Annotated in this window: 44 protein-coding genes and 1 riboswitch (1 of these 45 running past the window's edge); of the genes, 15 read left to right on the forward strand and 29 right to left on the reverse strand. The window is 74.1% G+C overall.

Annotated elements, in window-relative coordinates; all coding sequences use genetic code 11:
- Positions 1–279: the beginning of a SulP family inorganic anion transporter gene (locus ACZ42X_RS00580; RefSeq protein WP_468282493.1), read on the reverse strand. 1,260 nt of this gene lie to the left of the window's left edge; 279 of the gene's 1,539 nt are visible here — the first part of the coding sequence; the start codon lies at positions 277–279; its stop codon lies beyond the left edge, outside the window.
- Positions 280–940: 661 nt separating this feature from the next.
- Between ACZ42X_RS00580 and ACZ42X_RS00585 the strand changes: the two genes are divergently transcribed.
- A complete protein-coding gene (locus tag ACZ42X_RS00585; protein WP_468282496.1) occupies positions 941–1,375 on the forward strand; it encodes a subtilase-type protease inhibitor in 435 nt (144 codons plus the stop codon).
- Between the two features lie 334 nt (positions 1,376–1,709).
- A complete protein-coding gene (locus ACZ42X_RS00590; RefSeq protein ID WP_468282499.1) occupies positions 1,710–2,702 on the forward strand; it encodes a hypothetical protein in 993 nt (330 codons plus the stop codon).
- Positions 2,703–2,816: 114 nt separating this feature from the next.
- Here ACZ42X_RS00590 and ACZ42X_RS00595 read toward each other — a convergent pair whose 3' ends face one another.
- From ACZ42X_RS00595 to ACZ42X_RS00610, 4 genes are all read right to left on the reverse strand, one after another.
- Positions 2,817–3,215, reverse strand: a complete 399-nt coding sequence (locus ACZ42X_RS00595) for a response regulator (protein WP_468282502.1) — start codon at positions 3,213–3,215, stop codon at positions 2,817–2,819.
- Positions 3,216–3,321: 106 nt separating this feature from the next.
- Complete coding sequence (locus ACZ42X_RS00600) at positions 3,322–4,995, reverse strand: phytoene desaturase family protein (protein ID WP_468282505.1); 1,674 nt, start codon at positions 4,993–4,995, stop codon at positions 3,322–3,324.
- A 23-nt stretch (positions 4,996–5,018) separates the two neighbouring features.
- The gene (locus ACZ42X_RS00605) at positions 5,019–5,498 is read right to left on the reverse strand and encodes an SRPBCC family protein (protein WP_468282508.1); all 480 of its coding nucleotides are present in this window, start codon (positions 5,496–5,498) and stop codon (positions 5,019–5,021) included.
- A gap of 68 nt (positions 5,499–5,566) precedes the next feature.
- Entirely contained in the window at positions 5,567–5,953 is a 387-nt protein-coding gene (locus ACZ42X_RS00610) for a hypothetical protein (protein WP_468282511.1), read from the reverse strand.
- A 168-nt stretch (positions 5,954–6,121) separates the two neighbouring features.
- Between ACZ42X_RS00610 and ACZ42X_RS00615 the strand changes: the two genes are divergently transcribed.
- Positions 6,122–6,523, forward strand: a complete 402-nt coding sequence (locus tag ACZ42X_RS00615; RefSeq protein ID WP_468282514.1) for a plasmid stabilization protein — start codon at positions 6,122–6,124, stop codon at positions 6,521–6,523.
- Between the two features lie 43 nt (positions 6,524–6,566).
- Here the strand turns inward: ACZ42X_RS00615 and ACZ42X_RS00620 are convergent, their stop codons facing one another.
- Positions 6,567–7,238, reverse strand: coding sequence for an HAD family hydrolase (locus tag ACZ42X_RS00620; protein WP_468282517.1), 672 nt, complete (start codon positions 7,236–7,238; stop codon positions 6,567–6,569).
- Positions 7,239–7,502: 264 nt separating this feature from the next.
- Between ACZ42X_RS00620 and ACZ42X_RS00625 the strand changes: the two genes are divergently transcribed.
- Positions 7,503–8,051: a DUF6328 family protein gene (locus ACZ42X_RS00625; protein ID WP_468282521.1), complete on the forward strand. Its 549-nt coding sequence runs from the start codon at positions 7,503–7,505 to the stop codon at positions 8,049–8,051.
- Here ACZ42X_RS00625 and ACZ42X_RS00630 read toward each other — a convergent pair.
- From ACZ42X_RS00630 to ACZ42X_RS00640, 3 genes are all read right to left on the reverse strand, one after another.
- Entirely contained in the window at positions 8,027–9,583 is a 1,557-nt protein-coding gene (locus ACZ42X_RS00630) for an ATP-dependent DNA ligase (RefSeq protein WP_468282524.1), read from the reverse strand. The genes ACZ42X_RS00625 and ACZ42X_RS00630 overlap by 25 nt on opposite strands.
- A 233-nt stretch (positions 9,584–9,816) precedes the next feature.
- Complete coding sequence (locus ACZ42X_RS00635; RefSeq protein ID WP_468282528.1) at positions 9,817–10,863, reverse strand: DUF6397 family protein; 1,047 nt, start codon at positions 10,861–10,863, stop codon at positions 9,817–9,819.
- Between the two features lie 98 nt (positions 10,864–10,961).
- Positions 10,962–11,357 carry a roadblock/LC7 domain-containing protein gene (locus ACZ42X_RS00640; RefSeq protein ID WP_468282531.1) on the reverse strand — a complete coding sequence of 132 codons (396 nt, stop codon included), beginning with the start codon at positions 11,355–11,357 and terminating at the stop codon, positions 10,962–10,964.
- A gap of 305 nt (positions 11,358–11,662) precedes the next feature.
- On the opposite strand from ACZ42X_RS00640, the gene ACZ42X_RS00645 reads away from it, so the two are divergent.
- The 6 genes from ACZ42X_RS00645 to ACZ42X_RS00670 all read left to right on the forward strand — a co-directional run bounded on the left by ACZ42X_RS00645 (position 11,663) and on the right by ACZ42X_RS00670 (position 16,558).
- Complete coding sequence (locus tag ACZ42X_RS00645) at positions 11,663–13,090, forward strand: UDP-glucose dehydrogenase family protein (RefSeq protein WP_468282534.1); 1,428 nt, start codon at positions 11,663–11,665, stop codon at positions 13,088–13,090.
- Positions 13,091–13,203: 113 nt separating this feature from the next.
- Positions 13,204–13,377, forward strand: a complete 174-nt coding sequence (locus ACZ42X_RS00650; RefSeq protein ID WP_361427270.1) for a hypothetical protein — start codon at positions 13,204–13,206, stop codon at positions 13,375–13,377.
- Between the two features lie 86 nt (positions 13,378–13,463).
- Positions 13,464–14,072, forward strand: a complete 609-nt coding sequence (locus ACZ42X_RS00655) for a class I SAM-dependent methyltransferase (RefSeq protein ID WP_468282538.1) — start codon at positions 13,464–13,466, stop codon at positions 14,070–14,072.
- Between the two features lie 72 nt (positions 14,073–14,144).
- A complete protein-coding gene (locus tag ACZ42X_RS00660) occupies positions 14,145–14,450 on the forward strand; it encodes a hypothetical protein (RefSeq protein ID WP_468282541.1) in 306 nt (101 codons plus the stop codon).
- Between the two features lie 227 nt (positions 14,451–14,677).
- Positions 14,678–15,505 (forward strand): hypothetical protein, encoded by an 828-nt coding sequence (locus ACZ42X_RS00665; RefSeq protein ID WP_468284073.1) that lies wholly within the window; start codon positions 14,678–14,680, stop codon positions 15,503–15,505.
- A gap of 84 nt (positions 15,506–15,589) precedes the next feature.
- On the forward strand, positions 15,590–16,558 hold the full coding sequence (locus ACZ42X_RS00670) for a hypothetical protein (RefSeq protein WP_468282544.1): 969 nt from the start codon (positions 15,590–15,592) through the stop codon (positions 16,556–16,558).
- Between the two features lie 144 nt (positions 16,559–16,702).
- On the opposite strand, the gene ACZ42X_RS00675 is transcribed toward ACZ42X_RS00670, so the two are convergent.
- The 4 genes from ACZ42X_RS00675 to ACZ42X_RS00690 all read right to left on the reverse strand — a co-directional run bounded on the left by ACZ42X_RS00675 (position 16,703) and on the right by ACZ42X_RS00690 (position 18,989).
- Positions 16,703–16,948, reverse strand: a complete 246-nt coding sequence (locus tag ACZ42X_RS00675; protein ID WP_468282547.1) for a hypothetical protein — start codon at positions 16,946–16,948, stop codon at positions 16,703–16,705.
- Between the two features lie 51 nt (positions 16,949–16,999).
- Entirely contained in the window at positions 17,000–17,545 is a 546-nt protein-coding gene (locus ACZ42X_RS00680) for an MOSC domain-containing protein (RefSeq protein ID WP_468282550.1), read from the reverse strand.
- Between the two features lie 94 nt (positions 17,546–17,639).
- Positions 17,640–17,822: a hypothetical protein gene (locus ACZ42X_RS00685; protein ID WP_361427255.1), complete on the reverse strand. Its 183-nt coding sequence runs from the start codon at positions 17,820–17,822 to the stop codon at positions 17,640–17,642.
- An 84-nt stretch (positions 17,823–17,906) separates the two neighbouring features.
- Positions 17,907–18,989, reverse strand: coding sequence for a fatty acid desaturase family protein (locus ACZ42X_RS00690; RefSeq protein WP_468282553.1), 1,083 nt, complete (start codon positions 18,987–18,989; stop codon positions 17,907–17,909).
- 254 nt (positions 18,990–19,243) lie between these two features.
- On the opposite strand from ACZ42X_RS00690, the gene ACZ42X_RS00695 reads away from it, so the two are divergent.
- Positions 19,244–22,246, forward strand: a complete 3,003-nt coding sequence (locus ACZ42X_RS00695; protein ID WP_468282556.1) for a DEAD/DEAH box helicase — start codon at positions 19,244–19,246, stop codon at positions 22,244–22,246.
- Complete coding sequence (locus tag ACZ42X_RS00700) at positions 22,243–23,559, forward strand: SWIM zinc finger family protein (RefSeq protein ID WP_468282559.1); 1,317 nt, start codon at positions 22,243–22,245, stop codon at positions 23,557–23,559. Before ACZ42X_RS00695 ends, ACZ42X_RS00700 begins: the two co-directional genes overlap by 4 nt.
- Positions 23,560–23,611: 52 nt before the next feature.
- Here ACZ42X_RS00700 and ACZ42X_RS00705 read toward each other — a convergent pair whose 3' ends face one another.
- Positions 23,612–24,478 carry a bifunctional 5,10-methylenetetrahydrofolate dehydrogenase/5,10-methenyltetrahydrofolate cyclohydrolase gene (locus tag ACZ42X_RS00705; protein WP_468282562.1) on the reverse strand — a complete coding sequence of 289 codons (867 nt, stop codon included), beginning with the start codon at positions 24,476–24,478 and terminating at the stop codon, positions 23,612–23,614.
- A gap of 20 nt (positions 24,479–24,498) precedes the next feature.
- Positions 24,499–24,587: riboswitch (ZMP/ZTP riboswitch) on the reverse strand.
- A gap of 121 nt (positions 24,588–24,708) precedes the next feature.
- On the opposite strand from ACZ42X_RS00705, the gene ACZ42X_RS00710 reads away from it, so the two are divergent.
- Complete coding sequence (locus ACZ42X_RS00710; protein ID WP_468282565.1) at positions 24,709–25,527, forward strand: AAC(3) family N-acetyltransferase; 819 nt, start codon at positions 24,709–24,711, stop codon at positions 25,525–25,527.
- A gap of 137 nt (positions 25,528–25,664) precedes the next feature.
- On the forward strand, positions 25,665–26,885 hold the full coding sequence (locus ACZ42X_RS00715; RefSeq protein ID WP_468282568.1) for a phosphodiester glycosidase family protein: 1,221 nt from the start codon (positions 25,665–25,667) through the stop codon (positions 26,883–26,885).
- Between the two features lie 86 nt (positions 26,886–26,971).
- Here the strand turns inward: ACZ42X_RS00715 and ACZ42X_RS00720 are convergent, their stop codons facing one another.
- The 14 genes from ACZ42X_RS00720 to ACZ42X_RS00785 all read right to left on the reverse strand — a co-directional run bounded on the left by ACZ42X_RS00720 (position 26,972) and on the right by ACZ42X_RS00785 (position 40,666).
- A complete protein-coding gene (locus tag ACZ42X_RS00720; protein ID WP_468282571.1) occupies positions 26,972–27,418 on the reverse strand; it encodes a peptidoglycan-binding domain-containing protein in 447 nt (148 codons plus the stop codon).
- Positions 27,419–27,599: 181 nt separating this feature from the next.
- Entirely contained in the window at positions 27,600–27,794 is a 195-nt protein-coding gene (locus tag ACZ42X_RS00725) for a hypothetical protein (RefSeq protein WP_355361474.1), read from the reverse strand.
- Positions 27,795–27,919: 125 nt separating this feature from the next.
- A complete protein-coding gene (locus tag ACZ42X_RS00730; RefSeq protein ID WP_468282574.1) occupies positions 27,920–28,831 on the reverse strand; it encodes a phosphatidylinositol-specific phospholipase C/glycerophosphodiester phosphodiesterase family protein in 912 nt (303 codons plus the stop codon).
- Between the two features lie 109 nt (positions 28,832–28,940).
- Positions 28,941–29,813, reverse strand: a complete 873-nt coding sequence (locus ACZ42X_RS00735; protein WP_468282578.1) for an ANTAR domain-containing protein — start codon at positions 29,811–29,813, stop codon at positions 28,941–28,943.
- A 97-nt stretch (positions 29,814–29,910) separates the two neighbouring features.
- The gene (locus ACZ42X_RS00740; RefSeq protein ID WP_468282580.1) at positions 29,911–30,573 is read right to left on the reverse strand and encodes an ABC transporter ATP-binding protein; all 663 of its coding nucleotides are present in this window, start codon (positions 30,571–30,573) and stop codon (positions 29,911–29,913) included.
- On the reverse strand, positions 30,566–31,498 hold the full coding sequence (locus tag ACZ42X_RS00745) for an ABC transporter ATP-binding protein (protein WP_468284076.1): 933 nt from the start codon (positions 31,496–31,498) through the stop codon (positions 30,566–30,568). The genes ACZ42X_RS00740 and ACZ42X_RS00745 overlap by 8 nt, the downstream gene beginning before the upstream one ends.
- Positions 31,499–31,521: 23 nt before the next feature.
- Positions 31,522–32,388 carry an ABC transporter permease gene (locus ACZ42X_RS00750; protein WP_468282583.1) on the reverse strand — a complete coding sequence of 289 codons (867 nt, stop codon included), beginning with the start codon at positions 32,386–32,388 and terminating at the stop codon, positions 31,522–31,524.
- Entirely contained in the window at positions 32,381–33,346 is a 966-nt protein-coding gene (locus ACZ42X_RS00755) for an ABC transporter permease (protein WP_468284078.1), read from the reverse strand. The genes ACZ42X_RS00750 and ACZ42X_RS00755 overlap by 8 nt, the downstream gene beginning before the upstream one ends.
- A 38-nt stretch (positions 33,347–33,384) precedes the next feature.
- Positions 33,385–34,989, reverse strand: coding sequence for an ABC transporter substrate-binding protein (locus ACZ42X_RS00760; RefSeq protein ID WP_468282586.1), 1,605 nt, complete (start codon positions 34,987–34,989; stop codon positions 33,385–33,387).
- Between the two features lie 87 nt (positions 34,990–35,076).
- Positions 35,077–36,189: an acyl-CoA dehydrogenase family protein gene (locus ACZ42X_RS00765; RefSeq protein WP_468282589.1), complete on the reverse strand. Its 1,113-nt coding sequence runs from the start codon at positions 36,187–36,189 to the stop codon at positions 35,077–35,079.
- On the reverse strand, positions 36,168–37,355 hold the full coding sequence (locus ACZ42X_RS00770; RefSeq protein ID WP_468282592.1) for an acyl-CoA dehydrogenase family protein: 1,188 nt from the start codon (positions 37,353–37,355) through the stop codon (positions 36,168–36,170). The genes ACZ42X_RS00765 and ACZ42X_RS00770 overlap by 22 nt, the downstream gene beginning before the upstream one ends.
- Positions 37,352–38,341, reverse strand: a complete 990-nt coding sequence (locus tag ACZ42X_RS00775) for an NADPH:quinone oxidoreductase family protein (protein WP_468282595.1) — start codon at positions 38,339–38,341, stop codon at positions 37,352–37,354. The genes ACZ42X_RS00770 and ACZ42X_RS00775 overlap by 4 nt, the downstream gene beginning before the upstream one ends.
- Before the next feature lie 135 nt (positions 38,342–38,476).
- On the reverse strand, positions 38,477–39,232 hold the full coding sequence (locus ACZ42X_RS00780; RefSeq protein WP_468282598.1) for a PIG-L deacetylase family protein: 756 nt from the start codon (positions 39,230–39,232) through the stop codon (positions 38,477–38,479).
- Between the two features lie 123 nt (positions 39,233–39,355).
- Positions 39,356–40,666 (reverse strand): alpha/beta fold hydrolase, encoded by a 1,311-nt coding sequence (locus tag ACZ42X_RS00785; protein WP_468282601.1) that lies wholly within the window; start codon positions 40,664–40,666, stop codon positions 39,356–39,358.
- 293 nt (positions 40,667–40,959) lie between these two features.
- On the opposite strand from ACZ42X_RS00785, the gene ACZ42X_RS00790 reads away from it, so the two are divergent.
- Positions 40,960–43,683 (forward strand): SpoIIE family protein phosphatase, encoded by a 2,724-nt coding sequence (locus ACZ42X_RS00790; protein ID WP_468282604.1) that lies wholly within the window; start codon positions 40,960–40,962, stop codon positions 43,681–43,683.
- Positions 43,684–43,708: 25 nt separating this feature from the next.
- Here the strand turns inward: ACZ42X_RS00790 and ACZ42X_RS00795 are convergent, their stop codons facing one another.
- Positions 43,709–44,047, reverse strand: a complete 339-nt coding sequence (locus tag ACZ42X_RS00795; RefSeq protein WP_361429797.1) for a transglycosylase family protein — start codon at positions 44,045–44,047, stop codon at positions 43,709–43,711.
- Positions 44,048–44,326 lie beyond the last annotated feature (279 nt).

Genomic DNA, 44,326 nt, shown 5'->3' on the forward strand with positions numbered 1-44,326 from the left:
TATGAGGACGATGGCGCCGAGCGCGCCGACGCCGAACTCCTGCACGGCCTCGAAGACGAGGACCGTCAGGCCGGCGGCGGGGCCGCTCACCTGAAGGGAGCTGCCGGGCAGCGCGCCGACGACGAGGCCGCCGACGATGCCGGTGATCAGGCCCAGTTCGGCGGGCACGCCGGAGGCGACCGCGATGCCCACGCACAGGGGCACGGCGACGAGGAAGACGACGAGCGACGCGAGGAAGTCGCGGCGCAATACGGAAGGATCTTTCAAAGCGGTGAGCATGAGGGTGTGTTCCTAGCGTTGCGGTCCGCCGACAATGGCGGCGGGCAGCGGACGTCGGACGGCGAGGAGGCCGAGCGGGCCGGGATGGGGGGCCGAGCGCCTCACGGCGACCGGAACTCCCCTTGTGGATACGGCCGGTGGGCGGTCGCCCGTTCAGGAACAGCGGCTTTCGGGTGGTACATCTGGCCTGCCTCCTGCGCGCCGGGCCGTGGCCGGGGGCGCGGTGTGGTCGGGTCATGGACAAGGTCGGCGGGCCGCGGGGTCTCCGCGGCTGCGTCGGGGGGCGCGACACCGTGGTGCGGCGTCCATGCGAGCGTGCCCCACTGCGACGTCGCCGACTTTGCCTGAACATTACCTTCAGATGAAAGCCGGCTCCAGCGCCGCCCTGAGCCATGTTGCCGTTACGTTTCAGCCGTGTTGACCCGGCACCGGACCGCAGGGTTCTACGCATCGTGAACTTTTGAACCGTATCGGGCATGCCCGTAGGGCCAGGTGACAAGGTGTCAGGCCGACTGGCGGAGGCTTCCCGGGAAGGCGGTTTCGCGTCACTGCTTGAATAACAGACAAAACTGAAAAGCGTCGCTGAATGTGCGTCAACAGCCCGTACCAGGCAGTGTGTCCACCGCACCCATCCGGGAAACCCAACGAGAGGATTCATGCCATGCGGACGCTGGTAAAGCGCGCCCTCATATGCGGCCTGGCCACCTTCGCCGCCGTCGCCCCGCTGACCGCTGCGGAGGCCGCGGAGTCCGCCGAGGCCGGGCAGCGGCTCTACGCCCCGAGCGCGCTCGTCCTCACCATGGGGCAGGGCGAGGACGTCGCGTCCTCGACGCCCCTGCGGGCGACCACGCTGACCTGCGCCCCCACCCCCGGCGGCACGCACCCGGCACCGAAGCGGGCGTGCGAGGAACTGCGCGCGGCGCAGGGCCGGTTCGACCAGCTCGGCGGAGACGAACAGCGCCCCTGCATCAAGATCTACGACCCGGTGGTCGTCACCGCACAAGGGGTCTGGGAAGGCCGACGCGTGGACTTCACCCGCACATTCCCCAATTCCTGCGTGATGGAGACCGAAAGCGACAGCGTCTTCGCTTTCTGATCCCGCCTCCGTACTTCTTCGGTCCCACGCGTGAGGGGCGAACGGGCGGGACGGACAGCCCGAGTGCGCGCTCCCCCGCGGCCCGCACGGCCGGCACCAAGACGGCCGTGCGGGCCGTCGCCATGCGTGCGTACCCTGCGTGACGGCCGGAGTTTCCCCGTCCTTTCCCCGGGCTTCGCCCGGGTTGTCTGCCGCTCCGCGAGCATTACGTTTCGTATACCATCCCTTGACCCGGCGGCGGTCCGGTCCGCTCGGGAGGGGGCCCGACTCCTGCGTGCTACGACTGCCACGCTCCCGGGAGGAGAAACCCGGCGCGGACGGCCACAGTGGTCCTATGCGGGATCTGGACAGCATCGCCGACGAGCTCTACGGGCTGCGGCCCGACCGCTTCACCGCGGCCCGGAACGCGCGGGCCGCCGAAGCCCGCAGGGCCGGCGACCAGGTTCTCGCGGACCGGATCAGGGCCCTGCGCAAACCGACCCTGGCCGCGTGGGCCGGCAATCTGCTCGTACGGGAACGGCCGGAGGAGACACGGTCGCTCGTCGCCCTCGGCGAGGCCCTGCGGCGGGCGCACCACGAACTGGACGGGGAGCGGCTGCGGGAGCTCGGCCACCGCCGCCATCTCGTGGTCAGGGCGCTTGCGCGGGAGGCGGGGCGGCTGGCGGCCGAGGCGGGGCAACCGGTCGGCGAGGACGTACTGCACGAGGTCGAAGGGACGCTGAACGCGGCGTTCGTCGATGCGGGGGCGGCCGAGGAGTGGGCGGCCGGGCGGCTGGCGAGACCGCTGAGCGCACCGGTCGGCTTCACGGCGGCCTTGCCGGACGCGGTGGCGGAGCAGCCGCGGCGCCCTCCTCCTCCCCCGCCGCCCGGGACCGGGGAGCAGGCCCGGGAGGGGGAGCGGAAGCGCCAAGGGGAGGAGCGGGAGGAGCAGCGGCGGCGCGAGGGGCTGGAGCGGCAGGCGCGGCTGGAGCAGGCCCGTCGGCAGGCCGCGGCGGCCGAGCGGGAGGCACGGGAGCGGGAGGAGCGGCACCGGCGGGCGCAGGAGGAACGCGAGCGCGCGGAGGAGGGGCTGCACGAGACGGAGCAGCGGGCAGCCGCCCTGGCCGAGGAACTGCACGAGGCGGAGCAGCGGGCAGCCGCCCTGGCCGAGGAGCTGAGAGCCGCCGAGGAGCGGCGGCGTACGGCCGCCGCCGGGGCCCGGGAGGCGCGGGACCGGGCCCGGCAGGCCGAGCACGAGGCGCGCCGGGCGCGCCGCCGGGCCGAGGACGCGGCCGGGGAGGCGGCCCGCGAGGAGCGGTCCCCGGGCGGGCCGGCCGGGGCGGGGTGAGCGCCCGCGCGGCGGGGCCCGGGGGGTGCGGAACCGGGCCCGAGCGGGAGGAGCGGTCCCCGGGCGGGCCGGCCGGGGCGGGGTGAGCCCCCGCGGCGGCGCCCGGGTGGCGCTCTACGCCGGTGAGAGGCGCCGGCTGGTGCTGTGGAGGTAGCCCACCTTGATGCGGAGCGCCCACGGGTCGATCGGTTTGACGAGGAGGTCCGCGGCGCCCAGGCGCAACGCGTCGCGCTGCAGCTGTGCGCTGGCGCCCCAGCCGGTGATCAGGATGACCGGGATGTGGCGGGTGTGTTCGAGCCGCTGCATGTAGAGCAGGACGTCCAGTCCGCCCAGCACCGGCATGACGACGTCGAGGACGGTGACGGCGATCCCGCCGCGCAGCACCGCCTTGAGGGCCGCGTCGCCGCTGGTCGCCAGTTCCATCGGGTGGCCGAGTGGCGCGAGGGCGCTCTGCAGCGCGAGCAGGTTGTCCTCGTGGTCGTCCACGAGGAGGACCTTCTCCCCGACGGCCATGGCTCCTCACCTCCGCTCGCTGCCGCTCCGTGGGGCCGCCGGGCGGCCGCGCGACCCCACTCACCCAGCATGCGCTCCTTACGCCGTCCGTGGCAGGTCGTTCGGCTCAGAAGCCGCCGCGGTGGCCCCTGCTCGCCAGGGCGCTCTGCGCGCGGGCCAGGGTGCGGCGGACCGGGCGCGTGCTGCGCAGGGCGGCGCGCGCGGCGTTCGCGCCGGGGGCGCCGTGCACGCCGCCCCCGGGGTGTGCTCCCGCCGAGGCGAGGTACAGGCCCTCGACGGGCGTCTCGGGGCGGCCGGTGCCCGGGATGGGCCGGAAGACGAGCTGCTGGTGCAGGGCGGTCGTGCCGCCGTTGACGGCGCCGTCGCGGAGGTTGGCGTCCAGGGCTTCCAGGGTGGGCGGCGCGAGGACGCGGCGCGCGCGGATCCGGGCGCGGAAGCCGGGGGCGAACCGTTCGACCTGCGCCTCGACGCGGTCGGCCATGGCCTCCTGCTCGCGCGGGTCCCACGTGCCGGTGAGGGCGTCGTCGCCCGCGTCGCCGCGTACGCGGTGCGGCACGTGGGTGTACGCCCAGGCCGACTCGGTCCCCGCCGGCGAGCGGGTCGGGTCGGCGGTGGTCATCTGGCCGACGAGGAGGAACGGCCGGTCGGGCACCCGGCCCATGGCGATCTGGGCCGCGAAGCGGGTCAGCTCGTCCATGCCGTCGGCCAGGTGCACGGTGCCCGCCCCGGAGGCCTGCTCCGCGGTCCACGGCACGGGTCCCGACAGGGCCCAGTCGACCTTGAAGGTGGCCCAGTCCCACTGGAAGCGGCGCAGGTCGTCCAGGAGCCGTGCGGGCAGGTGCTCGGGGCCGACGAGCTCCCCGTACAGCGCCGGTACGGCGACGTCGGCCAGGATCGCCCGGCCGGCGGGCACGGTCTCCCCGTCGTCGGTGCGGACCGCCACGGCCCGCCCGGAGCGTACGACGACCTCCGCGACCCGCTTCCCGCAGCGCAGCACCCCTCTGCGCCGCTCCAGGCGGCGTACGAGGGCGGCGGTGAGGGCGCCGGAGCCGCCGACCGGGACCGGGTAGCCGACGGTCTGGCCGAGCATGGACATCAGCCAGCCGAAGCCGCCGCCGGCCGCGGACTCGGGCGCGAGGTCCGCGTGCAGGGCGTTGCCCGCCAGGAGCAGCCGGCCGCCTTCGCCGTGGAACTCCTCCTCGCCCAGGCGGCGCGCGGGCAGCAGCAGCGTACGGGCGAGGTGCAGGCCCCCGGGGGCGCGCAGCCGGGCGAGCAGGCGGGCCGAGGAGCGCAGCGGCGGGAAGGGGGTGAACAGGGCACCCAGGATGTCCTCGCCGAGCCGGTCCCAGATGTCGCACAGGCCGTCCCAGGCGAGGCCGTCGCCGGGGGCGAACCGTTCGAGGCCGGCCGCCGTGGCCGCCCGGTCCCGCTCCAGCACGGCGCAGCGGCCGTCGCCGAGGGGGTGGGCGAGGACGCGGGGCGCGTGGCTCCAGCGCAGCCCCTCCTCGTGGAGGTTCAGGCGTGCGATCACGGGCGAGGCGACGGCGAGCGGGTAGAAGGCGCTGAACACGTCGCTGACGTACCCCGCGTCCACGCCGCGGTCGCTGCGGACCGCCCCGCCGGGCTCGTCGTTGGCTTCCAGGACCTCGACGCGCCATCCCGCGTCGGCGAGGACGTTCGCCGCGACGAGCCCGTTGGGGCCCGCTCCGATGACGACCGCGTCGGGCGCGGTGGTCTCCAGGGCGGGGGTGTGCCAGGCCGGTTCCGGTGTCCGTGGCATCGCTCTCTCCGTCCGGTCGGCCCTCAGGGAGTGCCGGCGGTGCGGGCTTCGGCGGTCCGCGGCGCGTCGGGGGCGGCCCGCTCCACCACGTCGGCGAGGCGGCCGAGCATGGCCCGATGGCGCAGTTGCAGCAGGGCGTCGAGGACCGCGTTGTGCAGGAACCCGCCGGGCCCGCGCAGCGGGTGCTCGTCGAGGACGACGAGCGTCTCGTCTCCCCAGGGGCGCAGCTCGATGGCGATCCTGGCGGTGCCGAGGGCGCCGCTGCGGGCCTCCAGTTCCAGGGTCCGGGGCGGGTCGCAGATGCGTACGACGGTGTCGCCCTCGGCCGTGTACGAGCCGAGGCGCACGGTGTACGCGATCTCGGAGCCGACCTCGGGCCAGCTGTCGTCCTTCTGGTGGGACGAGTCGGTGCCGACGACCCAGTCGGCGTACCGCGATCCGTCCGCGAGGACGGCCCACACCGCTTCGGGGGGCCTTCTGATCAACCGGTGCCGTACAGCCATGGTGCCTCCATGCCTCCAGGCGTCCTTCAGACGGTCAGACGGTCGCGGGGATGAGAATGAGCGGCGGCTCAGCGCGGGGCGAGCAGCAGGCGCGACTCCTTCTCGTGCTCGCCGGACACCGACTCGGAGGTGCGTACCTCGAAGAGGCGGCCGAGCGCCTTCTCCACCTCGGCCACCGCGTGGTGGTCGCCCGTCAGCAGGGCCTGCACGGGGTGTCCGAGGTGCGGCGGGCCGGGGGGCTGCTCGCTCGAGTGCGCCGAGCTGTCGAACGTCGCCACCCAGACGGTCGGCTCGTGGTCGTGGCGCTGCTCCGGTCCGGTGGCGGGCGCGTCACAGGCCGAGAAGACGTGGTCGAGCGTGTCGAAGACGATGCGCGCCTCCTCGCGACCGCAGTCGCTCAGCTGGACGGTGACGTCACAGTCCGCAGGGTGGTTCTTCGTTGCCTTGTTCTCCACGTCGCTCCACTCCTTGGTCCGCTGGTCCGCAGGGGGTACCCGTTCAGCGTCGTACAGGCACGCATACCTCGCCTCCGGAGCTCCAATCTGGATCCGGGGCGCGCGTTTGCGGGGGTGGGCGCCTGGTACGAGGGTGAGGGCAGGCAAGGGGGGCCGTAAGGAGGAACAATGCCCGCAGGATCCAGCCCCAAGCGGGAGCGGCAGTACGAGCACATCAAGGAGAGCTCCAAGAAGCGCGGCGCGAGCGAGGAGCGGTCCGAGGAGATCGCCGCCCGGACGGTGAACAAGCAGCGGGCGCAGAGCGGTGAGGCCAAGAGTTCGGGTGGTTCGAGCCGCTCGGGCAAGTCGGGCCAGTCGAACAAGTCCAGCCAGTCGAGCCAGTCGAGCCAGTCGAGCCAGTCGTCGAAGGACACGTCGTCGTCGACCACCAAGCGGGGCGGTCGGCAGTCGGGCGGCGGTGGGTCGAAGGAGGCCACGTACGACCAGCTGTACGAGGAGGCCAAGCGCAAGGGCGTCCAGGGCCGGTCGTCCATGAACAAGGCCGAGCTCCAGCGCGAACTCGGCAAGTGACGGGTGCGCGCCGGGAGGCGGCGGGGCGGCCGGGGCGCCCGGGTCAGGGGGTGGGGCGGCCGAACGGGCCGTCCTCCAGGTGCGCGAGCAGGTCGGCGGGGTCGTCGTGGATCACGGCGGCCCCCGCCTCCGTCAGATCGGCGCGCGGGATGCCGCCGCACAGCAGCCCCACACAGGTGACGCCGGCGCGGGTCCCCGCGCGCATGTCCCACACCGTGTCCCCCACGAAGACCGCGCTGTCGGCGGGTGCCCCGGCCAGCTCCAGCGCGTGCCGCACCGGCTCCGGTGCGGGTTTGCCCTCTTCCACGTCGTCGGCGCTCGCGGTGGCGGTGATGGCGTCGTCGGCGTCGATGGCACGGCGCAGGGCGGACAGCTCCGCACCCCCGGCGGAGGTGGCGAGGACGACCGTCCAGCCGTTCGACGCCAGCGTCCGCAGGAGCCGTCCCGCGTCCCGGAAGGCCGGCAGCCGGTCGAAGTAGGTGCCGTAGAGGGTCTTGTGGGCGGCGCTGAGCGCGTCGTCGCGGTCACGGTCGCGGTCCTCGCCGAGGATGCGGGCGATCAGGTCGTGGGAGCCGAGGCCGATGGAGCGGTGGACGGCGTGCATGGGTACGTCGTGCCCGGCCTGCCGGAACGCCTCCCACCAGCTGATGACGTGCAGGTGATTGGTGTCGGCGAGGGTGCCGTCCACGTCGAAGACCGCCGCGCGGGTCGTCATGTCGTCTCTCTTCCTTCGTCGCTTCCGCTTCCGGATCCGGGCGCCGGGTTCCGGAAGCGGGTTCCAGTGCCGGTTTCCGTGCCGGTTTCCGTGCTGTTCCCGTTTGCGTTTCCGTTTTTCGTACGAGCATGGGTGCGAGGGGGCCGCCGGTCCTTACCGGGCGGCGCGACACCCGCGGAGTTCCGTCGGGTGCCGTACCACCCTGGTTGAGCCGGTTCCGCCGGGATACAAGGGAAGTGCTCAAGCCGACCGTGGGAGGCAGACATGGCGGACCAGGACGAGAGAGGCGCTTCGGGGCGTGCCGCCGGAAGCGGCGCCAAGAGCGCCTCGGGGCTGGCACGGGGGCGGAACGAGACGGAGGAGGAGCGCGCGGACCGGCGCTGGGGTGAGCTGATCCAGGAGATCCGGGTGGCCCAGACGGGCGTGCAGATCCTCTTCGGTTTCCTGCTCACGGTGGTGTTCACCCCGCGGTACCAGGAGCTGACCTCCACCGACAAGGGCATCTACATCGCGACGGTCGCTCTCGGCGCCTCCGCCACCGGGGCGCTGATAGGCCCGGTGTCGTTCCACCGGATCGTGGCCGGGCGGCGGATCAAACCGCAGACCGTGCAGTGGGCGTCCCGGCTGACCTTCATCGGGCTCCTGCTGCTGCTGGCGACACTCGTGTCGGCGCTGTTCCTGGTGTTGCGCGTCGCCACCAGCGACCACTTCGTACCGTGGCTGGTCGCGGGCGTTGTGGGCTGGTACCTGGTGTGCTGGTACGTCCTGCCGCTGTGGGTCAGGCACCGCTACACGATGCGGGACGCCCCCTGAGGGCCGCTCGCGAGCACCTGGTCGACGGTGTCCGCCTCCTCGGCCCGCTTGTCGGGGCGGTGGCGTACGACGCGGGCGAAGCGCAGGGTGACCCCGGCGGGGTAGCGGGGCGAACGCTGGAGGCCGTCGTAGGCGATCTCCACGACGAGCTCCGGGCGGACACGGACGGTGAAACCGTCGTCCTCGACGGCCAGTTCACGCAGCCGTTCCGTCTGCCAGCGGAGCATGGCGTCGGTCAGGCCCTTGAACGTCTTGCCCAGCATGACGAACGAGCCGTCGGCGGCGCGCGCCCCCAGGTGCAGGTTGGAGAGCAGGCCGGTGCGGCGGCCGTGGCCCCACTCGGCGGCGAGCACGACCAGGTCGAGGGTGTGTACCGGTTTCACCTTCAGCCAGGAGCGGCCTCGCCGGCCCGCGCTGTACGGGGCGTCGAGCGCCTTGACCAGCACGCCTTCGTGGCCGCGGCGCAGGGTGTCGGCGAAGAAGGCCTCCGCCGCCTCGGTGCCGGCCGGGTCGGAGGGATCCTCGACGACGGTACGGCGTACCCGCATCGGTTCGGGGATCAGACGGGCGAGCACCGTGTGCCGCTCGCGGCCGGGCAGGTCCAGCAGGACATGGCCGTCCGCCGCGAGGACGTCGAAGAAGACCGGGGACACGGGCAGTGCGGCCGCCGCGGTCGTCACGTCGAGGCGCGAGCCGACGCGGGAGGCGATGTCCTGGAAGGGGACCGGGCGGCCGGCCGCGTCGAGGGCGATCACCTCGCCGTCCAGGACGAACTCGTCGCCCGGCAGGCCGAGGGCGGTCGTGGTGACCTCGGGAAGGCGGTCGGTGATGTCGTCGAGTGAGCGGGTGTAGACGCGGACGTCGTCGCCGGAACGGTGGACCTGGACGCGGATGCCGTCGAGCTTCTCCTCCACGACGCACGGGCCGAGCGCGTCGATCGCCTCGGTGACGCTCTTGGCCGTGTGCGCCAGCATGGGCTGCACCGGGCTGCCGACCCGCAGCCGGAACCGCTCGAGGGCCGCCGGACCCTCGGCGAGCAGCGCCTGGGCGACCCGTGGCAGCGACCCGTCGAGCATCACGGCGCGCCGTACGTCCGCGGCGGGCGCCGCGGCCGCCAGGGCGACCCCTTCGAGGGCGACGGCGTCCAGCGCGCCCTGGCGGACCTCTCCGGTGAGCAGCCGCAGCAGGAACTCCTGCTCGGGCGCGGTGGCGGCGCCCATCAGCTCCCGCACGAGGCGCTGCCGCTCGGCCTGCGCGCCGGGACCGGCGACCCGGGCGAGGGCCGTGAACGCGGCATCGGTGTCGGCGACGGTCAGCGTGGCCTCGGCGGCCGGCGGGACGGGATCCTTGAGCGTGCTCCAGCCGACGCCGATCCGCCCCTGTGGGAGGCGGCCCGCGAGGTAGGCGATGACCAGCGGCGCCTCCTCGGGCGGGGTCGCCGCGAAGAGGTCGGCCAGGGCGGCGGTCTTGCGCGAGCGCGCGGAGGTGGCGGCGACCTGGCGGGAGACCTCCGCGAGACGGGCCAGCAGCATGCGGCCATGGTGCACGCCCGGCGCGCCGCACGCACGCGGACCGCCGCTTCCCGGCCGCGCCCGCACCCGCCTCCCGCGCCCGCACCTGCCGTGCGCGCCGTCCGCACCCGCCGTGCGCGCCGTCTGCGTCGCCTGCGCCCATCCCCCACGCCGCTCGTCGCTCGCCGCTCGCCGAGCGGCCTCGTGGGCGCTGCCGATCCGCGCCCGCCTCGGACGCTGGCACTCGGACTCTGTCACTCACCCCCGAACGCAGGGGCCTCGGCCCCTGTCGCCGCTCGCCGCCCGCTGGAGCGGCCGGGGCCGGTGGGCGCCTCGTGGACCCCGCGCACCGCCTTGCGGCGGCGCAGCCGGAGGCGGGCGAGCAGGCCGCTGCGTCCGGGCGCGGATCGCGCGGGCGGAAGCACGGAGGCCGCCCCGGCGACCGGTGGGGTGGAGGTCCGTACAGGGGCGGGTGCCGGGGTGACGCCGCCGTCGGGGCGTGGGGCCTGCCGCGCCGCGCGGGCCTCGTCGAGGGTGAGCGCGAGGTTGAGGCGGTGCCACAGGATCTCGTCGGGCTCGTCCGCCAGCAGCAGCCGGTCGCTGATCTCGCGGGCGGAGACGGACTCCGGGCGGCCGTAGGGAGGCGCCGGCCTCAGGCGGTCGAGGTAGGCGCGCTCGTACGGGTCGTCGACCACCTCGGCGAGCTGGACGGGGTCGAGCAGCGTGGCGATGGCCGCCGCGGCCGCCCAGGGGTCCTCCGCCCTGCGCAGCAGCAGGCCGAGGCGGCGGGCACGCCAGTTGCGCGGGCGGGCGTCGTCCCCGGCGTCGAGCCTGGTGCGCAGGGCGTGGGGCAGCCTGCCGGTGAGGAGCTCCGGGTGGTGCGCGGCGAACTCCCGTACCTCACCGGCGAGATAGAGCCAGACGATGGCGCGGTAGCGGTTGAGGTAGAACCTCACCGGCGTGAAGTGCCCGGTCCTGGCGAGTTTGGTGAAACGGTCGGCGGTGATCGAGGCAAGGTCGGCCGCCTCGGCCGTGCCGACGGTGCGGACGCGCTCGCGCAGACCGTCCGGGAAGTCGGGCGCGCCGCGCAGCCGGTCGATCTCGGCCTGGGCGACGCGCCGCCGCCCACCGCCAGTGCCGGTACTGGTACTGGCACTGGTACTGGCACCAGTGCCGGTGCCGGGCACGGTGCGTACGAGTCCGAGTTGGACCGCGAGGTCGAACTCGCTGGGCTTCAGCGAGAGTTCCTGCGCGGCGCGCCCGAGGGCGACGGTGCGTGCGGTGGTCTCGGTGGCCGTCATGACGGTCCTCCCCCGTGAAAGGTGACACACTGTGCGTCATCACTCTGTGTCACGAAGGTAGCGCGGAGGAGGCCCGTCGCGTCAGGCCTGTGGATAACTCAGGCGCCGGGCCGCCGCGCGGCGACCGCGAGGTGTTCGCCGACCCGGTTGACGAGCAGCGTCATCTCGTAGGCGACCTGGCCGACGTCGGCCTCGGCGGCGCTCAGCACGCACAGGCAGCTGCCTTCGCCGGCGGCGGTGACGAACAGCATTGCGTCGTCGAACTCGACCATCGTCTGCCGCGCGTTGCCGGCCCCGAAGTGGCGCCCGGACCCGCGGGCCAGGCTGTGCAGCCCCGAGGAGACCGCGGCGAGGTGCTCCGCGTCCTCGCGGGCGAGGCCGTTGCTCGCCCCCGTCACCAAGCCGTCGTTGGACAGCACCAGGGCGTGCCGTATGTACGCGACCCGCTGCGTCAGGTCGTCCAGCAGCCAGTCGAGTCCCTTGTCCGGAGCCATGTGCGCATCTCCCCCTCGTCCGCGTTCGGTCGCGCGTGCGGTCCCACGCCCGTTCTTGCGACCGTTGTTGCGACTGTTGTTGCGTTCCCCGTCGGCGTCTTGCCCGCCGGCCCGTGCCCTTTGGTCGTCCTGCGTCCGTAAGCCTTCCGCAATGACGTGAGCAGGGCAAGAGTGCTCCGTCACCACGACGGGAGGCCGCGCCGGTCCGGGCGGGTCACCCTTCCGCCCGTGGCGGGTGGCCGGGTGATCAGGGCGCGGTGAAGCTGGGCATGGCCGCCACACCGGACCAGCGTCAGGAGCCCCCTATGCGTGTCGCCGTCGTCGGGCAGGGCTACGTGGGAGTGGCCGGAGCGGTCGCCCTCGCACGGCAGGGCCACCACGTGACCGGCATCGAACGGGACGCGACGCGGCTGGAGTCGTTGACGGCCGGCCGGACGCCCGTGTCGGAGCCCGGCCTCCAGGAGGAGTTGTCCCTCGCCCTGGGAACCGGGCGGCTGCGGTTCGCCCCCGATCTCGCGCACACACATCTCCGCGAGCCCTTCGACGTCGTGCTGATCACCGTGGGCTCCCCGCCCACCGAGGACGGCTCGGCGGACCTGTCCCAGGTCGGTGTCGCGCTCGCGGAGGCGGCCGCCCTGCTCCCGGCGCCGTACGTGGTGCTCAAGTCCACGGTGCCGCCGGGCACGAGTGACGGCTTCCTCGTGGCGTATCCGCAGCTGCGGGACCGGTACGCCTACACCCCCGAGTTCCTCAACCAGGGCAGCGCCCTGGACGACTGGTCGACACCGTCGCGGGTGGTCGTGGGCCTGTGGCAGCAGGCTCTCGTCCTGCCGGCGCTACGGGAGTTGTACGGGCCGCTGGCCTGCCCCTGGGTGGTGACGACACCGGCGTCGGCGGAGATGGTCAAGTACGCCAGCAACACCTTCCTCGCCATGAAGATCAGCTTCGCCAACGAGTTCGCCCGGCTGTGCACGGCTCCCGAGCTGAACATCGACCACGTGATGCAGGGCGTGGGCCTCGACCCGCGCATCGGGCACGCCTTCCTCCAGCCCGGGCTGGGTTTCGGTGACTCGTGCCTGCCCAAGGACACCGCCGCGTTGACGCACTGGGCGGTGGCCCGCGGTCTGCCCACTCCGCTGCTGGACGCGGCGGTCGCGGTCAACCGCGCGCAGCCCGGGCTGGTCCGTGACACGCTCCGCGCGGAGCTCGGTGACGACCTGGCGCGCTGTGAGGTCGCGGTGCTGGGGGCGCGCTACGAGCCGTGGAGCGACGACATGCGGGCGGCTCCCAGCCGCGTCGTCGTGCCGCAGCTGCTCGAGGACGCAGCAGGGGTACGCGTCTGGGACCCCGCCATGGACGCCGAGCACCTCGGCCGTCTCTTCCCCGGCGCCCGGCCGTGCCCGGACCTCCGTACGGCCGTCGAGGGCGCCCGTGCGGCGGTGATCCTCACCGAGTGGCCCGAGACGATCGAGGCCGACTGGTCGGCGCTCGGTGCCCGGATGGCATCACCCGCCGTGGTGGTGGACGGCAAGAACTGCCTGCTCCCCGAGCGGCTGGCCGGCCTGCCGTTCACGTACCGGAGCGTCGGCAACCGGATGCACCCACGCGGCGGGGTCGCCGGGGCCGCCGGGGGGCTCCCCACGGCCGCGGCCGGCCGGGACGTGCTGTTCGGCGAGCCGGACGACCCGCCCCGGGACGACCACGCCCGGCCGGCCGGCGACCCGACCGGGTGAGCCGGATGAGCCGGGTGAGCCGGGTGACCGTTCCGGTGCCGGGGGCCTGGGTACCCGGTCGCGGGCGGCAGCGGCCGCCCGGACCTCCGACGACGACACAGAAGGGTTCCGCGATGACCGTTCCCGAGGAGAACCGCCCCAAGACGAGGACGACCGACGACACCTCGGCCGCCCGTCCGGACAAGGAGACCCGGGACCGTGACCGGGAACGGCAGGAGGGCGGCCGCTCCATGCGCGAGGCGCTGGAAGAGGCCGGTGTCGACCGGGACGACTACGAGGAGAGGTAGCCCGCGTAGCCCGTGGCCCGTAATCCGCGGCCGCCTGGTCGCGGACCGCCCGCCCGGGCGGCCGCGGCGTGAGGGATCATGTCCGTATGGCCGATGACCACACGGATGTGCAGCAGTTCTTCACCGCCCGGGCGGCGGACTGGGACACCCGGTTTCCCGACGACGGCCCCGCTTTCGCGGCGGCCGTCCACGAGCTCGGGCTGCGCCCCGGCGACGCGGTGCTCGACGCGGGCTGCGGCACCGGACGCGCCCTGCCGCCCCTGCGGGACGCCGTGGGCCCGACGGGCACGGTCATCGGGGTGGACGTGACCCCCGCGATGCTGGCGGCGGCGGTACGGGCCCGGCGCGACGGCAGCGGGACGCTGCTGCTCGCCGACGTGGCCCGGCTGCCGCTGCGGGACGGCGTACTGGACGCCGTCTTCGGAGCCGGCCTCGTCTCGCACCTGCCGCGGCCGGCGGACGACCTGCGGGAGCTGGCCCGGGTCGTACGGCCCGGCGGGCGGCTGGCGCTGTTCCACGCGATCGGCCGCGCCGCCCTGGCCGCGCGCCATGGACGGCCGCTCTCCGCCGACGATCTGCGCGCCGAGCCCAACCTGCGCCCGCTGCTGGCGGGTTCGGGGTGGCGGATGGTGTCGTACGCGGACGAGGACGACCGGTTCCTGGCCCTCGCCGTACGGGACGAACATCAGTACTGACGTCCTCTTCTGCAGCCGGGGAGCGGGCCCTACGTTGGAGGGGCAGTCCAGGTCGAGGGGAAGGTGGGCCCGGTGTTCAGCAGACTCCGCACATTCTTCAAGTACCCCAGGTTCCCCAAGTCCCCGGCGTCGGGGGCCGGGAACGGCTCCCCCCGCCCCCGGCAGCACAACCTCTTCGAGGCGGCGGCGGTGTACGTGTCCGCGTGCGCGGACGACGACCAGGAAAGGGCCGACGAGGCGACGGGCTGGGTCTCACCGGAGGCGCTGTCGTTCGGGGTCAGCGAGCTGGCCTGCCGCGCGGTCATCGCCCTCGCGCGGGAGCGGAACGAGTCGCCCCAGAGCGTGGCGCGGAGCCTCCTCGGCCTGCCCGCAGCCTGACGTCGTCGGCGTACCGGCCCGTTCTTCGTGCGGCCGGCTCTCGACGCGGGGGTTACTCGCTGGTTAAGGTGCGCCGGCAAGCGGCCGGAGCACCGGTCGGAGGAACCGGCGGGCCGGGGGCACCGGAGGACCGGGCACCGGGGAACCGGAGGGAGGGTGTCGTGGCCGGTACACGGGATCTCGGGGACGCCGAGGGCGGGACAGCGGGAGAGGCACCAGGCCAGACGGTGGGCGGGGCGGCGGAGGACGATGCGCTGTACGTGCTGACGGCCGCGCTGCTGACGCCCGCGCAGTTCCCGAGCGTGCTCGGGGACGACTTTCCCGAGGCGTGCGCCGCGCTGGGCCTGGAACCGTACGCCGAAGGCTACGGGCTGGTGCTCGGGCAGGACGGCGACGGCGCACGGTGGACGGTGGCCGTCGACGACGTGTCGCTGGTCGCCGTCGCGATCGCGTCGTGGGACTGCGGGATGGAGTACGACCTCTCCCCCGACGAGCGCAGCGTGGTCATGGCGCTGCCGGGCTGGCCGCTGGAGCTCGCGGTCGCCGCGCCGGGGCTGCCCGCGCCGCACGACCCGGTGACGGGCCTCGACGAGCCGGCCCCGCTGCGCCCTCCGGACGCCGACACCTGGGGCCCGGCACTGCGGCGGCTGGGTGCGGACGAGGTCGCGCTGCACTGGGCTTCCTGGCGGAGCCGGCTCGGCGACGGCGACTTCGCGCCGCCACCGGAGACCGCCGCTGGCGCCGGGACGCCTGCCGGCGCCTTCGACGGCGACGAGGACGCCGGGGGCCGGGCCGCGTTGCGGCGCGTGCTGGACGAGCTCGGCGGCTATCTGGAGGACCCGCCGCCGCTGGGGCGGGTGCGCTCCGGTTTCGCACCCGACGGGGCGCGGTTGCTGCGGGCGGACGGGCCGGGCTGGTCGCTGGTGGCACGGACGGACGACATCGCCTTCGTCCTCCTCGACGACCTGCCGCGCGAGGTGCTTCCGGTGGGGCGTGGGCCGCGGCTGCCCGGTCTGCTGGCGGCCCTCGACGCGATGGCGGTACGTCCGGCCTGACCGGCGAGAGACCGCCTGAGCCCTGTCCGGAGGATCATGGCGGCCCGTCGACCTTGATCCGCCGGACAGGCTTAGCCTGCTTGGATGACCGCACCGACCGTCACCATCGCCGACCTTCTGCACCAGTTCCCCTCTTTGGCGTCGTACGTACGCCCCGGGACCCTCCTCAGGCCCTCTACCGGAAGCCCCGGCCCGTACGAGAGCTCGGTGGGCGGGGCGCCGTTGTGGCCCGCCGACGAGCTGTGGCCGCGCTGCCGGCAACCACACCTGGTGTCCGTGCGGGAGAAGCTGACCGACGCCGAGCGGGAGGCGTGGCAGAGCATCCAGCGGAACCGCAGGCAGCGGCGCCGGCCGGGGGAGACGCACGTGCTGACCGCCGAGGAAGCCGAGGCCCGGTCACGGATCATGGACGGCGGATCGCTGGACCTGGTCGCCTGGGAACGGGTCCGGCTCGTGCCGCGGCCTGTGGCCGGCGACGGACTGCCGATGGTTTTGGTGCTTCAGCTCTACGCCCGGGACGCGCCGGCACTGCACTGGCCGTCCGGGACTGATCTCCTGCAGCTCCTGTGGTGCCCGCAGGACCACGCCGAACCGGAGGGGCAGCCCCGGTACTGGGGCCCGGTGGTGGAGCTGCGGTACCGGAACTCGGCGGAGACCGGCGCCCTGGCCCAGGCGCCGTCCGCACCCGAGGGCGCCAACGACGTGTACCTCCCAGCACCGTGCCGGCTCGACCCCGTGGAGGTGCTCGACCTACCCGGTCAGGACGAGCTGCCAGCGGAGCTGTACGAGCACATCGAGGCATGGGCCGGTGAGCAAGGGACCGACTACCACCGGGTGCTCGGCTGCCTGCCCGGCTGGAAGGCCGGCGGGTGGCCCAGCTGGCACCTCACCGACTTCACGCCCCTCGACTGCCGATGCGGGGCCCGGATGCAGCTGCTGCTCACCGTGGACAGCGGCGGCGACCCGCGGCTCAGCGTGGGACGGCACGGAGAACTCCGGGTATTCCACTGTCCCGAAGACCAGGACCACCCGGTGCGTCTGAATCTCCAGTGAGGGAGCGACGAGGGACGGTACAGCCGCTGGTCGTCCTGTCCGCACAGCACGGATCGTTGCGGCGCAATAACACGAGCGGATGATCGACCGGCTCACGCACCACCGGGCCGCTGAAAGTAGTCACATGACAGGGCCGGACTAGCCCTAGCCGGTGGGTTCGTCGGGGGCGGGCTCCTCGGCGGGCTGACCGCCCTCCGGGTCGTCGACGGGGGCGGGTTCTCCTGCGGGGGTGCCGCCGCGGGTGTCGTCCGCCGCCCGTGAGAGGTCGGCGTCCCAGTGGTCGGAGCCGTTCCCCGCCTGTTCGTCGGGAAGATCCCTCGGGATGCCGGCCTGGCTCTCCCTGGGCTTGTCCCCGCCGGGCCCCTGACGCCGCTCGTCGTCCTCTGCCATGGTGTCTCCCTCCGACCGTGTGCCACGGTCGGGTACCCACGTGTGCGCGGCTCAGACCCGTTCCAGCGGGCGGTGCGGTCCGTCCGGGAGCTCGGCCTCGATGGGATCGCCGGGGCGGACCACCCCGCCGGTCCTGACGATGCCCATGATCCCGGCCTTGCGGACGATCTCGCCCGTCTCCTCGTCGCGGCCGACGACCTGCTTCAGGAGTCCGTTCTGGAAGCCGTCGATCTGCCCGCAGGGGTTGCGCAGGCCGGTGATCTCGACGACGGCCTCCCGGCCTATGCGCAGGAGGGTGCCGGTCGGCAGGCCGAGCAGGTCGATGCCCCGGGTGGTGATGTTCTCCCCGAGGTCGCCGGGGGCGACGGTGAAGCCCGCCGAGGCGACCTCGTCGAAGAGCTCCTCGTGGATCAGGTGCACTTGGCGGAGGTTGGGCTGGGTGGGGTCCTGAGCGACGCGGGAGCGGTGTTTGACCGTGACGCCCGCGTGGGCGTCCCCCTCCACTCCGAGCCCGGCCAGCAGGGTGATCGCCGGCCGGTTCGCCTTGCTGAACGCATGCTCCCCATGGCTGCTGACCGTCGTGACCGTCCCGCCCATCGCGTGGAGCTCCCCTCTCCCATGCAGATGATCATGAACATGGTAGCCGTCGGCTGGACGGCTGCCGGCTAGGGCCTGATCCGGAAGACAGGCCCTAGCGCCCCAGCTCCTTGCGGGCGACGCGGCGGAGCCTGCGCCGCTGGCCGGGGTCCAGGGCCAGGTAGGCCACGGCGGGGACGCCGAGCAGCACCAGCAGGGACAGCCAGAATCCGATCAGCGGCATCAGGAGAAGGCCGACGGCCACTCCCCCGATGATGATTTTGGTCCTTGTCGACATCTTCGACGCCTCCTTGACGGCCGCGGCCGCTCTCTGCCCTGGAGAACGCCGGATCGGGCGTCCGGGTTCCCCCGCGCCCCGCGCTTACGAGGAACGGAGCGGCTCGCCGACCTGGTGCAGATGCCCCAGGGCCTGGCGGTAGGAGTCGACGAAGCCGGTTTCGGTGTACCGGACGCCGAGCGCGCGGCAGTGGGCGCGGACCAGGGGCTGGGCGAGCCGCAGGTGGGGGCGGGGCATGTTCGGGAAGAGGTGGTGTTCGACCTGGTAGTTCAGGCCGCCGAGGAACCAGTCGGTGAGGGCTCCGCCGCGGATGTTGCGGGAGGTGAGCACCTGGCGGCGCAGATGGCCCCACGGCTCACCGTCCGGGTCGGGGACTTCCATGCCCTTGTGGTTGGGTGCGAAGGCCATCCCCAGGTGGACGCCGAGCAGCATCTGGTGGATCAGGGCGAAGACCACGGCCTGTCCGACGGACATGGTGGTCAGCAGCAGCGTGGCGTACCCGGCGACGTGGGCGAACAGCAGGCCGCCTTCGACGAGGCGCTCGCGCGGGGTCTGGCGCGGTCCGTCCTTGGAGAACAGCGCCTGGAAGCCGTACACCTTCAGGGCGAGCCCTTCGAGCGTGGTCAGCGGGAAGAACAGCCACGCCTGGTGGCGGGTGAGCCAGCCGCGCAGTCCGGAGCGGCCCTCGGCCTGGTGCTGGGAGAAGACGAGGACGTCCGGGGCCACGTCCGGGTCCTTGTCCTCGTGGTTGGGGTTGGCGTGGTGGCGGTTGTGCTTGTCGTTCCACCACTCCTGGCTCATGCCGAGCAGCAGGTTGGCGTGGAGGAGCTGGATCAGGCGGTCCTTGCGCTTGTCGGCGCTGATCTGGCCGTGGCCCGCGTCGTGGCCGTAGAAGGCGGCGCGGGCGGACAGCAGGGCGAGCGGGACGGCGAGCAGCAGGGACCACCAGGAGTGCCCGAAGAGCATCAGCCCGACGGCGACGGCCGTCAGCGCGAGCAGGTTGGCGGTGATGCCGAGCGCGTACCAGCCGGTGCGGCGCTCCAGCAGCCCTCGCTCCTTGACGGTGCGCAGCAGGGGGGTGAACTCGCTGGCGGGGCGCTGAGCGCCCCGGGCGGTGGCGGGCGGCGAGGACGGTGGGGCTGCGAGGGCGGCAAAGGCCTGGGGCATGGGTTCTCCGGAGGTAGGTCCGTGCGCTGACATGCGCCGACCTGATGAACGTACGGATGAGCGAGCGCCCAGAGCCATGGCACCACCACCCGGAAGCGGGCGGGGGCTTTCCAGCGTACTGGGGTGGTGCTAACTCCACCCTGGGCGCGAAGTGGGCTATGTCACGACGTGTTTGGGCTCGTGGCGAGACGCCGTCCGGTACTCTCGGCGGCTCCGGCTTCGCACTAGTCAAATTTGAGGAATGCGTCAGCACTGTGCAGAGACTCACCGAAGCAACGCCCTCCCCCCACCCCCACGTCGCCCGACCTGCTCAACTCCGCCTGCTGCTCCGCTGTTCCACGGTCTTCCTGGCCGCCGACCCCGCCCGTGCGGGTCGTTTCGGGTTCCTGCTCCCTGACGGCGCCGAGCCCTCGGTGCCGCGCGCCGCCGTCGAGGACCTGACCGTCGTCACGGACGACGGGAACGACGGGAACGACGGGAACAGCGAGGACGACGGGAACGGCGAGGCCGGCGACGGCGGTGGGCCGGCCGCCCGGACCGTACGGGCACTGACGGTTCCCGTGTCCGACGCTCTGCCCCTGCTCACCCGGGCACGCCTGTCCCCCCACGCCTCCCCCTCCGTGGCGTTCTGGGGCGCGGCCGCCCTGATGGCCCTGCAACTGGTGGCACGCGGGCGCCTGCTGCCCGGCCTGAGCACGACGGACCACGACGCCTGGCGGGTGGGACCGCTCGCCGCCGAGGACTTGGAGCGGCTCCGTACGCTGGCCGCTTCGATGCCGCCGGACGCCCACGCGGTGCCCGTCGGCACGGCGGACGACGGCATGGTCCTGCTGCCCGAACCGGAGCGGCTGCTGCGGGCGTTCCTGGACGCGGTCGCCGACGCACTGCCGCGTACACCCGCAGCGCCCCTCCTCGCGGGCGGCGGCGCGTACGCGGAGCAGGCCCCACAGCATGTGCCGGAGCAGCGCGCGTGGGCGGCGGACGTCGCGGCCGGCCACGACGCGGGCGTACGGGTGTCGCTGCGCATCGAGGCGACGGGACTGGACACGGCCGAAGGGCTGGACACGACCGAAGGGCTGGACACCGCCGAAGGTCCCGCCTTCCGTGCCGTGGTGCAGATGCACAGCGTCAACGATCCGGCGCTGGTCGCCGACGCCGCCGACGTGTGGTCGGGTGCGGCCCCCGAGATCGGCGACGCGGGCGCCCGGATGGACGCGCTGGTCGCGCTGCGCCGCGCCGCGCGTGCCTGGCCGCCGCTGGCACCGCTGCTCTCGGCCGCCGTCCCCGACACGGTCGACCTGGCCGACGACGAGGTCGCCGAGCTGCTGGGCGACGCGGCACGGGCGTTGGCAGCGACCGGCGTACAGGTGCACTGGCCCAAGCAGCTGGCGCGTTCGCTGACCGCGCGCGTGGTGATCGGTCCGCCGGAGGACGACGCGCAGGGCGACGCAGGGGACGCGGCGGGCGGCGGGGCGTACGGAGACGCCTCGGCACTGCCGGCGTTCCTCTCCGCCGACGCGCTGCTCGCCTTCAACTGGCGGTTCGCGCTGGGCGACCAGCCCCTCACACGAGCCGAGCTGGACCGGCTGGCCGAGGCCGCCCGTCCCGTCGTGCGGCTGCGCGACCAGTGGGTCCTGATCGACCCGGAGGAGGTACGGCGGGCCCGTGACACGCGGGACCGGGCCCTCACCCCGGTCGACGCGCTCGGCGCCGTACTGACCGGCAGCACGGAGGTGGACGGCCGCCGGGTCGACGTACAGGCGACGGGATGGCTGCGGGCGCTGCGGGACCGGCTCGCGGACCCGGAGGGCGGGACGCCGGAGGTCGGCCAGCCGGCGGCGCTCGCCGCGACCCTGCGCGACTACCAGCTGCGCGGCCTGAACTGGCTGCACCGCATGACCTCTCTCGGCCTCGGCGCCTGCCTCGCCGACGACATGGGCCTGGGCAAGACGATCACCTTGATCGCGCTGCATCTGCACCGGCAGACCGACCCGTCCGCAGCCGGCCCCACGCTCGTCGTCTGCCCCACGTCCCTGATGGGCAACTGGCAGCGCGAGGTGGAGAAGTTCGCGCCGGGCACCCCGGTGCGCCGCTTCCACGGGCCCACGCGTGTCCTGGACGGCCTGGCCGACGGCGAGTTCGTCCTGACCACCTACGGCACCATGCGGCTCGACGCGGAGCGGCTCGCGGGGGTGGACTGGGGCATGGTCGTCATCGACGAGGCGCAGCACGTGAAGAACCCCTACTCGGCGACCGCCCGGCAGCTGCGCACCATCGGCGCACGCGCGCGCGTGGCACTGACCGGCACCCCGGTGGAGAACAACCTCTCCGAACTGTGGGCCATCCTCGACTGGACCACGCCCGGCCTCCTGGGCCGGCTCGGGACGTTCCGCAGCCGCTACGCCGACGCCGTGGAGGGCGGCACCGACCCGGCCGCCGCCGAGCGGCTCGCGGCGCTGGTCCGGCCGTTCCTGCTGCGACGCCGCAAGTCCGACCCCGGGATCGCGCCGGAGCTGCCGCCGAAGACGGAGACCGACCGCGCCGTGTCGCTGACGGCGGAACAGGCCGGGCTGTACGAGGCGGTGGTGCGCGAGACGCTGGCGGCCGTCGCCGAGGCGGACGGGATGGAGCGGCGGGGCCTGGTGGTCAAGCTGCTCACCGCGCTCAAGCAGATCTGCAACCACCCCGCCCAGTACCTGAAGGAGGACGCCCCCCGGATCGCCGGCCGGTCCGGGAAGCTGGAACTGCTGGACGAACTGCTCGACACCCTCCTCGCGGAGGGGGCGAGCGTGCTGGTGTTCACGCAGTACGTGGCGATGGCGCGGCTGCTGGAACGGCACCTGGCGGCGCGCGGCGTACCGACCGCGTTCCTGCACGGCGGCACGCCGGTGGCCGCGCGGGAGGCGATGGTGGCCCGGTTCCAGGAGAGTGAGGTGCCGGTCTTCCTGCTGTCGCTGAAGGCGGCCGGCACCGGGCTCAACCTCACGCGTGCCGGGCACGTCGTGCACTACGACCGCTGGTGGAACCCCGCCGTCGAGGCGCAGGCCACGGACCGGGCGTACCGGATCGGCCAGACCCAGCCCGTGCAGGTCCACCGGCTCATCGCCGAGGGCACCGTCGAGGACCGGATCGCCGCCATGCTGGCGCGCAAGAAGGAGCTGGCCGACGCCGTCCTCGGCGCCGGCGAGGCCGCGCTGACCGAACTGACCGACGCCGAACTGGCGGAGCTGGTGGAGCTGCGAGGGAGCGGACGATGAACCATCGGGACGACACGGCGCGTGCGGACGCGGAGCGTACGTTCGCGGCGCTGCCTCCCGCGGGGGGCCGGGGTTTCGCCGAGACGTGGTGGGGCCGGGCGTGGCTGAAGGCCCTGGAGGACACGGCCCTCGACGGCCTGCAGCTGAAGAAGGGCCGCAAGCACGCGCGGGACGGCGCCGTGGGGGCGGTGTCGGTACGGCCCGGGCGGATCACCGCGGTCGTGACGGACCGGGACGGCACGCCGCTGCGCAGCGATGTCCTGCTGCAGGAGCTGACGGACGAGGAGTGGGACCGGTTCCTCGACATGGCGGTGGACCGGGCGGGCCACATCGCGGCCCTGCTGGACCGGGACATGCCGCCGCACCTCGTGGAGGACGCGGCGGCGGCCGGCATCGAACTGCTGCCGGGCATCGGCGACCTGGAGCCGGAGTGCGCGTGTGACGCCTGGGACCACTGTCCGCACACGGCGGCCCTCTGCTACCAGGTGGCGCGGCTGCTCGACCGGGATCCTTTCGTGCTGCTGCTCGTACGGGGGCGCGGGGAGCGGCGGCTGCTGGACGAGTTGCAGGTACGGAGCGCGGCGCGCGCCGCACGGGAGGAGCGGGCGGAAGGGGAAGGGGACGGCGACCGCGCAGGGGTAGCCGTGTCCGCGGGTGTACGGGCCGACGAGGCCTTCGCCGCGCGGGACATCCTGCCGCCCCTGCCCGCCCCTCCCCCGCTGCCCGGGCAGCCGGGCGAGCCGCCCTCGCTCGACACGGAGGCGAAGCCGGCGCCGGGCGTCGACCCGGCCGCCCTCGAGCTCCTCGCGGCGGACGCGGCGGCGCGGGCGCACCGGATGCTGGCGGACGCGCTGGGCCCCGGCCATGAGGACCAGCCCCTGGAACCGGAGTTGACGCCCGCTCTGGACGCGGTGCGGCTGGCGGCGGCGCTGGAGCCGGACGGTGCCTCCTCCTGGGCCGCCGTACGGCTGGCCGCCGCCACCGGCCGGCGCCAGGCGGACCTGGACCTGGCCACGCGCGCGTGGCGCCTCGGCGGGGCCGCCGCTCTCGCCGTACTGGAGGAGGATGCGGCGCCCGCCCCGGAGCTCCTCGCGCGGGCGGAGGCGCTGCTGGCGGAGGCGTGGGAGGACGGCGAGCGGCCCGCGCTGCGGGCGTCCGCCCCCGGCCGCTGGACGGTGCCGGGCGCGGACGTCCAGCTCCGGCTGGGCGGGGACGGCCGCTGGTGGCCGTACCGCAAGGAGGGTGCCCGCTGGGCGCCGGCGGGCCCGGCGGCACCGGACCCGGCGTCGGCCCTGGCGGAGGCGGGCGGCTGATGAGCGCCCGGTCCGGCCGGTGGCGGCGCCGCCACCGGCCGGGGACCCGGCGTTACGCGCCGAGCTGCCGCTCCGCCGCGTCCACCGTCTGCGCGAGGAGCAGTGCGATGGTCATCGGTCCGACGCCGCCCGGCACCGGGGTGATCAGGCCCGCTCGGGCGGCCGCCGTCTCGAAGTCGACGTCGCCGACGTTGCCCTCGTTGTAGCCGGCGTCGATCACGACGGCGCCGGGCTTGATGTCCTCGCCCTTGATGAAGCGGGGCCGCCCGACGGCGGCGACCACGATGTCGGCCTCCCGTACGGCCGCCGACAGGTCGGCGGCGGGCGTGTACGAGTGGCAGTACGTCACGGTGGCGTTGCGCGCGAGCAGCAGCATGCCGGCGGGCTTGCCGAGGATGGCGCTGCGGCCGACGACGACGGCCCGCTTGCCGGCCGGGTCGACGTCGTACGCGTCGAGCAGGCGCATGATGCCGCCCGGGGTGCAGGAGACGAATCCGGGCAGGCCGAAGCTCATCGTCGCGAAGGAGCTGATGGTCACGCCGTCGACGTCCTTGGCGGGGTCGATGGCCTCGAAGGCGGCCCGCTCGTCGATGTGCGGGCCGGCCGGGTGCTGGAGCAGGATGCCGTGCACCTCCGGGTCCGCCGACAGCGAGCGGAGGGTGGCGACGAGTTCGGCGGTGGTGGTCGCGGCGGGCAGTTCGACGTGCCGGGAGCGGATTCCGGCCTTCTCGCAGCGGGCGCGCTTCATCTTGACGTACGTCACCGAGGCCGGGTCCTCGCCGACCAGGACGGTGGCGAGGCAAGGCCGGGTGCCGGTGCGGCGGGTGAGCTCGGCCGCGCGGGCGGCGGTCTCCTCGACGAGCCGGCGGGCGAGGCCGCTGCCGTCCATGAGGCGGGCGGTGGACGAGGTCGTGGACATGGGGACTCCTGAGCGTCGCGGTGGCTCGCCCAGGCGCGCGGCATCGACGTCGGTCCGTCAGGCCGCTCCCCGGTGGTACTCCACCCCAGCGCCAGTCACGGCCCGCGCCCACTCTACGCCACGGAATCGAACGGTGTCCTGAACGGCTTCGCTCCCGCGGGGAGGGACGTGGTCAGCCTCCTACGATGACCGCGCACCAACCCTTACGCAGGAGTGGGACGAGAGACGACGTGGACGAGGCCGGAAGCGGACCGCACACCGAGGAACGGCTGCGCGCCCAGCTCGCCGCCCTGGGGGTGCGGCCGGGCGGGGTGGTGCTGGCGCACGCGTCGCTGCGGGCGGTGGGCCCGGTGGCGGGGGGCGGACAGACCGTGCTCCGGGCGCTGTGCGGGGCGCTCGGCGCGGACGGCACCGTGGTGGTGCCCACCTTCACCGCCCGCAACTCGGACACGTCACCGGCGTACCGGGAGCGGGTGCGGGGCCTCGCGGAGGCGGAGCGCGCGGCGGTGCGGGAGGCGATGCCGGCGTACGACGCTGCGGCCATGCCCTCGGACGCCGGGGTCGGGGTGCTGCCCGAGCTCGTGCGCACGACGGCCGGCGCGGTGCGCAGCGCCCATCCGCAGACGTCCTTCGCGGCGCTGGGCCCGCACGCCGAACGGGTGGTGTCCGGCCACCGTCCCGACTGCCATCTGGGGGAGGCTTCGCCACTGGCCCGGCTGTACGACATGGGGGCGCGGATCCTGCTGCTGGGCACCGGGTTCGACCGGTGCACGGCGTTCCACCTCGGGGAGTACCGGGTCGCGCGGCCACCGCGCCGCACCTACCGGTGTGTCATCCGCGAGGGCGGGGTGCGGCGTTGGTGGGCGTACGAGGACGTGGACCTGGACGACGGCGATTTCGCCGCCCTCGGGGCGGACCTGGAGCGCGACCGTCCCGGTGCCGTACGGCGGGGTCCGGTCGGTTCGGCGTCGACGTGCCGACTGGTGGAGCTGGCGGCCGCCGTGGACTACGCCCAGGGGTGGCTGGAGCGGAACCGCGCGTACGGGTGACCGGCGCTACACCCGTGCGGCGTACGTTTTCTGATCCGCCGTCGGTCGGCCGGTTCGCGGACGCCCGGGGTGGGGCAGCTCTTTCGAGACCCGAGTGAGGTGCTCCGTTGCCCCGACCTACTTCCCCTGGGGGGATTGTGACGCGCACGCGTACGGCTCTGCTGCTGGTGGCCGCCCTGCTGAGCGCGGGGCTGGTGGGCGCCCCGCCCGCGGCGCCCGCCGCGGCCTGGTCCCGGGTCGTGACGGGCGTCGAGTACCGCACGGTCGACATCCCGTCAGCGCGCGGGACGGCGAGGGCGCATGTGCTGTCGGCGGACCTGGCGGATGCGCGCGTGTCGGCCGGGCTGCTGTATCCGGGGGTGGTCGCGGCACGGTCCGCACTGTCCGTGCTCGCCGACGGCGCGGGCGCGACGGCCGGGGTCAACGGCGACTTCTTCCACATCAGCGAAACCCAGCACCCGGGTGTGGAGGCCACCGGCGCACCGGTCGGCCCCGCGGTCGCGGACGGCCGTCCGCTGAAGGCGGCGGTACCGAACGGGCAGCGGTTCGGGCCCGCCCTGCCGCCCGGGACCAGCACCCGTCAGGTGCTGGGGGTGGGCGAGGACGGCAGGGCCCGGGTCGGGGAACTGGTCCTGGAGGGGGCCGTGTCGACGCCGCACGGGGAGCTGCCGCTCGGCGGGCTGAACCAGTACGCGCTGCCGGTGGGGTCCGTCGGGGTGTTCACCAAGGACTGGGGCGGTGCCTCACGCGTGCGTGCCACCTGCGGCACGGACACCCAGCGCTCCGCGCCGTGCAGTGCGGAGACGTACGAGGTGACGGTACGCGGCGGCAAGGTCGAGGCGGTCGCCGCGACGCCCGGCAGGGGCGTGATCGAGTCCGGTACCGAGGTCCTGGTGGGGCGGGAGGAGGGCGCGCGGGAGCTGCGCAAGCTGGCGGTCGGGGACCTGGTGAGCGTCCGGCACAAGCTGGTGCCGGCCGGGGACGCGTCGACGGCGTCGTACCGCTTCGCCGTGGGCGGGTTCCCGGTACTGCGCGGCGGGGAGCCACTGGGCGGGCTGGACGGCGTGACGGCGGCGGTACGCACGGCCGCGGGCGTCGGCGGTGACGGCACCCGCCTGCTGCTGCTCGCCCTGGACGGCGGGCCCGGTTTCAGGTCCGGGCTGACCGTCTCCGAACTGGCCGCCACCATGAAGACCTTGGGCGCCTCGGACGCCGTCAACCTGGACGGCGGCGGCTCGTCGACGATGGTGGCGCGGCAGGAGGGGGCGGCGAAGGTGAGCGTCCTCAACCATCCCAGCGGCGGGGTGCAGCGGGCCGTGCCGAACGGCATCGGGATCTTCGTCAAGCCGGCGGCTTGAGGGCTGTCCCGTACATGCGGTCCAGCGGCCCTCTCCACCCACCGAGAGGCCGGCACCGCCCCTGGGCGGTGCCGGCCTCCTTTCGTTCAGAAGTCCTGGCAGGCCGGTCCTTTGGAACCGGTGATGATCCAGTTGAAGACCGCCCGGGTGCTCGGCCCGTAGAGGCCGTCGGCGGAGATGCCGTGGTAGCGCTGCACCTTGGCTACGGCGGCCTTGGTGCCGGAGCCGTAGACGCCGTCCACATCGATCTTGGCGAAGCTGTAGCACCGGTTGATGGAGTTCTGCAGGGCCTTGACGGCCGAGCTGCTGTTGCCCGGGCCCAGCTGGCAGTTCAGGGATCCGCTGGAAGAGGCCGCCACGGGGCCGGAGAACCTGTTGCCGTACCCGTCCGTCCAGGTCTTGGTGACGGTCTTGGAGCAGATGGGGGTGGCGGCCTGGGCCTGGGCGGCCGTCACTGCGACCACTCCCGTCGCGAGCAGTACGGAGCCGAGTCCCGCAGCGGCGGCGCGCCGGGCTCCGGTGAATATGGACATGGGTGTACCTCCGTCGATGGGCGATGGCCCGGGCCGAGCCGCCGGAAACCTGTGCCTCGGCCCGCTCGCAAGGAAGGCTAGGGTTCCCGGTGTCCGTGCACATCAGGGCGCTCCCTGAAGACCATTCAGCCACGCGCTTTCCGCCAGTCGCAGCTCTCCGGCCTCCTGACGTGAGACGCGGCTACGGCTTGAGGCTGCTGACCACGTCGGCCGTGGCGGAGACGCCGTTGTAGATGGTCGGGGCCAGGCTGGTGCTCGCCATGAAGAAGCCGAGCAGAGCGCAGACCAGCGCGTGGGAGAGCTTCAGGCCTCCGTTGCGCAGGAAGATCACCGCCAGGACCAGCAAAAGCAGCACCACGGAGACGGATACGGCCATGTGTCGCCCTCCTCGGCCAGTTGCCGCGTGGGGTGTGCGGCATTCGGCGGCCAGTCTGGCGGAGCGGGGGCGCCGTACGGCCGTACGGCACGTCGGCCGAACGGGTATTAACCGGCCGCGACCCGTTACGCGGCGCCCGTACCGGTCCCCTTGCCGTTCCCGCCGCCGTCCGTACGCCGCAGGAAGGCCGCGAGCCCGGCGAGGTCGTCGGTGTTGAGGTGGTCGACGCCGGCGGCGAGCAGCTCCGTCCAGAGGGCGTCGCGGGCCGCTCCCGGGTGGTCCGGGGTGGCCCAGAACCGTATGCGCTGTCCGGCCCGGTGCGCGGCGGTGACGAGGGCGTGGAGGCGGGCCCGCTCGGCCGCGGGGAAGGGGCCGGTGCCCTGCCAGGTGAAGCCCTGGTTCCAGTTGGCGCTGATCAGCGGGACGAAGGAGGCCGGGGCAGTGGTGCCGAGGTCGTCCAGGCGGCCGTCGTAGAAGGCGTACCGCACGGGTTGCGCCTCCATGGGGGCGCGGGCCGCGCGGTCGCCCGAGACGACGGCCGTGACGGCGCCGGGCCGTACGGTGCTGTGCGCGCAGGTGCTCAGCATGCGCCGGTACGGGGCGAGTTGGCGGTGCAGTGCGCGGTAGGCGGCCGCGCCGTCCGCCTTGATGTCGATGAGCAGCTGCACGGGCTCGCGGTAACCGGCGTACACCGTCCCGTGGTTGGCCCTCACGCGCGCGAGCAGCGGATCGAGGTACAGGGAGCGGAGCGTACGGGTGGGGTCGAGCTGCCAGGGCTCGTGGGCGACGAGCAGGTCGGCGCCGACCAGGAAGACATCCGCCTCGACGCTGGTGAAGCCGTGTGCGAGGGCGTCGTGGAGCGGGCGCTGGTGGAGGTAGTCGTTGTGCGCGTGGGCGCGGCGCAGCGGCCTGACGGGCGCCGCCCGGTGCGCGGCGGCGGCCCGCTGTGCGGGCAGGACACCCCCTAAGGGGACGGTGGCCGCTGCGGTGAGCGTGGTGAAGGCGGCGACGGCGGACCGGCGGGACAGTGGCGCCATGAGGACCTCCCGGGCTACTAGGGGGACGGTGCCGAGTATGCGGCGCCGTCCGGACAACCGGGTTGCCTCGCTCGCAGTTGGCCGACGGGGCACGCGTGCGCGGGCGTCCTCACCGGCGCCGGGCGCGTGTCATGCCGGGGTGACGTGCCACGGCGTGCAGGTACTCGAGCGCGTCGAGGACCACCGTGCGGTCGTACCAGTCCAGCCAGCGCCCCACCTGGCGGCCGGTCCGGTCCAGGGCCTTGAGCTGGGCGGCGTGGAGCTCCTGGATGGGGCGTGCGAAGTGGGCGGAGACCATCCCGATGCAGCGGCCGTCGCTCACCAGGGGCACGCTGTGCACGGAGCGGCTGCCCGCGTCGAGGACCGCCTGGCGGGCGTCCTCGGTGAACACCGGGGCGGTGGCGACGTCGCGGACGGTGAGCTGGGTCATGTCCCGCGCCGCCTGCGCACAGGCGGTGCCGTCGTCGCCGACGTACTGGAAGAAGCTCACGAACTCCTCGCTCAGCCCCTCGTGCTTCTCCAGCCACAGTCCGCCCGTGGCGTGGTCCCCGATCTGCACGTTGCCCATGTCCGTGGCCGTGACCGCCAGCGTCTGCGAGAGCGTCGCCTGGAGCACGGCGCTGCGGTGCGCGCGTGCCGCGTCGTCGATGGCGAGGAGGTCCAGGCTCGGAGCGGGGCGCCGGGCCCGGCCCGGGAACCAGCACTCCGCCCCGTGGTCCGGCCGGTCCAGCCGCACCACGGCCTCGGCGAGGGTGCGCAGCTTGACGTTGAAGCGCTGCGAGGCGTGCTGCATCAGCGCGAACGCGGCCTCCGCGTCCGCCAGCCGGTAGCGCTCGCGGAGGATGCCCTGCGCCTGGGCGATCAGGGGGCGGTTACGGGCCTGGACACGCAGGTGCCGCAGTTCGCCACGCAGCCGCGCCAGCTCGTCCAGGGGGCTCGTGCCGTCGGTGTCCCACGCACCGGGCTGGGGGGTGTCGGTCATGGAGGCGCGCCTGCCCCGGTCCGCGCGGATCACACTGTGTGGTCACTCACGGGGGTGGTCCAGCACCACTCGAAGGGCACGTCGAGCCAGCCGCTGGTCACGCCCCGTTCACACACTCCGCCCAGTCGACCGTACGGTCGCACCAGCGCTCCAGCAGGACCCGGTCGTGGCCGACGGCGAGGAGTCCGGCGCCGTGCTCACGGCGGTACGCCTCGACGACGGCGACCAGCGCGGCGGTCGTGGAGGCGTCGAGCATGGCGGTCATCTCGTCGCAGACCAGCCAGCGCGGGCGCAGCACCAGCGCGCGGGCGAGGCAGGCGCGCTGGAGCTGGCCGTCGCTGACCTCGTGCGGGCGGCGGGCGAGCAGGTCGTCGGTGAGGCCCACCGTGCGGGCCAGCTCGGCCGTGCGGTCCTCGGCCCCGGCGCGGCGGCCGGTGGCGCGCAGCGGCTCGGCGATCAGGTCGCGCAGCCGCAGCCGGGGGTCCGCGGACAGCCGGGGCTGCTGGAAGACGACGCCGATGGCGGTGCGCAGCTCGCGCGGCGCGCGGTGGCGCCAGCCGCGTACGGGCTCGCCGTCGACGGTGACGCGGCCCGCGTCCGGGCGGTGCAGCAGTGCGGCGACCCGGGCGAGGGTCGACTTGCCGCAGCCGCTGGGGCCGAGGAGGCCGACGGACTCGCCGGGTGCGAGGGTCAGGGAGGCGTCGCGGAAGACGGGCGTGCGCGGGTCGTATCCGGCGGTGACGGCGTCGAGTTCAAGCACGGGTCGGCTCCTCGGCGGCCGCGGTGTGGGCGTGGTGGCAGGCGACGCCGTCCTGGAAGCGCGGCACCGTCCCGCAGGCGTCCGTCGCGCGGTCGCAGCGGGCGGCGAAGGCGCAGCCGTCGGGCAGGGCGCCCAGCTCCGGGGGCAGGCCCGGGATGGGGGTGAAGTCCCGCTCGGGGAGGGCGGCGAGCAAGCCGCGCGCGTACGGGTGGCGGGGGCCGGGGGCGCCGAAGAAGCGGTCGGCGGCGGTGAGTTCCACGATCCGGCCGGCGTACATCACGGCGACCCGGTCGGCGATCCGCTCGGCGGCGGCCAGGTCGTGAGTGATCAACAGCAGTGCGCGGCCCTCGTCGGCGTGGCGGCGCAGTTCGTCCACGGTGCGGTCGACCAGGTCGCGGTCGAGGCCGGTGGTCGGCTCGTCGGCGAGCAGCAGCGGCGCGTCGCCGACGAGCGCGAGGGCGGTGGCGGCGCGCTGTGCCTGGCCGCCGGAGAGTTCGTGCGGATGGTGGTCCAGGAGGCCGGGCGGGAAGGAGGCCCGTTCCGCGGCCGCGACGGCCGCCGCGCGGAGGTCCGCCCGCGGTGTGCCGGCCAGCTCGCGCAGGGTCTCCTCCAGCTGCGCCCGTACGGTGCGTACGGGGGTGAGGTGCGCGGCCGGGGACTGCGGTACGAGGCCGATGCGCCGGCCCCGTACCGTACGGGCGAGGACGCGCTCGTCGGCGGAGAGCACGTCGATGCCGTCGATCACCGCCGTGCCGGCGGTCTGCGCGTTGCCGGGCAGCAGGCCGAGCAGGGCGGAGGCGAGGACGGACTTGCCGCAGCCGCTCTCGCCGACGAGGGCGAGGCACTCCCCCGCCGCCAGGTCGAAGCTCGCGCCGCTGACGGCGGCGACGTGGCGGCCGCCGCGCATCCGGAAGCGTACGGACATCTCCCGTACAGACAGGACGGGGCTCACAGCATCAGCTCCGATCGGCGGCGCGGGTTGAGCCGTTCCCGCCAGGCACCGGCCAGGCCGGCGATGGCGAGCGTCGGGATGATCAGGAACAGGCCGGGGAAGAGCGTCGGCCACCAGTCGCCGGCGAGCAGCGAACCGCGCGCCGTCTGCACCAGGTTGCCGAGGCTCGCCTGGTGGGGCGGCAGGCCCAGCCCCAGGAAGGACAGTGCCGACTCGTGCCACATGGCGTGCGGCACCATCAGCACAGCCGCGAGCCCCGCCTGCGGCAACACCGCGGGCAGCAGATGCCGGACGGTCACGCGCCACCGCGAGGCGCCGCCCGAGACCGCCGCGTCGATGTAGGGGCGCGAGCGCAGTGACAGCACCTCGGAGCGGACGATCCGGGCGGTGGACAGCCAGTGCGTGAGCGCGACGGAGACGATGACGGGCCACACGCCGGGGCGGAACATCGCCACGATGAAGATGCCGAGCAGCAGGTGCGGTACGGAGGCGAAGGTGTCGACGAGCCGCATGAGGAGCCGGTCGGTCCAGCCGCCGAAGGCGGCGGCGGCCGCGCCCACGGCCGTGCCGATGACGGTGGCGACGAGCGCCGCGACGAGCCCGACGAGGAGCGAGACGCGCAGCCCGTACACGCAGCGCAGGAGCAGGTCGCGGCCGACGTCGTCGGTGCCGAAGGGGTGGGCCCAGGACGGCGGCTGGAGCTTCAGCGACAGGTCGACGGCCTGCTGGTCGAGCCGCACCAGCGGCGGTACGACGAGCACGGCGAGGACGACCGCCGCGACGATCACGGCGGAGACCGCGACCCGTACGGTGCGGGTGGAGCGGCGGGTGCGCCCATGGGAGCGCCAGAGGACGTCAGCCATCGAAGCCCACCCTCGGGTCGGCGAGCCCGTACAGCAGGTCGGAGAGGAGGTTGCCCAGCAGCACCGCGGCCGTGGCGAGCACGGTGAGTGCGGCGAGGAGCGGGAAGTCGACGGAGGTGGCGGCCTGCACGGTGGCGGCCGCGATGCCCGGCCAGCTGAAAACCGACTCAACAAGCAAGGCGCCCGTGATCAGCTCCGGCACGCGTGAACCGATGAGCGTGAGCATCGGCAGCATCCCGGACCGCAGCGCGTGCCCGAGCAGCACGGTCCGCTCCCCGAGGCCGCGCGCGCGTGCGCCGCGCACCGGGTCCTCGTCGAGCGCGTCGGCGACGCCCTGCCGTACGTAGAGGAAGAACCACGGCAGTTGGGAGACGCCCAGCACGAGCGCGGGGAGGACCAGGTGGGAGGCGACCTGCTGGAAGGTGACGGTGTCGCTGGCGGTGTCGGTGAGACCGCCGGCCGGCAGGACGCCCAGTTCGAGCGCGAAGAACCAGATGGCGAGCAGCCCGAGCCAGAAGGCGGGGGCGGCTTCCAGGGTGTACGCGGCGGAGGTGGCGCACCGGTCGAGCCAGCCGCCCTGCCGCCGTGCCGCGAGCACGCCCAGGCCGGTGCCGAGGAGGATGGCGACGGCGAAGGCGGTGGCGGCGAGCAGCACGGACCAGCCGATGCGTTCGCCGATGACGTCGGCGACGGGCTGGCGCATGACGCTGGAGTCGCCGAGGTCGCCGGTGACGGCGGAGGTGAGCCAGTCCCACCAGCGCGGGACGAGCGGCTGGTCGACGCCGAGGTTGGCGCGCAGCTGGTCGAGGTTCTCCTGGGAGGCGGTGAGTCCGGCGGTGCCGGCGTACGCCTTGACGGGGTCGAAGGGGGAGGCTGCGGCGACGGCGAAGACGCCGAACGTCACGACGAGGAGGACGGGGACGGCGAACAGCGCCCGCCGCCCCGCCATCCGGGCCATCGCCCCCCAGGGGAGGCGACGGCCGGCCTGCTTGTCGGTCACTTCTTCGGGGTCCAGTCCTCGACGTTCCACCAGGGGCCGGCGGCGAGGCCGTGGTCGTGCGGCTCGACCTGCGTGGACAGTCCGTCCCAGAAGGTGGTGAGGACGTACACGTGGTCGATGTGGGTGAGGAAGGTGTAGCCGGGGTTCTTCACCAGCTCGCGCTGGACGGTGTCGTAAGCGGCCTTCCGGGCGGCCTTGTCGTTGGTCCTGCGGCCGTCGTCCAGGGCCTTGTCGACGGCCGGGTTGTCGTACCAGGCCATGTTGTTGAAGCCGTCGCCGCCGAGGGAGGACTTCAGCAGCAGGTACTGGTCGAAGTCGGGGTCGCCGGGCGAGCCGCCGCCCGCGAGGACCGCGTCCTGCTTCATGCGCGGCTGGATGACCTCCCATGTGCCGGCCTGGGTGGTGATGTCGATGCCGGCCTTCTTGGCGTCGGAGGCGTAGGCGAGGGCGTGGTCCTGGCGGAGCTTGTCGCCGGAGAGGTACCAGAGCGGGAAGGCGGCGCGGACGCCGTCCTTGACGCGGATGCCGTCGGGGCCGGGCTTCCAGCCCGCCTCGTCGAGGATCTTCTTCGCCTGGCCCAGGTCGTGGGGGCGCTCGGTGCCCTTGGTGAACCACTCGCTGTCGGTGGGGACCGGGCCGTAGGCGGGCTTGCCGGCGCCTTCGAGGATCTTGTCGACCATGGCCTGGCGGTCGACGGCGACGTCGAGGGCGCGGCGGATGGCGGTGTCGCCGGTGACCTCGTTGTGGGTGGGCAGGGTCACGGTCCGGTAGTCGTACGTCGTGGCCTCGTAGGTCTTCTTGCCGCCGTCGTTCTTGAAGCCCTTGGCGAGGTTGGGCGGCAGGATCGCGCCGTCGAGGTCGCCGGAGCGCAGGCGGGTGGCGCGGACGTCGTCGTCCTTGATGATCGCCATGGTGAACTTCTCCACCTTCGGCGCGCCGCCCCAGTAGTGGGGGTTGGCCTTGAAGCTGAGCTTCTCGCCCTTGGACCAGCCGGTGAGGACATACGGGCCGGTGCCGATGGGCTTGGTGGTGAAGGGGCCGGAGTTGACGTCCTGCCTGGCCGCGATGTGCTCGGGGGCGATGGCGAGGACCGTGCGCTCGGCGAAGGGCGCGTACGGGTACTTGAGCGTGAAGACGACGGTGTCGTCGCCGACCGCCTTGACGTCCTTGAGGGCGTCGAGCTCGGTCTTCGAGGGGTTGTTCGTCTTGGCGTCGAGGATCGTCCGGTAGGTGAAGACGACGTCCTTGGCGCTGAACGGCTTGCCGTCGCTGAAGGTGACGCCCTTGCGGAGCTTGTACGTGTACGTCAGGCCGTCCGCGCTCACCTCGGGCAGCTCGGCGGCGAGGGCGGGCTGGAGCTTCATGTCGCCGTCGAAGGCGAGGAGCCCGTCGAAGATCTTGGAGTTGCCGTCCTTGCCGTAGCCGAGGAGGGGGCTGAGCGTCTCGGGCTCGTACGCGATGCCGACGACCGCGCTCTCCCCGGCGCCGTGGTTCTTCTCCCCGGGGGTGGGGTTGGAGCAGGCCGCCGCGGTGAGGGCCAGGGCCCCGGCCAGCGTCGCGGCGGCCGTGCCGCGTATGGCGCGTATGGATCGGGCGGTCATGGTCCGCACCCCTCTTGAAGATCGGATGTTGTTGCGAGCGATTCGCAATTAAACATCATGTAGAGGGGTGGGCACCTACCGCGGTCCTTACCCGGCCCTCTCGGGGGCGGGAAGGTCCACCAGCTTGGCGAGGGTGCGCTTGTGGTGCCCCGCCGAACCGAGCGCGATCTGGTCGGCCTTGGCCCGCTTGAGGTAGAGGTGCGCGGGGTGTTCCCAGGTCATGCCGATGCCGCCGTGCAGCTGGACGCACTCCTCGGCGGCGCGCACCGCGACGCGCGAGCAGTACACCTGGGCGACGGCCACGGCGAGCGGTGCGCCGGGGCCGGCGGTGGCGAGCGCGTCGGCGGCGCTCCGGGCGGCGGCCCGGGCGCCCGCGACGTCCAGCCAGAGCTGCGCCATGCGGTGCTTGAGCGCCTGGAAGGAGCCGACGGGGCGGTTGAACTGGTGGCGCTCGCGGGTGTGCCGGACCGTCTCCTCCAGGCACCACTCGGCCACGCCGAGCTGCTCGGAGGCGAGCAGGCCGGCCCCGGCGAGCAGGCCGCGGCGGACGGCCGCGCGGGCGGCGTCGGCGTCCGCGAGGCGGGTGCCGCCGGCGCCGGCGGTCACGGTGGCGAGGGGCCGGGTCAGGTCCAGCGGGGTCTGCGGCACGATCTCGGCGTCGGCGGCGTCGACCGCGTACAGCCCGTCGGGGCGCACCACGAGCAGGACGTCGGCGCGGACGGCGTCGGCGACCCCGGAGACCGGCCCCGGGACGGCCCCGGAGGCGCCGGTCGCCATGGTGACCGGGTCGTCGCCGGGCCCGGCGGCGAGCGGGACGGCGAGGACCGCGACCTTGCGGCCGGCGGCCAGCTCCGCCAGGAGGTCCCGGGCGTCGACGGCCAGCAGCGTCTCGGTCGCGACGACCGCGCTGGTGAGGTACGGCGCGGGCGTGACCGCGCGGCCCAGCTCCTCCAGGACGACGGCGGCCTCGCGGTGCGTGGCGCCCTGTCCGCCGGACTTCTCGGGGACGAGGAGCCCGGCCGCGCCCATGCCGGCGGCGAGTCCCTGCCAGACGGCGGGGTCGTACGGCGTGCCCGCCTCGACGCGCGCGGGCAGGGCGGCCGGGTCGGCGCGGCCGGCGAGGAGGGACCGTACGGCGGCCCGGAGGTCGTTCTCCTCCTCGGTGTACAGCAGGTCCGTCATCGCGCCAGGTCCTTCCATGCGACGTCCTTGTCGTTGCGCGGCTCGGCGGGCAGGCCGAGGACGCGTTCCGCGACGATGTTGAGGAGCACCTCGCTCGTGCCGCCCTCGATGGAGTTGCCCTTGGAGCGGAGGTAGCGGTAGCCGGCGTCGCGGCCGGTGAAGTCGACGAGTTCGGGGCGGCGCATGGTCCAGTCCCCGTACAACAGGCCCTCCTCGCCGAGGAGTTCCACCTCCAGGCCGCTGATCTCCTGGTTGAGGCGGGCGAAGGCGAGCTTCATGCCGCTGCCCTCGGGGCCGGGCTGGCCAAGGGCGAGCTGCTGGCGCAGCCGCTCGCCGGTCAGCCGGGCGACCTCGGCGTCCACCCACAGGTCGAGCAGGCGCTGGTGGAGGTCGTGGGTGCGCAGCTCGGGGCGGTCGCGCCAGGTGCGCGCGACGGTTGCGATCATGCCGCCCTCGCGCGGGATGCGGGCGCCGCCGATGGCGACCCGCTCGTTGTTCAGCGTGGTCTGGGCGACCTTCCACCCCTCGCCGACCTCGCCGAGGCGGTGCGCGTCGGGGATGCGGACGTCGGTGAGGAAGACCTCGTTGAACTCCGCCTCGCCGGTGATCTGGCGCAGCGGCCGCACCTCGACGCCCGGGTCGGTCATGTCGCACAGGAAGTAGGTGATGCCCCGGTGCTTGGGCACGTCGGGGTCGGTACGGGCGATGAGGATCGCCCAGCGGGCCACGTGGGCGCTGGAGGTCCACACCTTCTGCCCGTTGACCACCCAGTCGCCCCCGCCCCCGTCCCGGACCGCGCGGGTGGCGAGCGCGGCGAGGTCGGAGCCGGCGCCGGGCTCGCTGAACAGCTGGCACCAGACCTCCTCCCCCAGCCACAGGGGGCGCAGGAAGCGGCGCTTCTGCTCCTCGGTGCCGTACGCGAGGATCGTCGGGGCCGCCATGCCGAGCCCGATGCCGATGCGGCGCGGGTCGTTGTCGGGCGCTCCGGCGGCCGCCAGCTCGGCGTCGACGACGGCCTGGAGGGAGCGCGGCGCGTCGAGGCCGCCGAGGCCGACGGGGTAGTGGACCCAGGCGAGCCCGGCGTCGAAGCGGGCCGCGAGGAAGTCGGCGCGGTCGGTGGTGGCGGGCGGGTGGGCCTTCAGCAACGCGCGCGTGCGTGCGCGCAGTTCGGCGGCGTCGGTCACTTGGCGGCTCCTTCCGTGAGGGCTTCCCCTGCGGCCGGGAGGACGACGAGGCGACCCGTCGTGGTGCCGTCGGCGACGCGCTGCACGGCGGCCGCCGCGTCCGCGAAGGCGACCCGGTCGCTGATCAGCGGCTTGATCAGGCCCTTGGCGGCGTACTCGGTGAGCGTGTCGTGGCAGCGGCGGACGGCCTCGGGGTCCTTCTGGTTGTACAGGCCCCAGTGCAGGCCGAGGATCGAGTAGTTCTTGACGAGGGCGTGGTTGAGGGCGGGCGCCGGGATGTCGCCGCTCGCGAAGCCGACGACGACGATCCGGCCCTCGAACGCCACGCACTTGGCGGACTTGGCGTACGCGTCGCCGCCGACCGGGTCGTAGACGACGTCGGCGCCCCGGCCGCCGGTGGCGTCCTTCACGGCGGCGACGATGTCGTCGGTACGCCGGTCGATGACCAGGTCACAGCCGAGTTCACGGGCGACGGCGGCCTTGTCGGCGCCGCCGACGACGCCGATGACGGTGGCGCCGGCCGCCTTGCCGAGCTGTACGGCGGCGCTGCCGACCCCGCCCGCGGCGGCGTGGACGAGGAGCGTCTCCCCCTCGCGGAGCCCGGCCCTGCGGTGCAGTCCGAAGAAGCCGGTCTGGTAGCCGATGTGGAGGGCGGCGGCCTCGGCGTCGTCGAGGGCGGCGGGCGCGGGCAGCACCGCGGCCGCGTCGGCGACGGCGTACTCGGCGAGGCCGCCGTACGGCAGCGCGGGCGTGGCGATCACGCGGCGGCCGTCCTCGGTCTCGCCGCAGACCTCCACGCCGGGCGTGAACGGCAGAGGCGGGCGCACCTGGTAGTGGCCCCGGCACAGCAGCGCGTCCGGGAAGTTGATGTTGGCGGCCCGGACCTTCAGCAGCAGCTGCCCCTCGCCGGGCGTGGGCCGGTCCACCTCGTCGAGCCGCATCACCTCGCTCGGCTCACCGTTCCGGTGTACGCGCCATGCCTGCATGCGGGCCTCCACTAGGGGTCGGACGGAACCACGATGGAGCGCATACTAAGCGGTCGCTTGCCCGTCGGGGAAGAGGCGGGCCCCGGTGGCGCACCCGCCCACCGGGGCCTTGGGGTGTGTCGCGACAGGGGTACGTCAGCGGCCGAAGACCTCGAAGGTCACGGCCGGGCGCCCGCCGAACCGCGCCGCGGCGGCCTGCGCGTTGCCGGTGAGGAAGGCACGGACGTACTCCTCCGGGTCCTGGTCCGTCAGCGCCTCGATGTACGCGCGGTGCTCCAGCAGCGAGCGCACGGCACGCTCCAGGCCGGGTGTCGCGTCCACGGCGTGGGTGGGGCTGACGGAGCCGGCGACCGCCACCCAGCGCACCCCGTCCCACGGCTGGAGGCCCTGCTCGACGAGCTCGGGGAAGATCCAGCGGTTGCCCGCGTCGGCCGCCGCATCGAGCGTGGCGCGGCCGACGGCGACGTGGTCCGGGGTGTTCCAGGCGACACCGCCCCAGGTGTCGCGGTGGTTGAGGGTGATGACGAGCTCGGGGCGGTGGCGGCGGATCGCGGCGGCGATGTCCCGGCGCAGCCCGAGGCCGTACTCCACGACCCCGTCCTTGTGGTCGAGGAACTCCACCTCCGAGACGCCGACGACCGCCGCGCTGGCCCGCTGCTCCCGTTCCCGCAGCGGCCCGCAGGTCGCGGGGTCGATGGTGTCGATGCCCGCCTCGCCGCGCGTCGCGAGGACGTACGTCACCTCGCGCCCGGCGTCGGTCCAGGCGGCGACGGCGGCGGCGCATCCGTATTCGAGGTCGTCGGGGTGGGCGACGACGGCGAGGGCGCGCTGCCAGTCCTCGGGCATGGGCTGGAGCTGGGCGGCCGGTCCACCGGTTGCTTGATCAGTCATGGGCGCAGGATACGGGCGGGGCCGACCGGCGCCGACGCCCCGTCAGGTCTCCGTCAGAGCGCGCCGTCAGGTCTCCGTCAAGTCGCCGTCAGAGCGCGCCGTCAGGTCACCGTCAGACCGCCGTCAGATCTCGTTGCGCGCCAGGGCGAGCAGCCGGTCCAGGACGCGGTGGCCGCCCGCGCGGAGCCCGTCGTGTTCGAACTCGTCGGTCACCCACGTCCGCAGGCCCCGGATCGTCCGCGCGGTGGCGAGCGAGTGCGCCGTGTCGACGTACAGGTCGTCGTGGTACACGGCGGCGGCGACCGGTACGGCGGTGGCGGCGAGGCGCTCGGCGTCGTACAGCGGCGTCCAGTCCTCGCGGGCGGCGAGCAGGCCGGCGGTCTCGCGCAGGGGCCGCAGGGCCGGGTCGGTGTCGAAGTGCCAGGGGTGGATGGTCTCGCCGGTGAAGAGCAGCGGCCCGTCCCCCTCCAGGGCCTTGGCGGCGTCGAACTCCGGGAACTCCCCGCGTACCCGCTCGGCCGCCCACGCCGTGGGGCCCTGGCCGCGCGCGGGGCCCTGGGCGTAGATGGCCTCGTGCAGCAGGGCGTACAGCGGGTGCGCCGCGAACGACAGCGCCGCCCGCACCTCCTCCTGGAAGGCGTCGGAGAGGACCGGGCCGCCGGCGCCGCGGACGAAGGCGTTCTCCAGCAGGTAGTGGAGGCGGTGGCTGCCGTCCCCGCCGCCGAGCAGGATGCCCAGCGACTGGAAGGCCTCCGGGGTCAGCAGGTGGCCGCCCGGCAGGACCGTGCGGTGCTCGGCGAGGTGGGCGGCGATACGGCGGGCGCGTTCGACGTCCTGCGGGTAGCGGGCGTAGTGGTCCTCGGCCTTGCGCCGCATGCGGGGGTAGGCGGCGCGGTAGACGTCGTCGGCGCGGGCGTCCAGCGAGGGCAGGCCGCCGGTGATGAGGACGGTCCGCAGGCCCTCCGGGGCGGCGGACAGGTAGTGGGTGGCGCAGAAGCCGCCGAAGCTCTGGCCGAGCACGGTCCAGGGGGCGCCGCCCGCCAGCCGCTGCCGGATCAGTTCGCAGTCCCGCACGATGGAGTCGGCGCGGAAGTGCGCAAGGTAGTCGGCCTGGGCGGCGGGGCCGCCGCACAGGGGCAGGGTCTGCCGGTTGGCGGGGGTGGAGCGGCCGGTGCCGCGCTGGTCGAGGAGCAGCACCCGGAACTCCTGGACGGCGCGGCCCAGCCACGCCTGGGCACCGACGAAACGGCGGGCGCCGAAGCCGGGGCCGCCCTCCAGGTAGACCAGCCACGGCAGGTCGGCGCCCACCCTCCCGGAGGCCACGACCTCGCGGGCGTACAGCTCGATGTGCGCGCCGGAGGGGTCGCCGTGGTCGAGCGGGACGGTGAAGCGGTGGTCGGTGAGGACGACCCCGGGCTGGCGGTAGCTGGTCAACGCGGCTCCTGTCGCCTTCTGGCTGTGCGGTGGTACGCCGCCCAGTCCACCACAGGCCGAGACCCGCACTGACCAGGGGCCATGTGACCGGGGGCCTTCTGCTCGCCGCCCGCGCACCCGTACGGTGATCATGACCGTGTCCCGCATCGAGGTGGAGCCCCCGGGGCCCTTCCAGCGGTCCGGCTGCGCCGGCTCCCGGGGAGGCCGGCGGTGGGACCCGACGGTCCCCGGACGGGCCCGGACGCCCCCGCACGCGGTCGCTGCCCCCAGGGGTCCGATGCTAGAAATGGGGCATGAACGGACGTCTCGGACGACCCAGGCGCGTGTCGGGCGCCCGGCTCCGTTCCCTGCTGCGGGCCCGCAGCGTGGCCGGGCAGGTGCTGCTGCTCCAGGTCGTCGTCGCGGTGCTGCTGATCGTCGCCGCGGTGGTCGCGCTCGCATACCAGGAGCGGCACGACGGCGAGCAGGAGGCGAAGAGCCGGTCGCTCGCCGCCGCCGAGTCCTTCGCGGACGCCCCGGGCACCGCGCGGGCCCTGGCGTCGCCGGACCCGTCGGCCGCCCTGCGGGCGCACGCCGAGGAGGCGCGGCGCGGCGCGGGCGTGGACTTCTTCGTGGTGATGACACCGGACGGCACGCGCCTTGTCGACACCGACCCGTCGCTGGTCGGCACGCGTGCCGAGGGGGTCGAGCGGGCCGCCGGGGGCACGCCGTTCGCGGAGATCTTCGAAGGTGCCCCGAACGACGCGGCGCGGGCCGTCGTGCCCGTCGAGGGCCCGGACGGCGCGGTCGTGGGGCTGGTGAGCGCCGGGGTGGAGATCGAGAACGTCGGGGCGGCCGTCAACCGCCACCTGCCGGTGCTGCTCGTCTCCGCGGCCGGCGCGCTGGCCCTGGCCGTCGGCAGCTCCGCGCTGGTGAGCCGGCGGCTGAGCCGCCAGACGCACGGCCTGGGCCCCACCGAGATGACCCGGATGTACGAGCACCACAACGCCGTCCTGCACGCCGTGCGCGAGGGCGTGATCCTGATCGGCGGCGACGGCCGCCTGACGCTCGCCAACGACGAGGCGCGCAGGCTGCTGGAGCTGCCCGCGGCGGCCGAGGGGCGCCGCGTCACCGAGCTGGGTCTGGACGAGGGCATCGCGGAGCTGCTGGCCTCGGGCCGTACCGTCACGGACGAGGTGCACCTGGCCGCCGACCGGCTGCTGGCCGTGAACACCCGCCCCACGGCCCCGTACGGCGGCGCCTCCGGCACGGTCGCGACGCTCCGCGACACCACCGAGCTGCGCGCCCTGTCGGGTACGGCGGAGGTGGCCCGGGAGCGGCTGAAGCTGCTGTACGAGGCGGGGGTGCGGATCGGCACCACGCTGGACGTGCGGCGGACCGCCGAGGAGCTGTCGGAGGTGGCGGTCCCCCGGTTCGCGGACTTCGTCACGGTGGAGCTGCTGGACCCGGTGCTGCGCGGCGAGGAGCCGACCGACGAGCACACCGAGATGCGGCGCGCGGCCGTGAGCGGCATCCGCGAGGACCCGCCGCTGCAGCCGGTGGGCGACGTGATCAGGTTCGACGTGCCGACGACGCCGATGGCGGCGGCGCTGGCGACCGGGCACGCGGCGCTGGAGGCGGACCTGAGGGTGGCGCACGGCTGGCGGGCCCAGGACCCCGACGGGGCCGACACGGCGCTGGCGTACGGCATCCACTCGCTGATCGCGGTGCCCCTGCAGGCGCGGGGCGTGGTGATGGGCATGGCCAACTTCTGGCGCTCGGAGCGGCCCGAGCGGTTCGAGGAGGAGGACCTCGCCTTCGCGGAGGAGCTGGCCGCCCGCGCCGCCGTCGCGATCGACAACGCCCGCCGGTTCACCCGCGAGCACACCATGGCCGTCACCCTGCAGCGGAGCCTGCTGCCCCGGGTGCTGCCCGAGCAGGAGGCGCTGGAGGTCGCGTACCGCTATCTGCCCGCGCAGGCCGGGGTGGGCGGCGACTGGTTCGACGTGATCCCCCTGCCGGGCGCGCGGGTCGCGCTGGTGGTAGGCGATGTGGTGGGGCACGGCCTGCACGCCGCCGCCACGATGGGCCGGCTGCGTACGGCGGTGCACAACTTCTCGGCCCTGGACCTGCCGCCGGACGAGCTGCTGGGCCATCTGGACGAGCTGGTCTCCCGCATCGACGAGGAGGAGGCGGGCGACGGCAGCGGCGACGGCATCACGGGCGCCACCTGTCTGTACGCCATCTACGACCCGGTGTCCGGAAGCTGCAGCATGGCGACGGCCGGGCACTTCGCCCCGGCGCTGGTCATGCCGGACGGGACGGTGGATTTTCCCCCGGTGCCGGTCTTCCCGCCGCTGGGCCTCGGCGGCGGACCGTTCGAGACGGCGGAGATGCGGCTGCCGGAGGGCAGCCGGCTGGTGCTGTACACCGACGGCCTCATCGAGCACCGCGACCGTGACGTCGACACCGGTCTGCGGCTGCTGTGCGACACGCTGGCCGGGCACCGGGCGGACCGGACGGCGGAGGAGACCTGCCAGGCCGTCTTCAGCGCGATGCTGCCTCCGCACCGCAGGGACGACATCGCGCTGCTGGTGGCGCGCACCCGGCTGCTGGACCCGGACCGGGTGGCGGACTGGGACGTGCCCGCCGACCCCGCGGCCGTCGCGCCGGTACGCGCCGCGTGCGGCCGCCAGCTGGAGGCGTGGGGCCTGGGCGACATCGGGTTCACCACGGAGCTGATGCTCAGCGAACTGATCACCAACGCGATCCGGTACGGCTCCGAGCCCATCCACGTACGGCTGCTGCGCGAACGCAGCCTGATCTGCGAGGTGTCCGACGGCAGCAGCACCTCGCCGCACCTGCGGCGCGCGGCGACGACGGACGAGGGCGGGCGCGGACTGTACCTGGTGTCGCAGTTCGCGGGGCGGTGGGGGACGCGGTACACGCCCACGGGGAAGGTGATGTGGACGGAGCAGCCGCTGACCGGCGGACCGCAGCCGGTGGCGGAGCTGCTGCTCGACGACCTGTCGTGGTGACGGGGCCGGTCCGACGGGGCGGGCGCTACCCGCGGTGGGCGCAGCTCCAGGCGCCCATGCCCTGCTGGGCGGCGAGCCGCTTGGCGGTCGCGATCTGCTCGCTCCTGGTGGCGAGGTCCGCCCGGGGCGCGTACTTGCGGCCTCCCGCCGCCTCCCAGCTGGACTGGGTGAACTGCAGCCCGCCGTAGTGGCCGTTGCCCGTGTTGGCCTTCCAGTTGCCGCTGGACTCGCACTGCGCGATGGCGTCCCAGTCGACGCGCGGCGCCGCGTGGGCGGCGGCCGGGGCGGCGGGCGCGGCGAGCAGGACCGCGGCGTGGGCGGCGAGCACGGTCAGGAGCAGCGAGTTCGTACGACGACGGGACATGGGCGTCCTCTCCCTCGGGGACCTGCCACGGACGGGGCAGGGTGCTCCGACCGTAGAACCGGGTCCGGGAACCGGCACGCGCAGTTGCGCCCATCGGGCTGTTGTGGTCGATGTATCGACAATTCGCGCGCGGGGAGCGTCGGTCAGCGCGCCCGTACGGGGCGGGGCCAGGACACGGCGGTGGGGGGGGGGGGGGGGGGGGGGGGGGGGGGGGGGGGGGGGGGGGGAGGGGGGGGGGGGAGGGGGGGGGTGGGGGGAGGGGGGGGGGGGGAGGGTCGG

The organism is Streptomyces sp. NPDC030862 (assembly GCF_055571835.1).

Bases quoted from the DNA above. Each gene is read 5' to 3' on its own strand.
- ACZ42X_RS00700 (WP_468282559.1), top strand. From the start codon at position 22,243: ATGAACCATCGGGACGACACGGCGCGTGCGGACGCGGAGCGTACGTTC.
- ACZ42X_RS00725 (WP_355361474.1), bottom strand. From the start codon at position 27,794: ATGGCCGTATCCGTCTCCGTGGTGCTGCTTTTGCTGGTCCTGGCGGTG.
- ACZ42X_RS00775 (WP_468282595.1), bottom strand. From the start codon at position 38,341: ATGCAGGCATGGCGCGTACACCGGAACGGTGAGCCGAGCGAGGTGATG.
- ACZ42X_RS00755 (WP_468284078.1), bottom strand. From the start codon at position 33,346: ATGGCCCGGATGGCGGGGCGGCGGGCGCTGTTCGCCGTCCCCGTCCTC.
- ACZ42X_RS00685 (WP_361427255.1), bottom strand. From the start codon at position 17,822: ATGTCGACAAGGACCAAAATCATCATCGGGGGAGTGGCCGTCGGCCTT.
- ACZ42X_RS00625 (WP_468282521.1), top strand. From the start codon at position 7,503: ATGGCGGACCAGGACGAGAGAGGCGCTTCGGGGCGTGCCGCCGGAAGC.
- ACZ42X_RS00615 (WP_468282514.1), top strand. From the start codon at position 6,122: ATGCCCGCAGGATCCAGCCCCAAGCGGGAGCGGCAGTACGAGCACATC.
- ACZ42X_RS00650 (WP_361427270.1), top strand. From the start codon at position 13,204: ATGACCGTTCCCGAGGAGAACCGCCCCAAGACGAGGACGACCGACGAC.
- ACZ42X_RS00600 (WP_468282505.1), bottom strand. From the start codon at position 4,995: ATGCCACGGACACCGGAACCGGCCTGGCACACCCCCGCCCTGGAGACC.
- ACZ42X_RS00635 (WP_468282528.1), bottom strand. From the start codon at position 10,863: ATGACGGCCACCGAGACCACCGCACGCACCGTCGCCCTCGGGCGCGCC.
- ACZ42X_RS00745 (WP_468284076.1), bottom strand. From the start codon at position 31,498: ATGTCCGTACGCTTCCGGATGCGCGGCGGCCGCCACGTCGCCGCCGTC.
- ACZ42X_RS00590 (WP_468282499.1), top strand. From the start codon at position 1,710: ATGCGGGATCTGGACAGCATCGCCGACGAGCTCTACGGGCTGCGGCCC.
- ACZ42X_RS00680 (WP_468282550.1), bottom strand. From the start codon at position 17,545: ATGGGCGGGACGGTCACGACGGTCAGCAGCCATGGGGAGCATGCGTTC.
- ACZ42X_RS00645 (WP_468282534.1), top strand. From the start codon at position 11,663: ATGCGTGTCGCCGTCGTCGGGCAGGGCTACGTGGGAGTGGCCGGAGCG.
- ACZ42X_RS00780 (WP_468282598.1), bottom strand. From the start codon at position 39,232: ATGACTGATCAAGCAACCGGTGGACCGGCCGCCCAGCTCCAGCCCATG.
- ACZ42X_RS00640 (WP_468282531.1), bottom strand. From the start codon at position 11,357: ATGGCTCCGGACAAGGGACTCGACTGGCTGCTGGACGACCTGACGCAG.
- ACZ42X_RS00585 (WP_468282496.1), top strand. From the start codon at position 941: ATGCGGACGCTGGTAAAGCGCGCCCTCATATGCGGCCTGGCCACCTTC.
- ACZ42X_RS00670 (WP_468282544.1), top strand. From the start codon at position 15,590: ATGACCGCACCGACCGTCACCATCGCCGACCTTCTGCACCAGTTCCCC.
- ACZ42X_RS00765 (WP_468282589.1), bottom strand. From the start codon at position 36,189: ATGGAAGGACCTGGCGCGATGACGGACCTGCTGTACACCGAGGAGGAG.
- ACZ42X_RS00795 (WP_361429797.1), bottom strand. From the start codon at position 44,047: ATGTCCCGTCGTCGTACGAACTCGCTGCTCCTGACCGTGCTCGCCGCC.
- ACZ42X_RS00705 (WP_468282562.1), bottom strand. From the start codon at position 24,478: ATGTCCACGACCTCGTCCACCGCCCGCCTCATGGACGGCAGCGGCCTC.
- ACZ42X_RS00760 (WP_468282586.1), bottom strand. From the start codon at position 34,989: ATGACCGCCCGATCCATACGCGCCATACGCGGCACGGCCGCCGCGACG.
- ACZ42X_RS00750 (WP_468282583.1), bottom strand. From the start codon at position 32,388: ATGGCTGACGTCCTCTGGCGCTCCCATGGGCGCACCCGCCGCTCCACC.
- ACZ42X_RS00730 (WP_468282574.1), bottom strand. From the start codon at position 28,831: ATGGCGCCACTGTCCCGCCGGTCCGCCGTCGCCGCCTTCACCACGCTC.
- ACZ42X_RS00595 (WP_468282502.1), bottom strand. From the start codon at position 3,215: ATGGCCGTCGGGGAGAAGGTCCTCCTCGTGGACGACCACGAGGACAAC.
- ACZ42X_RS00690 (WP_468282553.1), bottom strand. From the start codon at position 18,989: ATGCCCCAGGCCTTTGCCGCCCTCGCAGCCCCACCGTCCTCGCCGCCC.
- ACZ42X_RS00655 (WP_468282538.1), top strand. From the start codon at position 13,464: ATGGCCGATGACCACACGGATGTGCAGCAGTTCTTCACCGCCCGGGCG.
- ACZ42X_RS00735 (WP_468282578.1), bottom strand. From the start codon at position 29,813: ATGACCGACACCCCCCAGCCCGGTGCGTGGGACACCGACGGCACGAGC.
- ACZ42X_RS00605 (WP_468282508.1), bottom strand. From the start codon at position 5,498: ATGGCTGTACGGCACCGGTTGATCAGAAGGCCCCCCGAAGCGGTGTGG.
- ACZ42X_RS00675 (WP_468282547.1), bottom strand. From the start codon at position 16,948: ATGGCAGAGGACGACGAGCGGCGTCAGGGGCCCGGCGGGGACAAGCCC.
- ACZ42X_RS00790 (WP_468282604.1), top strand. From the start codon at position 40,960: ATGAACGGACGTCTCGGACGACCCAGGCGCGTGTCGGGCGCCCGGCTC.
- ACZ42X_RS00620 (WP_468282517.1), bottom strand. From the start codon at position 7,238: ATGACGACCCGCGCGGCGGTCTTCGACGTGGACGGCACCCTCGCCGAC.
- ACZ42X_RS00630 (WP_468282524.1), bottom strand. From the start codon at position 9,583: ATGCTGCTGGCCCGTCTCGCGGAGGTCTCCCGCCAGGTCGCCGCCACC.
- ACZ42X_RS00720 (WP_468282571.1), bottom strand. From the start codon at position 27,418: ATGTCCATATTCACCGGAGCCCGGCGCGCCGCCGCTGCGGGACTCGGC.